General features: G+C 42.7%; 55 protein-coding genes, 1 tRNA gene, 3 pseudogenes and 1 riboswitch (2 of these 60 cut by a window edge). Of the genes and pseudogenes, 6 read left to right on the plus strand and 53 right to left on the minus strand.

The annotated features are described in order from the left end of the window. The 3 genes from tetA(46) to H7T92_RS00535 all read right to left on the minus strand — a co-directional run. A protein-coding gene (tetA(46), locus tag H7T92_RS00525; RefSeq protein WP_201036715.1) for a tetracycline efflux ABC transporter Tet(46) subunit A crosses the window boundary here: on the minus strand, positions 1–622 show its 5' end (the start). Its footprint begins 1,103 nt before the window's first position; the window shows 622 of its 1,725 coding nt (coding positions 1–622); its start codon is at positions 620–622; its stop codon lies beyond the left edge, outside the window. A 393-nt stretch (positions 623–1,015) separates the two neighbouring features. Then, positions 1,016–1,088: transfer RNA gene (locus H7T92_RS00530), tRNA-Thr, on the minus strand. A gap of 50 nt (positions 1,089–1,138) precedes the next feature. Beyond that, positions 1,139–1,708 (minus strand): GNAT family N-acetyltransferase, encoded by a 570-nt coding sequence (locus tag H7T92_RS00535; protein WP_118396646.1) that lies wholly within the window; start codon positions 1,706–1,708, stop codon positions 1,139–1,141. Positions 1,709–1,908: 200 nt separating this feature from the next. On the opposite strand from H7T92_RS00535, the gene ald reads away from it, so the two are divergent. Beyond that, positions 1,909–3,021, plus strand: coding sequence for an alanine dehydrogenase (gene ald / locus H7T92_RS00540; protein WP_201036716.1), 1,113 nt, complete (start codon positions 1,909–1,911; stop codon positions 3,019–3,021). Between the two features lie 47 nt (positions 3,022–3,068). Here the strand turns inward: ald and H7T92_RS00545 are convergent, their stop codons facing one another. The 7 genes from H7T92_RS00545 to rplK all read right to left on the minus strand — a co-directional run bounded on the left by H7T92_RS00545 (position 3,069) and on the right by rplK (position 8,005). After that, on the minus strand, positions 3,069–4,061 hold the full coding sequence (locus H7T92_RS00545) for a PhoH family protein (protein WP_014713681.1): 993 nt from the start codon (positions 4,059–4,061) through the stop codon (positions 3,069–3,071). Between the two features lie 79 nt (positions 4,062–4,140). Further along, a complete protein-coding gene (locus H7T92_RS00550) occupies positions 4,141–4,356 on the minus strand; it encodes a YozE family protein (RefSeq protein ID WP_003005127.1) in 216 nt (71 codons plus the stop codon). A gap of 10 nt (positions 4,357–4,366) precedes the next feature. Next, a complete protein-coding gene (cvfB, locus tag H7T92_RS00555) occupies positions 4,367–5,221 on the minus strand; it encodes an RNA-binding virulence regulatory protein CvfB (protein WP_201036717.1) in 855 nt (284 codons plus the stop codon). Positions 5,222–5,320: 99 nt separating this feature from the next. Beyond that, entirely contained in the window at positions 5,321–5,878 is a 558-nt protein-coding gene (gene frr, locus H7T92_RS00560; RefSeq protein WP_003005165.1) for a ribosome recycling factor, read from the minus strand. Between the two features lie 19 nt (positions 5,879–5,897). Further along, positions 5,898–6,629, minus strand: a complete 732-nt coding sequence (gene pyrH / locus H7T92_RS00565; RefSeq protein WP_003005706.1) for a UMP kinase — start codon at positions 6,627–6,629, stop codon at positions 5,898–5,900. Positions 6,630–6,792: 163 nt separating this feature from the next. Beyond that, on the minus strand, positions 6,793–7,482 hold the full coding sequence (rplA, locus tag H7T92_RS00570; protein ID WP_003005355.1) for a 50S ribosomal protein L1: 690 nt from the start codon (positions 7,480–7,482) through the stop codon (positions 6,793–6,795). A gap of 97 nt (positions 7,483–7,579) precedes the next feature. After that, complete coding sequence (rplK, locus tag H7T92_RS00575) at positions 7,580–8,005, minus strand: 50S ribosomal protein L11 (RefSeq protein WP_003005369.1); 426 nt, start codon at positions 8,003–8,005, stop codon at positions 7,580–7,582. A 160-nt stretch (positions 8,006–8,165) separates the two neighbouring features. Between rplK and H7T92_RS00580 the strand changes: the two genes are divergently transcribed. Further along, the gene (locus H7T92_RS00580; protein WP_070595271.1) at positions 8,166–8,510 is read left to right on the plus strand and encodes a DUF3397 family protein; all 345 of its coding nucleotides are present in this window, start codon (positions 8,166–8,168) and stop codon (positions 8,508–8,510) included. A gap of 186 nt (positions 8,511–8,696) precedes the next feature. On the opposite strand, the gene H7T92_RS00585 is transcribed toward H7T92_RS00580, so the two are convergent. From H7T92_RS00585 to H7T92_RS00615, 8 genes and pseudogenes are all read right to left on the minus strand, one after another. After that, a complete protein-coding gene (locus tag H7T92_RS00585; RefSeq protein WP_201036718.1) occupies positions 8,697–11,015 on the minus strand; it encodes an HAD-IC family P-type ATPase in 2,319 nt (772 codons plus the stop codon). Between the two features lie 8 nt (positions 11,016–11,023). Continuing rightward, on the minus strand, positions 11,024–11,410 hold the full coding sequence (gene gloA2 / locus H7T92_RS00590; RefSeq protein ID WP_021153652.1) for an SMU1112c/YaeR family gloxylase I-like metalloprotein: 387 nt from the start codon (positions 11,408–11,410) through the stop codon (positions 11,024–11,026). 66 nt (positions 11,411–11,476) lie between these two features. Continuing rightward, a pseudogene (locus H7T92_RS10545) lies at positions 11,477–12,940 on the minus strand (DNA translocase FtsK); the annotation flags it as partial. Positions 12,941–13,080: 140 nt separating this feature from the next. Then, positions 13,081–13,837: pseudogene (locus tag H7T92_RS10550) on the minus strand (DNA translocase FtsK); the annotation flags it as partial. A 98-nt stretch (positions 13,838–13,935) separates the two neighbouring features. Then, positions 13,936–14,478, minus strand: a complete 543-nt coding sequence (locus tag H7T92_RS00600; RefSeq protein ID WP_201036720.1) for a hypothetical protein — start codon at positions 14,476–14,478, stop codon at positions 13,936–13,938. Between the two features lie 100 nt (positions 14,479–14,578). Then, the gene (locus H7T92_RS00605; protein ID WP_201036721.1) at positions 14,579–15,082 is read right to left on the minus strand and encodes a hypothetical protein; all 504 of its coding nucleotides are present in this window, start codon (positions 15,080–15,082) and stop codon (positions 14,579–14,581) included. Further along, positions 15,075–15,941 carry a hypothetical protein gene (locus tag H7T92_RS00610; RefSeq protein WP_201036722.1) on the minus strand — a complete coding sequence of 289 codons (867 nt, stop codon included), beginning with the start codon at positions 15,939–15,941 and terminating at the stop codon, positions 15,075–15,077. The genes H7T92_RS00605 and H7T92_RS00610 overlap by 8 nt, the downstream gene beginning before the upstream one ends. A gap of 69 nt (positions 15,942–16,010) precedes the next feature. Next, positions 16,011–16,775, minus strand: coding sequence for a hypothetical protein (locus H7T92_RS00615; RefSeq protein WP_201036723.1), 765 nt, complete (start codon positions 16,773–16,775; stop codon positions 16,011–16,013). A 239-nt stretch (positions 16,776–17,014) separates the two neighbouring features. Between H7T92_RS00615 and H7T92_RS00620 the strand changes: the two genes are divergently transcribed. After that, positions 17,015–17,860, plus strand: a complete 846-nt coding sequence (locus tag H7T92_RS00620) for a peptidylprolyl isomerase (protein WP_024054832.1) — start codon at positions 17,015–17,017, stop codon at positions 17,858–17,860. A 33-nt stretch (positions 17,861–17,893) separates the two neighbouring features. On the opposite strand, the gene H7T92_RS00625 is transcribed toward H7T92_RS00620, so the two are convergent. The 8 genes from H7T92_RS00625 to tmk form a co-directional block, all read right to left on the minus strand. Next, a complete protein-coding gene (locus tag H7T92_RS00625) occupies positions 17,894–19,435 on the minus strand; it encodes an ABC-F family ATP-binding cassette domain-containing protein (RefSeq protein ID WP_201036724.1) in 1,542 nt (513 codons plus the stop codon). A gap of 363 nt (positions 19,436–19,798) precedes the next feature. Further along, complete coding sequence (locus tag H7T92_RS00630; RefSeq protein WP_003013024.1) at positions 19,799–20,152, minus strand: arsenate reductase family protein; 354 nt, start codon at positions 20,150–20,152, stop codon at positions 19,799–19,801. A 5-nt stretch (positions 20,153–20,157) separates the two neighbouring features. Next, positions 20,158–20,649, minus strand: a complete 492-nt coding sequence (locus tag H7T92_RS00635) for a methylated-DNA--[protein]-cysteine S-methyltransferase (protein WP_201036725.1) — start codon at positions 20,647–20,649, stop codon at positions 20,158–20,160. Further along, the gene (locus tag H7T92_RS00640) at positions 20,633–21,214 is read right to left on the minus strand and encodes a GNAT family N-acetyltransferase (RefSeq protein WP_201036726.1); all 582 of its coding nucleotides are present in this window, start codon (positions 21,212–21,214) and stop codon (positions 20,633–20,635) included. Before H7T92_RS00640 ends, H7T92_RS00635 begins: the two co-directional genes overlap by 17 nt. Before the next feature lie 17 nt (positions 21,215–21,231). Continuing rightward, the gene (gene rsmI, locus H7T92_RS00645; protein WP_201036727.1) at positions 21,232–22,089 is read right to left on the minus strand and encodes a 16S rRNA (cytidine(1402)-2'-O)-methyltransferase; all 858 of its coding nucleotides are present in this window, start codon (positions 22,087–22,089) and stop codon (positions 21,232–21,234) included. A 2-nt stretch (positions 22,090–22,091) separates the two neighbouring features. Further along, the gene (yabA, locus tag H7T92_RS00650) at positions 22,092–22,412 is read right to left on the minus strand and encodes a DNA replication initiation control protein YabA (protein WP_003005416.1); all 321 of its coding nucleotides are present in this window, start codon (positions 22,410–22,412) and stop codon (positions 22,092–22,094) included. 9 nt (positions 22,413–22,421) lie between these two features. Next, entirely contained in the window at positions 22,422–23,315 is an 894-nt protein-coding gene (locus H7T92_RS00655) for a DNA polymerase III subunit delta' (RefSeq protein ID WP_150906414.1), read from the minus strand. After that, on the minus strand, positions 23,312–23,950 hold the full coding sequence (tmk, locus tag H7T92_RS00660) for a dTMP kinase (protein ID WP_003008266.1): 639 nt from the start codon (positions 23,948–23,950) through the stop codon (positions 23,312–23,314). Before tmk ends, H7T92_RS00655 begins: the two co-directional genes overlap by 4 nt. Positions 23,951–24,099: 149 nt before the next feature. On the opposite strand from tmk, the gene H7T92_RS00665 reads away from it, so the two are divergent. Then, a complete protein-coding gene (locus H7T92_RS00665; protein WP_003008268.1) occupies positions 24,100–24,987 on the plus strand; it encodes a YitT family protein in 888 nt (295 codons plus the stop codon). 472 nt (positions 24,988–25,459) lie between these two features. Here H7T92_RS00665 and H7T92_RS00670 read toward each other — a convergent pair whose 3' ends face one another. The 13 genes from H7T92_RS00670 to H7T92_RS00730 form a co-directional block, all read right to left on the minus strand. Beyond that, positions 25,460–26,116: a CBS domain-containing protein gene (locus tag H7T92_RS00670; protein ID WP_003005183.1), complete on the minus strand. Its 657-nt coding sequence runs from the start codon at positions 26,114–26,116 to the stop codon at positions 25,460–25,462. Between the two features lie 446 nt (positions 26,117–26,562). After that, positions 26,563–27,273 carry an ABC transporter ATP-binding protein gene (locus H7T92_RS00675; RefSeq protein ID WP_003008277.1) on the minus strand — a complete coding sequence of 237 codons (711 nt, stop codon included), beginning with the start codon at positions 27,271–27,273 and terminating at the stop codon, positions 26,563–26,565. After that, positions 27,273–28,037 (minus strand): ABC transporter ATP-binding protein, encoded by a 765-nt coding sequence (locus H7T92_RS00680; protein ID WP_003005595.1) that lies wholly within the window; start codon positions 28,035–28,037, stop codon positions 27,273–27,275. Before H7T92_RS00680 ends, H7T92_RS00675 begins: the two co-directional genes overlap by 1 nt. Next, complete coding sequence (locus H7T92_RS00685; RefSeq protein ID WP_003008278.1) at positions 28,037–28,984, minus strand: branched-chain amino acid ABC transporter permease; 948 nt, start codon at positions 28,982–28,984, stop codon at positions 28,037–28,039. Before H7T92_RS00685 ends, H7T92_RS00680 begins: the two co-directional genes overlap by 1 nt. Before the next feature lie 3 nt (positions 28,985–28,987). Continuing rightward, positions 28,988–29,857 (minus strand): branched-chain amino acid ABC transporter permease, encoded by an 870-nt coding sequence (locus H7T92_RS00690; protein ID WP_021153669.1) that lies wholly within the window; start codon positions 29,855–29,857, stop codon positions 28,988–28,990. A gap of 81 nt (positions 29,858–29,938) precedes the next feature. Then, positions 29,939–31,096, minus strand: coding sequence for an ABC transporter substrate-binding protein (locus H7T92_RS00695; RefSeq protein ID WP_023918808.1), 1,158 nt, complete (start codon positions 31,094–31,096; stop codon positions 29,939–29,941). 108 nt (positions 31,097–31,204) lie between these two features. Beyond that, positions 31,205–31,483, minus strand: a complete 279-nt coding sequence (locus H7T92_RS00700; RefSeq protein ID WP_023918810.1) for a DUF2129 domain-containing protein — start codon at positions 31,481–31,483, stop codon at positions 31,205–31,207. 277 nt (positions 31,484–31,760) lie between these two features. Next, the gene (locus tag H7T92_RS00705) at positions 31,761–32,351 is read right to left on the minus strand and encodes an ATP-dependent Clp protease proteolytic subunit (RefSeq protein ID WP_003008286.1); all 591 of its coding nucleotides are present in this window, start codon (positions 32,349–32,351) and stop codon (positions 31,761–31,763) included. A 128-nt stretch (positions 32,352–32,479) separates the two neighbouring features. Continuing rightward, positions 32,480–33,109, minus strand: coding sequence for a uracil phosphoribosyltransferase (gene upp, locus H7T92_RS00710; protein ID WP_003005574.1), 630 nt, complete (start codon positions 33,107–33,109; stop codon positions 32,480–32,482). A gap of 220 nt (positions 33,110–33,329) precedes the next feature. Further along, a complete protein-coding gene (gene mgtA, locus H7T92_RS00715) occupies positions 33,330–35,990 on the minus strand; it encodes a magnesium-translocating P-type ATPase (RefSeq protein ID WP_049471749.1) in 2,661 nt (886 codons plus the stop codon). A gap of 207 nt (positions 35,991–36,197) precedes the next feature. Continuing rightward, positions 36,198–36,355, minus strand: a riboswitch (M-box (ykoK) riboswitch). Between the two features lie 35 nt (positions 36,356–36,390). Continuing rightward, positions 36,391–37,554: a MalY/PatB family protein gene (locus tag H7T92_RS00720; RefSeq protein WP_201036728.1), complete on the minus strand. Its 1,164-nt coding sequence runs from the start codon at positions 37,552–37,554 to the stop codon at positions 36,391–36,393. Between the two features lies 1 nt (position 37,555). Next, a complete protein-coding gene (locus H7T92_RS00725; protein WP_201036729.1) occupies positions 37,556–38,653 on the minus strand; it encodes a cystathionine gamma-synthase in 1,098 nt (365 codons plus the stop codon). A gap of 139 nt (positions 38,654–38,792) precedes the next feature. Beyond that, the gene (locus H7T92_RS00730) at positions 38,793–40,421 is read right to left on the minus strand and encodes a putative polysaccharide biosynthesis protein (RefSeq protein WP_201036730.1); all 1,629 of its coding nucleotides are present in this window, start codon (positions 40,419–40,421) and stop codon (positions 38,793–38,795) included. A gap of 87 nt (positions 40,422–40,508) precedes the next feature. Between H7T92_RS00730 and H7T92_RS00735 the strand changes: the two genes are divergently transcribed. Beyond that, positions 40,509–41,954, plus strand: a complete 1,446-nt coding sequence (locus tag H7T92_RS00735) for a UDP-N-acetylmuramoyl-L-alanyl-D-glutamate--L-lysine ligase (protein ID WP_061591023.1) — start codon at positions 40,509–40,511, stop codon at positions 41,952–41,954. A 39-nt stretch (positions 41,955–41,993) separates the two neighbouring features. Here H7T92_RS00735 and H7T92_RS00740 read toward each other — a convergent pair whose 3' ends face one another. The 8 genes and pseudogenes from H7T92_RS00740 to H7T92_RS00775 form a co-directional block, all read right to left on the minus strand. Further along, positions 41,994–42,644, minus strand: coding sequence for a DUF1803 domain-containing protein (locus H7T92_RS00740; RefSeq protein ID WP_201036731.1), 651 nt, complete (start codon positions 42,642–42,644; stop codon positions 41,994–41,996). Between the two features lie 190 nt (positions 42,645–42,834). Continuing rightward, entirely contained in the window at positions 42,835–43,413 is a 579-nt protein-coding gene (locus H7T92_RS00745; protein ID WP_070506876.1) for a TetR/AcrR family transcriptional regulator, read from the minus strand. Further along, positions 43,413–44,114 carry an MBL fold metallo-hydrolase gene (locus H7T92_RS00750; protein WP_070506881.1) on the minus strand — a complete coding sequence of 234 codons (702 nt, stop codon included), beginning with the start codon at positions 44,112–44,114 and terminating at the stop codon, positions 43,413–43,415. The genes H7T92_RS00745 and H7T92_RS00750 overlap by 1 nt, the downstream gene beginning before the upstream one ends. Before the next feature lie 208 nt (positions 44,115–44,322). Continuing rightward, complete coding sequence (locus tag H7T92_RS00755) at positions 44,323–44,835, minus strand: YiiX/YebB-like N1pC/P60 family cysteine hydrolase (RefSeq protein WP_070506884.1); 513 nt, start codon at positions 44,833–44,835, stop codon at positions 44,323–44,325. Positions 44,836–44,898: 63 nt separating this feature from the next. After that, the gene (locus tag H7T92_RS00760) at positions 44,899–45,834 is read right to left on the minus strand and encodes a manganese-dependent inorganic pyrophosphatase (protein WP_003005572.1); all 936 of its coding nucleotides are present in this window, start codon (positions 45,832–45,834) and stop codon (positions 44,899–44,901) included. A 125-nt stretch (positions 45,835–45,959) separates the two neighbouring features. Further along, positions 45,960–46,754 carry a pyruvate formate-lyase-activating protein gene (gene pflA / locus H7T92_RS00765; RefSeq protein ID WP_003005017.1) on the minus strand — a complete coding sequence of 265 codons (795 nt, stop codon included), beginning with the start codon at positions 46,752–46,754 and terminating at the stop codon, positions 45,960–45,962. 214 nt (positions 46,755–46,968) lie between these two features. Continuing rightward, entirely contained in the window at positions 46,969–49,284 is a 2,316-nt protein-coding gene (locus tag H7T92_RS00770) for an endonuclease/exonuclease/phosphatase family protein (RefSeq protein WP_201036732.1), read from the minus strand. Positions 49,285–49,408: 124 nt separating this feature from the next. After that, positions 49,409–50,161 (minus strand): annotated as a pseudogene (locus H7T92_RS00775) (alpha-amylase family glycosyl hydrolase); the annotation flags it as partial. Between H7T92_RS00775 and treR the strand changes: the two are divergent. Then, positions 50,081–50,725 (plus strand): trehalose operon repressor, encoded by a 645-nt coding sequence (gene treR, locus H7T92_RS00780; protein ID WP_257738968.1) that lies wholly within the window; start codon positions 50,081–50,083, stop codon positions 50,723–50,725. The pseudogene H7T92_RS00775 and the gene treR sit on opposite strands and share 81 nt — an antisense overlap. A gap of 473 nt (positions 50,726–51,198) precedes the next feature. Here the strand turns inward: treR and H7T92_RS00785 are convergent, their stop codons facing one another. The 6 genes from H7T92_RS00785 to H7T92_RS00810 all read right to left on the minus strand — a co-directional run. Beyond that, on the minus strand, positions 51,199–52,002 hold the full coding sequence (locus tag H7T92_RS00785; protein WP_045759752.1) for an ABC transporter ATP-binding protein: 804 nt from the start codon (positions 52,000–52,002) through the stop codon (positions 51,199–51,201). A gap of 9 nt (positions 52,003–52,011) precedes the next feature. Continuing rightward, a complete protein-coding gene (locus H7T92_RS00790; RefSeq protein WP_003005682.1) occupies positions 52,012–52,905 on the minus strand; it encodes an ABC transporter permease in 894 nt (297 codons plus the stop codon). 10 nt (positions 52,906–52,915) lie between these two features. Then, complete coding sequence (locus tag H7T92_RS00795; RefSeq protein WP_118396620.1) at positions 52,916–53,893, minus strand: ABC transporter substrate-binding protein; 978 nt, start codon at positions 53,891–53,893, stop codon at positions 52,916–52,918. A gap of 408 nt (positions 53,894–54,301) precedes the next feature. Further along, the gene (locus H7T92_RS00800) at positions 54,302–55,651 is read right to left on the minus strand and encodes a hemolysin family protein (RefSeq protein WP_070449287.1); all 1,350 of its coding nucleotides are present in this window, start codon (positions 55,649–55,651) and stop codon (positions 54,302–54,304) included. 115 nt (positions 55,652–55,766) lie between these two features. After that, the gene (locus H7T92_RS00805; RefSeq protein WP_195424101.1) at positions 55,767–57,248 is read right to left on the minus strand and encodes a M protein trans-acting positive regulator PRD domain-containing protein; all 1,482 of its coding nucleotides are present in this window, start codon (positions 57,246–57,248) and stop codon (positions 55,767–55,769) included. 136 nt (positions 57,249–57,384) lie between these two features. Beyond that, positions 57,385–57,671 carry the 3' end of an AI-2E family transporter gene (locus H7T92_RS00810; RefSeq protein ID WP_195424099.1) on the minus strand. It continues 841 nt past the right edge of the window, so the window shows 287 of its 1,128 coding nt (coding positions 842–1,128); its start codon lies beyond the right edge, outside the window — the gene reads right to left on this strand; its stop codon occupies positions 57,385–57,387.

The raw sequence follows: 57,671 nt of genomic DNA on the forward strand, positions 1-57,671 counted from the left end.
GCATGACCCGAATTCCTTCGATCGACTCCAAGACTTCATCATTCAACTGAGCGACCGCTTCCCGGTTTTGCTCAACATACTCCTCCTGCTTTCTACTCAAAAAATAGGTAGAGACGACGAGGAAGATCATGGGAATAAAGGAAATCAAGGTTAATTGCCAAGAAATGAAAAACATGGTCGGAATAATAAAGGCAAACAAGCCACCGCCAAACAGGAGCACCATCATCCCGTAACCAGCCATATCGGCCATGCCATCCACATCCGTCGTAAAGCGCGTCAAGAGGTCCCCTGAGCGAAATTTCTCAAAAAAGGGACGCCGCATAGCTACTAGCTTACGAAACGCTTGTCCCTGAAGGGTCGCCTTGAAATGGACTGACGACTGAAAGAGTCGCAACTGCCAATAAAAAGCCGTCAGGTAATTGAGGATGGCTGATCCCACCAAGAGGACCATATCCCATACAAAGTTGGATTGCGTCAGCGTCTGCTGACTCAAATGATCCACTAAACGCTGGATAACTTGCGTCGGGATCAATAAGGTGTAATCATAAAGAATCAGGACCATAGCGATCTTCACATATCGCCACTTGCGCTCCCTGATATACTCCCAAATAGCTCTGATCATATATTCTCCTTTTCAAAATGGCACAGAAAAAACCCAAGCAAGGAGCTGAGTACGTGCTCAGTCCACACTTGGGCCTTCTGATGCCTATCACCAATTCAGTTAAGGCAGGTAAAAATGCATACAAAAAACCCAAGACAAACTCCTCCATCTTGGGTTCCATTTATAGTTTACATCGAACTCAACTGAGATTGGAGAAGCTGTGTATTCAATTGTGTCATCAAAACATCTACTTTGTTCATGATGGTTTTCTCCTTTCTCTTTGTTGTTCTAACTTTACCACGGATTTCCTTGCTTGTCAACGTTTTTTTGAAAATTGTTGAAAAAACCGGACTTTTAAAGATGGACTCGCAAAAAAAGAAGCCTAGATCTTCTCTAAGCTTCTCTCTTCTGATATGCTAGTTGCCGGGATTGAACCGGCGACCTCATCCTTACCATGGATGCGCTCTACCGACTGAGCTAAACCAGCAGTACCTATCTACTATATCATGGAGATAGGCCTTTTGTCAATATCCTGACTCATTTTTCTGACAAATATTCTTCCTTAGTGAGGACATAATGAACTCTTGTCACCATTCTCCCTTCTTCATGCAGGTCTAGCATCGCGTAGGGCTCCTCGTGAGAATATTTCATCCCTGATTTGGCCATCACCCGTCCAGAAGCTGGGTTGTCCTGATCATGAACAGCAATTAGCTTGTTCATCCCTAACTGTTCAAAAGCCAAGGCAATGACTGCCTTGGTAGCCTCTGTCGCAAGACCCTGGTTCCAATAGTCTTTATTCAGAACATAGCCGATACTCCCCTTCTTCAGACAAAGATCCAAATCCAGTAAATCAATCGTCCCTATAAATTTTTCATTTTCTTTGAGCTCGATCCCCCATTTTCCAAGTGGGCTCGCTAGGTAAAAGAGGGCAATATTATTACGCGTCTCTTCAAGACTATGATTGGTTGCAAAGGTATAGCGCGTAACTGTCTCATCAGAAGCATACTCAAACATAGCTGGTGCATCATCAAGAGTGACCGGACGCAAGTGCAAACGCTCTGTCTCCACTTCACGATAAGCCGCTAACTTCACATATAAATTTTCCATTTGACACTCCTTCTTTAGGGATTAGTTTAGCAAATAACCTAAAGGAAGGCAAGCTCAAATTTTTCTTGCTTTTTAACCCACTTTTCTATACAATTAAATCAATCAAAACAATCAGATAAGGAGTGAAAAGGTCATTGAGTCAAGAGAGCCATCTCACACCAATGGCCTTTTTACACCTAAATCTGAGCAAGGAGGCAAGAATGCTCATTGGAATTCCTAAAGAAATTAAAAACAACGAAAATCGGGTCGGTTTGACTCCTGCAGGCGTACAAAGCTTGGTCAAGAAAGGACATCAAGTTTTGGTGGAAACAAATGCTGGACTTGGTTCTGGCTTTGCGGATGAAGATTACACGAAGCAAGGGGCAACCATCGTTGCGACTGCTACAGAAGCTTGGGCCGCTGAGATGGTGGTCAAAGTCAAAGAACCCCTCGCTGAAGAATATGGCTTCCTTCGTGAAGACCTCTTGCTCTTCACCTACTTGCACATGGCTGCTGCTCCTGAATTAGCAGATGCCATGGTTGCAGCCAAGACAACTGGTGTAGCCTACGAAACCGTTCGAGACTTAGATGGACAATTACCACTCTTGGTGCCAATGAGTGAGGTTGCTGGACGGATGGCCGTGCAAATCGGTGCTCACTTCCTGACCAAACAAGAAGGTGGATCAGGAGTCCTCCTAGGTGGGGTACCAGGTGTTCCCAAAGGAAAAGTCACCATCATCGGTGGCGGTGTCGTTGGAACCCACGCGGCTCGTATCGCCCTTGGACTTGGTGCCCAAGTGACCATCTTAGATATCAGTGCTAAACGTTTGGCTGTTCTGGAAGATGTCTTTGGTCACCAAATCCAAACCCTTATGTCCAATCCATTTAACATTGAGGCCAGCGTCCGTGATGCCGATGTTGTCATCGGTGCTGTCTTGATTCCTGGTGCTAAAGCTCCTAAATTAGTGACAGACGATATGGTTAAACAGATGCGTCCCGGTTCAGTCATCGTCGATGTGGCCGTTGACCAAGGTGGGGTTATTGAAACAGCAGACCGTGTCACAACGCATACGGAGCCAGTTTACGAAAAACATGGTGTGCTCCACTATGCTGTTGCCAATATCCCAGGGGCTGTCGCTCGTACCTCTACTATCGCCCTTACCAATGTTACACTTCCTTATGTCGAATCCCTAGCTAACAATGGCTTCCACAAGGCAATTTCCCTCGACGAAGGCCTGCGCCAAGGGGTCACCACTTACCAAGGTCACATCACTAGCCAACCCGTTGCTACCGGTTTAGAGCGTGACTTCACACCAATTGATGAATTGGTTTAATATCTAACATTCAAAAGGCAAAGATCCGATGATCTTTGCCTTTTCTTTTATTCTTCTTCCACATCTGGTTCTTCTTTGAGGACTGGATTCGGAATGGGCTCGTAGGCCCGGATAATCTCTGCTACTACTGGATGACGAACGACATCCTTAGCAGAGAAATGCACAAAGTCAATTTGAGAAATGTTCTTCAATTTCTCCTGAGCATCAATCAAGCCGGATTTGACATTTCGCGGAAGGTCAATCTGGCTGGTATCTCCATTGACAATCATTTTGGAATTAAAACCAAGACGGGTCAAAAACATCTTCATCTGCATGATGGTGGTATTTTGCGCTTCATCGAGGATGACAAAGGCATCGTCCAAGGTCCGCCCCCTCATATAAGCCAAAGGCGCAATCTCGATAATCTCCCGCTCCATCATCCGAGTTGTTTGGTCTTTCCCTAAAATCTGGTAAAGAGCATCATAGACCGGTCGTAGATAAGGGTCCACTTTTTCTTTAAGATCCCCTGGTAGGAAACCAAGGCTCTCTCCAGCTTCTACAGCAGGACGCGTCAAAATGATCCGCTTAACCTGACCACGCTTGAGGGCGGTCACGGCCAAAGTCACTGCTAGGAAGGTTTTCCCAGTCCCCGCTGGTCCAATCCCAAAAGTGACATCATGGTTCTTGACACTATCGACATAGATCTTTTGACCAAGTGTTTTAACCCGAATGGGCTTGCCGTAACTATCCTTGATAATCTCTTCTTCATAGAGAGCGATGAACTTATCCAATTCCCCATTTCTCACCATGGTAATGGCGGTCACCACATCCGGCGTTCCAATGGTCATGCCACGGTTAACGAGGACCAAAAGAGCCTGAATGACTTGACGAACCTGCTCGCAGCTTTCTTCTTCCCCAATGATTTGGACGATTTCTGTCCGGGCATGAATAGTTACCCCAAATTCTTGCTCCATCAAACGGAGATGGCGTTCGTTAGATCCAAACAAATGAAAGAGATCGTCTGGATGCGTTAATGTAATTTCAACTGAATGTTCTTGCAAATAAAGAACCTCTCTACCTGTGTTTTTCTATTATTATAACAAAGAGGCCGAGAAAAAACCATCCTCGACCTATCCTTCTCTAGTGGGCTTGGTATTCTTCCCAAATCGCATCAAAATCGCCAAGATTAAAGGAAAAGCTGGCATGCTCTTCTAGATAGCGACTGACCTCATCGAAGTCATCTGTATGCTTGGGAAAAGCAGACTCGTGAAATGCAAGATCTGCTAGAATGGCTTTAGGAGCATTGCTTTTAGGATTGCGCTCCGTCATCAGCCAAGTATAAAATGATTTTCGCATAAGCCTCCTCTTAGATCAACTCTGTTCCAAACTGGTCTTGCTTGATTTTTTTGGCCTTCATCAAACCACCCAAGGCCTTTTTGAACTGGCCTTTTGAAATCCCAAAAGTTGCTTTGATTTCTTCTGGAGAGGACTTATCATTCAAGGTCATAAAGCCACCATTGGCTTCCAAATAGGTCAAAATCATTTGGGCATCGTTTTCCAACATTTCAAAGGAACGTGGCTTCAAAGATAGGTTCAAGGTCCGATCCACTTCACGAAATCCAATGACGCGGGCATTTAAGACCTCTCCCAAACGTGGTTCTGCATATCGCTCACTTGGGTGGATAAAGCCCAGCATATTATTCTCTGGAAGGTAAACAAAGGTTCCAGACAATTTCAAGCGGTAGACAATGGCTGGCCAGTTTTGGTTTTGCATATTGTTGTAGGCTGGACGAGCCAAACTCTGGAAATCTTCCTGGTAGGCTAAGATCCCCCAAATCCGATCTTTCTTATCAACTTCTAATCGAATATAGAGACGATCGCCCTTTTTAGGCCATAGATCTTTGATCTCCGGTAGGATATCTAGTGAGACAACAATCTGCTTATCTGGAAGCCCTGTATCCACGAAGACTCCCAAATCCTTGCGCACTTCCGTGACCGTTCCCCAGCCAAAGCTTTCTTGAGTTGCTGTGACTTCAAGTGTCGTGAGTCGGAACTTTTGCTTCATATCCGTATAGGCAAAGCCCTTGACACTTTCTCCGACTTTGTGTGGGCCTTCTGCTTTATCAAGCGCGTAGGTCTGGCCATCTTTTTGAACAAAATAGAAGTGATCATTTTCATCAATGACCATTCCCATGATGTAGCTTGCTAGATTCGTATTCATGTTTCCTTCTTTCCTCTTGCCTCTTCACAAGAATAATGGAAATAAAACCCAGCCAGCAGTGCCAACTGAGTCTTTCTTTCCTGTAATGGTTGGGATGGATTAAACTTCCATCAATTCTTTTTCTTTGTGAGCTGTCATTTCATCTACATGCTTAACAGCGTCATCCGTAACTTTTTGAATCTCTTTTTCAAGACCTTTCAATTCATCTTCTGTGATTTCTTTTGCTTTTTCTTGTTTCTTCGCTTCATCCATAGCATCACGACGGATGTTACGGATCGCTACTTTAGCATTTTCACCCACTTTTTTCACTTCTTTTGCCAAGTCGCGACGAGTTTCTTCTGTCAAAGCTGGGATAACCAAGCGGATAACAGATCCATCGTTGGCTGGAGTGATACCAAGGTCAGAAGCATTGATGCTGTGCTCGATGTCTTTCAAAGATGATTTATCAAATGGTGTGATCAACAAGACACGTGCTTCTGGAATCGTGATAGATGCCAATTGGTTCAAAGGAGTCTCTACTCCGTAGTATTCTACGAAAATACGATCCAAAAGACTTGCGTTTGCACGTCCAGCACGGATGCTACCAAATTCACGTCCCAAACTTTGGTGAGACTGGGTCATTCTTTCTTTTGCTTTTTCTACGATTGGGTTTGCCATAATCTTCCTCTATTTTCTATTATTTTTCTACGTTATTCGATACGGTTGTACCGATATTTTCACCAAAGACAACGCGTTTGATATTGCCTGGTTCATTCATATTAAAGACAACCAAGTCAATGTCGTTGTCCATGGAGAGAGTAGAGGCTGTTGAGTCCATGATGCGAAGACCTTTGTTGATCACATCGCGGTGAGTCAATTCCTCAAATTTCACAGCTGAAGCATCTTTTTTCGGATCGGCATTATAAACACCATCGACCCCATTTTTGGCCATGAGAATGGCATCTGCTTCAATCTCAGCTGCACGAAGGGCTGCGGTCGTATCTGTTGAGAAGTAAGGAGAACCGATCCCTGCACCAAAGATCACGATCCGATCTTTTTCAAGGTGACGAAGGGCACGACCACGGATATATGGTTCTGCAACTTGTTGCATAGCAATCGCAGTTTGAACACGGGTATCCACGCCAACTTGTTGAAGCGAATCAGCCATCACAAGGGCGTTCATGACAGTCCCAAGCATCCCTGTGTAGTCTGCTTGGACACGATCCATCCCTGCTTCTGCAGCAGGTTCTCCGCGCCAAAGGTTTCCCCCTCCAATCACCAAGGCAATTTCAATTCCAAGTTCATGAACTTCCTTGATTTCTTGGGCCATATTTTGGACAGTTTTGATATCGATTCCGACACCACGTTCGCCTGCAAGAGCCTCACCAGATAGCTTGATTAAGATACGTTTATACTTAGGTTCTACCATTTTCTCTCTCCTTTTTTGATCTGTATTATTTTACCATAAATTACGTTTTTTATATAGTCATATCCATCAAAATTTTCTTTTTTCCATCCGATTAGTTTTACCAACTGTAGCAAATATAAATGGAGTACAAAAAAAGCTACCCGAGGGCAGCTTTTCATTTCAATTAAAGTGAGTTAACGTCCACTTTGATACCAGGACCTTGAGTTGTAGTCAAAGTCAAGCTAGTTACGTAAGTACCTTTAGCTGTAGCTGGTTTTGCTTTTTGGATTGTGTCGTTGAAAGCTTTAAAGTTTTCAACCAATTTAGTATCATCGAATGAAACTTTACCGATGATCGCTTGAACGATACCTGCTTTATCAGCACGGTAAGTGATTTTACCACCTTTAGACTCTTCAACTGCTTTCGCAACATCCATTGTTACTGTACCAGTTTTAGGGTTTGGCATCAAGTTACGTGGTCCAAGGACACGTCCAAGACGTCCAACAAGAGCCATCATGTCAGGTGTAGCGATAACAACGTCGAAGTCCAACCAACCATCGTTGATTTTCGCAACAAGGTCATCTTCACCTACGAAGTCTGCACCAGCAGCTTTTGCTTCTTCAGCTTTTGCACCACGTGCAAATACAAGTACGCGAGCTGTTTTACCAGTTCCGTTTGGCAATACCATTGCACCACGGATTTGTTGGTCAGCTTTTTTCACGTCGATGTTCAAGTTGTATGCAACTTCTACAGTTGCGTCAAATTTTGCAAAGTTAGTTTCTTTTGCAAGAGCTACAGCTTCTTCTACGCTGTAGACTTTTGTGCTGTCGATTTTTTCAAGAGCAGCACGAAGTTGTTTGCTTTTTTTAGCCATTTTATCTTTCTCCTTGTAATGTGGTCATATCGATTTTCATCTCCCACGTCACTCGTCATTTGATCAAGTGTATTGCGGGCAAATAGGATTGTTACAATTAGTCAGTAACAGTGAATCCCATAGAACGAGCAGTACCTTCGATCATACGCATTGCAGACTCAATGTTTGCAGCGTTCAAATCTGGCATCTTAGTTTCAGCGATTTGTTGTACTTGTGCACGAGTTACAGTTGCAACTTTCGTTTTGTTCGGTGTACCTGAACCTTTTTCAACACCTGCAGCTTTTTTCAAAAGAACAGCAGCTGGTGGTGTTTTTGTAACGAAATCGAATGATTTGTCTTCATAAACAGTGATAACAACTGGGATGATCATACCAGCTTGATCAGCTGTACGAGCGTTAAACTCTTTAGTGAATCCCATGATGTTGATACCTGCTTGACCAAGCGCTGGACCAACCGGTGGAGCTGGAGTAGCTTTACCAGCAGGGATTTGCAATTTTACAAGTTTTTCGACTTTTTTAGCCATTTCTTAAATCCTCCTTTGTGGTTTTGGCGGTAATTACAGATTTTTACCTCCCACAAGTATGCTTTGTGCATACCTTTCTATTATACACGATTTCTCTTTTTTTGCAAGAAAAAATTAAAATATAGTAAACTTTTTTTTCGTTTTATGATAGAATGAAGCTATGTTAATCAAAGTTGCTTCTGTATTATTTATTTTTTTAACGCTGATTCTGAGCGGCATCATTGTTCACCTCTTTAAACTCCAAAAAAGAGGATGGCGATCTACCGATATTGCCTTTCCTTTATTTGCCTTGGAGTACTACCTGATTTCAGACAGCGCTTTTTACCACAGCCTCTTACCACTACTAGCCTTGAGCCTTTCGCTTTTGGCCTTGGGGCTAACGGTTTATTTCTTAAAAAAGAAAAAGAGTTTTTATTATCCGAAATTTATCAAATACTTCTGGCGCGCTGGGTTTCTGATCACCTTCTTGCTCTATCTGATCCTAACCGTTAGTTTATTTATCTAATGGCAAAGAGGCTGGGACAGAAGTCCTAGCCTCTTGATTGTTTTTGGATTGTCGAGCAAGACGCAGTGATTGAGTGGGCTCTACTACGCTGATTTCATCAGCTTTTACAGCCCTACTCAACTGTGCGGAGGTGGGACGACGAAATCGAATTCTAACGAATTACCGATTTCTGTCCCACTCTCTTTTTTATTTCTTCCGATGAAAGAACCATCCCACTAGTTTCTTGAAGACTTGAATCAAGATGAGAGCAAGAACCGCCATGATGGCGCAGATAACCAGTGTTTGAAGTCTCAAGGGGCTCATGTTAAAGAATCTACCTAGGATACTGCTTGAAACCAAGAAGGCTAGGATATTTCCCAGAAGAACTAGTCTCTTGTAGTGATTGAGAGGCTGGGATTCTTGGTAGATGATGGTAAAACCAACGAAGGCCATCAAGCAGATGGCTGCACTCGAGAGCTCTTCCGACCTCATGCCAAATGTAGAAGACAGCAAGACCAGACTAAAAATCAGTATAAAATCCGTCAAGGCAGCAGGTAGCGCATTTTTAAAGACTGTTTCGATAAAGCGTCCTTTGATGCGCTCGCTATTGGGCTCAAGCGCTAGGAAGAATCCTGGAATCCCAATCGTAAAACCACTGATCAAGGACATCTGCGACGGCATGATGGGATAAGTAAAGGCTAAAAGCGTCACTGAGATAGCCAACAAAATGGAAAAGATATTCTTGATCAAAAAGAGACTGGCTGATCGTTGAATATTATTGACCACCCGCCGACCTTCTGCCACGATGGACGGCATCTTCCCAAAGTCGGAATCTAGTAAAACCACTTGCGCCATCTTTTTGGTCGCATCATTTCCAGATTCCATCGCAATACTACAATCCGCTGTTTTAAGGGCCAGAATATCGTTGACGCCATCTCCAGTCATGGCGACTTTATGCCCCTTTGCCTGCAAGCCTTCTACAAGGCTTTTCTTTTGCTCTGGTGTCACTCGTCCAAAGACCGTATATTGGCTCGCCGCCTGGTGCAAATCTTCTTCCGTCAGTAAGGTTCTGGCATCGATTAGATCTTCTGCTCCTTTAATGCCTGCTTTTTGTGCAATAGCTGAAACCGTTGCTGGGTTGTCCCCTGAGATAACCTTAATGGTCACTCCTTGTTGTTTAAAGTAGGCGAAGGTTTCTTTGGCATTTTTTCTCAAAGGATTGGAGAGAATAATCCAGGCTACCAAGTCTACAGGAGCCTCTAAAGTCTCTCCCAGGTGTTCTCCCTTATATTTCCCAAAGGCCAAGACCCGATTACCTGCCTGAGTAGCAGGAGCTATCTCCTGTTCAACCTCAGAGAAGCCCTCTCGTAAGACAAATTCTGGAGCCCCCAATACATAGATCCCTGATTCAAAGGCAATCGCCCCATACTTTTTCTTAGACGTAAAGGGCTGTATTTCAAGAGCCTTCCAAGGCTGGCTGACTGGTGTCTTATGAAATTTTCGGATGGCATCCATGGTATCGTTTTGATCCATACTAGCCTTGACATACTGAGCTAGAGCTTCCAAGTCTTGAGAATCTTTAACTGGACGAATCTCTGTCACTTCCATACCGGGCTCTGTAATGGTCCCCGTCTTATCGACACAAAGGATATCCACGCGCGATAAGGTCTCAATTCCCTTCATGCTATTGAGCAGGACCTTTTCCTTGGCCAATCTGACAGCACCCAGAGCCAGTGCCAAGGTCATCAAGAGATACAAGCCTTCCGGAATCATCCCGATCAAGGCACCGACTGTTGAAGTCACACTGAGCTTGAGGCTATCGCCTAGGCTGATATAGCTGCGAAGAAAAAGGAGCGAACCTAGCGGAATGATGAGAAGGCCGATGATCCCCACAATGCGATTGACCGCATGAACCATATCGGACTCCTCATGAGACTTAACCTGCTTGGCTTCCAGGCTCAATTGGTTGATGTAGGAGTCGTTCCCAACTTTTTCTAGTCGCGCTAAACCTTGACCAGCGATCACAAAACTACCTGACATGAGCGCATCTTGCGCTCCTTTTTTGACCTCATCGGCTTCACCGGTCAATTGCGACTCATCGACTTTTAGCTCGCCCTCCAGCAAGACCCCATCCGCATAGATCTGATCTCCAGCTTGAAAGCGAACCAGATCGCCCTCCACCAGCTGATCGATCGGTAGAGCGACTTCTTTTCCTTCTCGAAGAACGATCGCCTCACTCATATGCAGAAATTGCATCTGACGCAAGATCCGTCGAGAGCGGACTTCCTGCACAATTCCAACTAAGGAGTTGACCACGACGACCGGGACAAACAAGAGATTGTTCCAAGACTTCACTGCTACCAGCAAGACCGCTAAGACCAAGAAAATCAGATTAAAGTAGGTAAAGACATTGTCTCGAATGATCTGCCCAATACTTTTTTCTGTCTTAATCGTGACCTTATTTTGCTTGCCCTCTTGGATCTTTTTCGCTACTTCTTCCTGACTGAGTCCTTCTAATCTAACCATTGCTTTCCTCACTCATGTATTTCCAAGGGCAATCCTTCTGGATCGAAGAAAAATGCCATCTTCTTGCCATCAAAATCATCATAGCGAAGGCCTGTATTCTCTATACCTAGCTGATCCAATCTGGCTAGATAGGTCTCTACATCGTCCACTTGAAAGGCCAGATGACGCAGTCCCGCATGCTCGGGCAAGGGGAGCTTAGGCCGTTCTGGGGCCGTCGGTTTGATAAAGAGTTCTAAAGTCAGCTGCCCCTGGCGGAGATTGATCAAGATATCTCCGCGTTCGGGACGGTCATACTCACTGACAATCGCAAAGCCCAACTGGTCCACATAAAAGTGCAACATAGCGTCGCGATCCCGTCCAATGATGGCAATATGATGAATCGTGTCTAACTTCATCTGGTCCTACTTTCTATTTTCTATAAAAAGAAAAGGGAGTGGAGCATATGCCCTTTTTCCCTATCCTTATGATTGTTGCAATACTTTTCGAGGCTTGGTCCCTTCAGCTGGTCCAATCACACCCGCTGCTTCCAACTCTTCCATGAGGCGAGTCGCCCGGTTAAAACCAACCGATAAGCGGCGCTGGATCATCGAAGCACTGGCTTTTTGGGTCTCGATGACGAGCGCTTTGGCCTCTTCAAAGAGAGGATCACCCTCGTCTGAGCCACCCATGCCTCCGTCAAAGTCTGACTCCGATACTTCGCCTGGATCAAAGGCATCATCATAATCAGCTTCTGCCTGCTCTTTGACAAAGTTGACAATCCGCTCCACATCATCATCAGAGATAAAGGATCCTTGTAGACGGATTGGGTGGTTTTCATCGATCGGTTTAAAGAGCATGTCTCCACGACCGAGCAATTTCTCTGCCCCATTTTCATCCAAGATGGTCCGTGAGTCGGTCCCAGATGATACCGCAAAAGCGACACGGGAGGGCACATTGGCCTTAATCAAACCTGAGATAACGTCAACCGATGGCCGTTGAGTCGCGAGAATCATGTGGATCCCCGCTGCACGCGCCTTTTGTCCCAGGCGAATAATAGCATCTTCCACTTCTTTACTTGCGACCATCATCAAGTCAGCCAACTCATCGACAATGACCACGATCAAAGGAAGGGGCACTTGCTTCATCTCAGACTGGGCATTGTACTCAGCCACCTTGGCATTAAAGCCAGCAATATTACGAGCACCCACTTTCGAGAAGAGCTCATAGCGATTTTCCATCTCATCAACGACCTTCTGCAGGGCCCGACTGGCCTTGCGTGGGTTGGTCACCACTGGAATCAAGAGGTGAGGAATATCATTGTAGACAGAAAGCTCCACCATCTTTGGATCGACCATCATAAACTTAACTTCGTCCGGACGGGCCTTCATCAAGATACTCGAAATAATCCCATTAACCGCTACTGACTTACCAGATCCGGTAGACCCCGCTACCAAGAGGTGGGGCATCCGGGCCAAATCAAAGGTCCGAGCTGAACCATCTACGGCCTTCCCAAGAGGAATCTCAAGGAGTTTAGCTGGGTCTGTCTTGGACTGTTCCCACAATTCACGGAAGGAAACGGTCGCAATCTCTGAGTTTGGAACTTCAATCCCGACCAGAGACTTCCCTGGTATCGGCGCTTCGATCCGCACATCCTTGGCTGCTAGTGCTAGGGCCAAATCATCTGCCAGGTTCGAAATGCGGTTGACCCGCACACCGACAGCTGGTTTGACTTCATATTTGGTAACAGAAGGACCGATTTCTGCCCGCTCCACAGTCGCCTTGATATTGAAGCTTGCAAAGGTTTCTTCCAAAATGCGGATATTCTGACGAACGATGTTTTTCTCTTTGGATTGATTTTTCGGCTTATCAGGTGCGAAGAGATCAATGGTTGGAAGCTTGTATTGAAGCAATTCCTTAGGTGTGAAATCCACTTGAACTTCTTCCCCATCGTCCTCGAATTCTTCGGCTACTGGAAGCTCTTCGTACGCTTCAGGCTCTTCAGGCCATTCTTCATCTGGCAGGTAGATCTCTGGTGTTGCTGGTGCAACAATTTCTGCTTCTGGGAAGGACTCTGTGAACGGCTCCTCCGCCAACACCTCTCCCGTTTCAGGATCTACAGGATGCCCTTCCATTGAAAGGGGAGTTGGAAGAACTGCACTTGCTTCTTCTTGCTCTCTTTCAGCTGCCGCAGCTTCCTCAGCAGCTCTCGCTTCCTTCTCAAGGAATTTCTGTTCGCGACGTTCTTTGCGTTTTTCCATAGAAGCGTGGAAGGCTTCTAAACCCTTTTCAAACAAATCATAGATGGAATAAGGACTCATCAATAGAATCCCCAATCCAATAAAGAGAAGGCCAATAAAATAAGAGCCAATATTTGAAAACAGGAAGGAAATCGGAGCATAAAGAAGGGCACCGATCATACCACCACCAGCAAAGCTCTCCACTCGCAGATGAATCAGGTCAGCCATGATTCTTGAAAAGGTGACCTTGATCCCATTATTGTCTAAATGAAGGGAGGATACAAAGAAGGCCTGAAACATCAAGAGAAGCCCAGCAAAGAAGCTTAGGAATCCTGAAATCACCCCTTCGTGTTTGTCCAGCCATTTAAAGGCATAGAGGTAGAAAAAGGTCGCTAAAATAGCCAAATAAGCCAAACTCCCAACAAATAGTCGGATCAAGTTGTAGGCCAAGACCCCTACTGCTCCCAATTTCAAAGCTGCAAAGACTAAAACCAGACTGATGAGAATGGTCGCAATCATGCGATGAATCGCTTTTTTTCTTTCTAATTCTGCTTTGGACAGTCGTCTCGTCGACCGTGTTTTTTTTGATTGATTATTGTTTGCCATAACCTTTATTATATCACATTTCCAAGCTAGTTCTCTAGTAAAATCATTTCCTCAATTTTGCAGCATAAAGTAAAAAACAGCACCGAGTGGGCACTGTTTTAGAGGTTTTTCTTGGGGTGGCGGTCAATGATGGCTTGATAGTCTTTCAGCGCTTGCTTACCTTTATCCGTCAACTGATAACCCCGAATTGTGAACTGCTCCGCCAGTTCTTCCTCCGTAAAATGGGCAGCCAAAGCTTGGTTCAAATCCGCTGCTTTCATCTTGGACAAACCCGCGACTCCCTTCTTTTTGAGAATGGCTTTTTTCATGGTCGCATTGATGTGGTCCAATGAATCAAAAGCGGATTCAATAAAAGTATAGCCCTTCTCCACTAAAGTCTTCAAGTGTTCCGAAGCATGAATCCCATAAGTATATTCGAAGTACTTAGGAAACCAAGTCTCTGTCGTAAAGGTTCCAAAATGGATCCGCCACAAGAGAATGATATCCCCTGCAAGCAAGCCATCTCGAAGTAGCTCCATATTCCGTTTGGAAACAGGCTTTGGATCCAACAACCAAGCTTCCAAATCCCTCTCAGGTGAAATATAGGGTTTCACCTCGTGATCGGAGTAAAATTTTTCCATTACATCTGAAATAGTCGTCATAAGTCTCTCCTATCTATCATTGACTGTATCATAACAAAATAAAAAGAACCTGTCGATCAAGAAAACTTCCTGATGACAGGTGCCTAATGTAAAATGGATTTCACTCAGATTTTTTATCATTCGGTGTGATAGTATCTAGAACTTGGTCGACTTTTTGTTCTCTTTCCAGGTCATGATCCGTTTGAATACTATCGATTTGATCTTGTAAATTTGTCTGCGGAATTTGTGGTTTGTATAGCGAGGCAAATCCTACTCCAATCACCAAGAGACTCGCTCCAAGAACGCAAAATCTTGTGATATGCCAAGACATCGGCAAGGGAATTTTTGCTCGAATCCCCGATTTCTTAACCCAATCCGGATGGTCTCGCATCACACGATTTGCTGCCATCAGAGGCATCAGGTAGCCAAAGAGCGCAATGACCGTTGTCAAACCAATAACCCGAAAACGATTCTGATTCGATGGAGAAACATGGTTCACTTCCATCAAGACCATGCCCACAATCACTAAAATAATGACCAGTAATAAGCCCAAAGATCTCCATAGACCTTCTCTACGGTAGCATTTCAATTCATCAAACGACATCTCGTTAAAATTCTTATCCATTTTTTAATAACTCCTTGTGTTTTTTCAAGTATTGTTTCCCATACCATTCTTCTAGCGATTTTCCTTCGAACTCTCGATATTCTTCTGAATACTTATTTCGGTAGTAGCCGTAAAGTGAATAGGGTAACAGCATCACTACTAACATACCCAAAGTGATAAGATTTCCAAAAAATACCATTCCTATAAATGAGATGGTTCCTAAAAAATCAGCTTTCACTTCTCCAACTTGGGGGAAAAGAAATTTTAGAGCTAACCAAACTACTATAATTATCCCACCCAGTCCAGTAATGACTTCTATAAACTTTTTCTGTCTAGCAGTCGCACTAGGATCCTGCACTCCATAAAGACGAGTTTTTAGCGATTTCATTCTAGATTGGATAATCATAAACAATATGATTCCGGTAAGAACATAGAATAAAACCAACCCCAAAATCGTAAGGTATCTACCTATAAATGTGATAAAAAACAGATTTAAGACAAATACCAACCAAATCAGATACAGATTCGAATTCAAGATACTAGCATAAGGAATCTTTGCATCATATTTTCTACGCAGATTTTTTCTGCAAACAAGAAACCACAAAAACCAGCACAAGAAAAACAGCCAAAGTGGATAGAAATTGATCCCCCAGGTATCAAATGGTGCTTCTGGATCCGGGTGATGAATTTGCGTCTCTATTAATGCAGAAAATCCAAACATGAACAGTATCCCCAAAAATGAAAATAGTTTTCTCGCAATACTAAATGGCTTTGTGTAGATTTTTCGACTATTTGTGTCCTTAACCATATAATCGATAAAGCCATCATGACGTAGACGACGGCTTTCATAAAAATTGGCTTTAAAGATTGATTTCTTCATTCTTACCTTCCAATAACTCCTTGTGTTTGTTCAGGTCCTTTCAATTAATCTCTATTTCGATTGGAGGATTTACAGATGACTGCCTTCATCCTTCAAGTATTGTTTAGCCCTTCGAACGATATAGAGCGACTCATCTTCTGAGACTACCTTGCGAAAGAGATCATTGGCTCTGTGCTGATCACCTTTAAGAGTAGCATTCAAGGCTTGGTAGTAAATAATTTCCAACTGCTGGTACTTGAAATCATTGCTTAAATCTTCGAAATAGTCATTGCTTTGATGCGCAATGGTTAAATCATAAAGGGCAAGACAGACCTTTCTTGTTTTCTCAGCCAGTGTCGGGTCTGTGATAGCCAATTCATTCAACCGACCCTCCAGTTCTCCTCTAGACAAATCAGGATCTGTCAGCACGATCGAACGAATAAGATAACTCTCAAAAAAGTTCTTATATTTCTGCGGATAATCCGTCTGACTAAGTGCTTCCCTAGCTTCTTTTATGACAGTATCAAAATCTCCCATCATAAACGAATAGGCAACCGATGTCAGCTTAATATCTATTTGTGAAATAGCTTTTTTCACATTCTTGTTCAACTGAAGGTATTGCTGCCAAAAAGCTAAATCTAAGTCTACATGGAGCAAGATGTTGCACTTGTTGGTGTAGCTTTTCTTGAGCAATTGGATGAATAAAATCAAGCATGCAATAACCAATAAAACGCCAGCAGTCTGAAGAAGAGTATCCCTGACCACTAATCCAATGCAAAAGATCAGAAGCATTGCTAACAAGCCTGCAGATCTAATATAGAGTCTATAGTTTTTGCGTAGAGTTTTATAATCCAATTTGTAGCCTCCTATTCATGATACGGTTTTTGAGGGAATTCGTTCATTTTCAAACAAATTAACATATCCCCCATCATACCGAATTTTCCATCTATACGCAACTTCCTTCTTAATTAGTGATTTATCAAATGTTATCGGTCTTGAAACAACCTCAGAAAATAGAGAATCCCGTCCAGATTTGAAAGTATCGCAAAATTAAGGTACAATAGAGTAAGACAACTATGTTGGAAAGGAAGAATATGAAAAAATTAATCGCACTACTATTATTTTCCGGCTTGGCTTTGACAGCTTGTTCGTCTAATAAGACTGACGCTAACTCTTCAAGTTCAAGCAAAGAAAAGACAGAGCAGACAGCAACTTCTAGCTCTAGTGAAAAAGATCAAAAGAAAATTGAAGAAGAACAAAAGAAATTAGAACAACTGCGCAAAGATTTTAACGATGCCATGACCAATGAAAATGCCGTCTTTCCACAACTCTCAACTGATGTGGCTGAAGACGAAGCAGAGGTTAAAATCACAACAACTGAAGGCGACATCACTGTGAAGCTCTTCCCTAAATATGCGCCCCTTGCAGTTGAAAACTTCTTGACCCACGCAAAAGAAGGCTACTACAATGGCTTACTTTTCCACCGTGTCATTAACAACTTTATGATCCAAACTGGGGATCCTAAAGGAGACGGTACGGGTGGCGAGTCTATCTGGAAGGGCAAAGACAAATCCAAAGATTCAGGTACTGGTTTTGAGAATGAGTATTCTCCATACCTTTACAACCTTCGTGGAGCCCTTGCCATGGCCAATTCTGGTCCAAATACCAATGGTAGTCAATTCTATATCAACCAAAATAAGGATGATATTTCAAGTAAACTCCCAACTGACCGCTTCCCAGCTAAGATCATCGATGCTTATAAAAATGGTGGAAATCCAACCCTCGATGGTGGTAACTACACTGTCTTTGGCCAAGTGATCGATGGCATGGATGTGGTCGATAAAATCGCCTCTGCCGAAACCGATGATAAGGACAAACCAAAAACAGATATCAAGATTGAAAAAATTGAAATCTTAAAAGACTACAATTTCAAGAAATAATGAAAAGAGAACCGCGAGGTTCTCTTTTTGTCTTTACGTCAATTCATTAAAGTCCCAGATTTGGTCCACCCAGCCTTCATAGAAGTCTGGCTCGTGGCAAACCATGAGGATCGATCCCTTGTACTCTTTCAGAGCCCGTTTCAATTCTTCTTTGGCATCCACATCCAAGTGGTTGGTCGGCTCGTCTAGTACCAAGACATTATTTTCACGATTCATCAAGAGACAGAAGCGTACCTTGGCTTGCTCCCCACCGGATAACACTTGGATTTGGCTCTCGATATGTTTGGTGGTCAAGCCACAGCGGGCAAGGGCGGCACGAACTTCTGCTTGGTTGAGAGCCGGAAAGGCATTCCAGACTGCTTCAAGCGGTGTCTGGCGATTGCCACCTTCGACCTCTTGCTCGAAGTAACCAAGTTCTAAGTAATCTCCCCGCTCTACTTCTCCAGCAATCGGTAGGATGATTCCTAGCAAGCTCTTCAAGAGAGTGGTTTTCCCGATCCCGTTAGCTCCGATGATGGCTACCTTTTGATTGCGTTCAAACGTTAGGTTCAAAGGCTTAGTCAAAGGACGATCATACCCGATTTGAAGATCCTTGGCCTGGAAAATAAAGCGGCCAGGAGTCCGGGCATTTTTAAATTCAAAGGATGGCTTTGGTTTTTCGCTTTGCAACTCAATGAGTTCCATCTTGTCCAGCTTCTTCTGACGAGACATGGCCATATTCCGTGTAGCCACACGCGCCTTATTGCGGGCTACGAAATCCTTCAAATCAGCAATCTCTTTTTGCTGGCGCTCATAAGCCGCTTCCAATTGCGATTTCTTCATTTCATAGACTTCAAGGAATTGGTAGTAGTCTCCTGAATAGCGGGTCAACTGCTGATTTTCCACATGGTAGACGATGTTGATCACATCGTTCAAGAAAGGAATATCGTGGGAAATGAGGACAAAGGCATTTTCATAATTCTGCAAGTAGCGTTTGAGCCAATCGATATGCTCTGCATCCAAGTAGTTGGTTGGCTCGTCCAAGAGAAGGATATCTGGTTTCTCAAGTAAGAGTTTGGCCAAGAGGACCTTGGTCCGTTGCCCACCTGATAAGGAAGTCACATCTGTGTCCATGCCAAAGTCCATAACCCCAAGAGCACGCGCCACTTCATCGATCTTGGCATCCAAGGTATAAAAATCACGGCTTTCTAGACGCTCTTGGAGTTCTCCAACCTCTTCCATCAGAGCATCGACATCGGCTCCCTCTTCCGCCATGGCCATATAGAGGTCATTGATGCGAGCTTCAGCTGTGAACAACTCATCAAAAGCTGTCCGTAAGACATCGCGAACAGTTTGTCCTTCTTCTAAGACCGAATGCTGATCCAGGTAACCTGCCGTCACATACTTAGACCACTCCACCTTTCCTTCGTCTGGTTGCATCTTACCGGTCACGATGCTCATGAAGGTCGATTTCCCTTCACCATTGGCCCCGACAAGACCGATATGCTCTCCCTTTAGCAAACGGAAGGACACATCCTCAAAAATTGCACGGTCCCCAAAACCGTGACTCAAATTTTTCACTTCTAAAATACTCATGCTTGACTCTCTTTCATTGATTTCACTCGTATGATTATATCATCTTCACTGCAAAATGAAAAGGGAGCCCAACTCCCTTTAGAATATATATAAATAAATTATAAGTAAGATAGGTTACGCGATTTTGTCAAGAAATCAAAATAAGTTCTAACTTATGAATCTCATAAAGAATATACCGAAACTTTCCGCCGTGAGAAAAGTGCTAGAAACATTATTGTTTCTAGCACTCGGGAGTTTTGAGACCTTAGGCTCAAAACTAAGTCATGGAACTTCTTTGAAGTTCGCTGACGTCCGTACTCACCCAAGGAAAGCTTCTGGCATACCTTTATTATAGATCTGAAGAAAATCCAACTCCCTTTTCTTTTACAAACCTAAGTCTGCGTATGGTTTTCGGTAGCCCACTTGAACAACTTTTCCGTCTTTGACAAGCAAAGGCCGCTTGATCAGCATACCGTCTGAAGCAAGGAGATCCGCCGCTTCTTTCACTGTCAGTTGATCCACCTTATCTTTCAAACCGAGTTCCCGGTATTTCATTCCGCTAGTATTGAAGAAAGACTTGATTGGTAGGCCAGAAGCTGCCATCCAGTCTTGCAATTCTTGGCTAGTCGGTGTTTCTGTGACGATGTTTTGGCTTTGAAACTCACATTGGAGACCGTCCAATTCTGATTTAGCCTTTCGACAAGTCGAACATTTTGGGTATTCAATAAATGTATACATCGATTTTATTTCTCCTTCCAGGTAATTCCTTCATGGTGTAAGAGCCAGCGTTTGCGATCGAGTCCAGATGCATAGCCCGTCAGTTGTCCATCTTTTCCCATCACACGGTGGCAAGGGACTAAGATCGTCAAGGGATTGCGTCCAACAGCCTGTCCTACGGCTTGGGCTGAACCACAAGAAAGATCCTGGGCAAGCTGGCCATAGGTCTTGGTCTCACCATATGGGATCTCTCGCAATAACCGCCACACCCGCTCTTGAAAGGCTGTCCCTTGCGGTGCTAATGGAAAGCTGATAGCGATTGGATCCCCCGCAAAATAGTGGTCCAACCACTCCTTCACCTTCTCATGGAAGGGATGGACCTGCTCCAGCGCCCCATAGGGATCAGTCGCCTCCTCTTTCGGATCATAAAAATCAAGCTCAACAAGGCCTTCTTCACTGACAATGATCGAAAGAAGCCCCATAGGGCTTTCATAAAATTGTTTAAGATAGAGAGTCATTGTAGGCCGCTTCTGCTCTTTGGTCCCAGCGGTCCTCTTCTGAGACCACTTGGAATAGACTAGTTTCTGCTTTTCGTTTGATCTTTTGATAAGCCAGACGGACGCCATCAATGGGGACCTTTCCACAATAATGGTAGCCCAATTTTTCAAGTAAATGCTGCATCACCAGATTATCCGGGTGCGTATCGCAACGGAAATCTGGCCCTTTTTCCCCTTCGATTAAACCTTGAAGGAAGGTCTGCGCTACCCCTTTGCCAGCAGCTTCTTTGGCTACAGCGACCCGGTGAAAAGTGACATACATATAGTTGTCATGCTCCCACTTACCATCATAAATCTCATTGTAAGCCGCTTCGTTGCCCTTGTAGACAGCTGCATAGCCCACGACTTCCTGATCTTCAACGGCGACATAGCCACGACTTTCTAGAATATCCTCAAAAATGATCTCTTCATCTGGATAGCCATCCTGCCACTGGTCGACCTGTCTTTGAGCCAGGCTTTCCTTGGCATCTTGGATAATTTCCATAATTCGCTTAATCTCATTGGGATAAGCCATTCTAATTTCCATCCTGCTTCCAACCTTTCCTAGTCTTGATGGTAACGAGCATAGAGCTCACTCTTTTGCAGGCCATATTGTTTGGCGACCTGTTTAATTGCTTGATTTTTCTTCATGCCCTCTTGGACCAAGGTGTCGATCTCTTGAATCAAGTCGACCTCTTCTAGGTCTAGCTCTTCTTCCTTGGCTCCTTCGACGATCAAGAGACACTCCCCTTTGAGGGGATTTTCTTCAAGAAATGCGACTAACTCAGAAATACTGCCACGAGTATATTCCTCGTAGATCTTGGTCAATTCACGAACCAGGACGACCGAACGATCCCCATAGACAGCCAACATATTCTCTAAGGTCGCCTTCACCCGATGGGGCGACTCATAAAAGATCTGAGTCTCAGGGTAGGCCACTTTTTCTTGGAAAAAGGCCTTTTGTTGCCCCTCTTTGCGAGGCAGAAATCCATAAAAAATATGAGGTTGAGGGGCTAGGCCACTGGCAATCAAACCCGTTATACCTGCACTAGGACCAGGCACAGCTACGACAGGAATCTCGCGTTCAATCGCTGCCTTGACCAAATCATGACCAGGGTCAGAAATACTAGGGAGTCCTGCATCTGAGACTTGCGCTAAGTCTTTTCCAGATTCTAAATGGGCGATCAGATCAGGAATTTTCTCCATGGCATTGTGCTCATGAAAGCTAGTCTGGGGTGTCGTAATCTCAAAATGCTTGAGCAAGAGGCCTGTATTTCTAGTATCCTCAGCTGCGATCAAGTCCACATCCTTTAAGGTCTGGACCATGCGGTAACTCATATCCTCCCGGTTACCGATCGGTGTTGGGACCAGGTAAAGCACCCCAGTTTTCTTTTCCCCTTTAAAACTTCGTTGGATCTGCATGCTTACTCCCTAAATAACAACTCGTCACAAAACATACACTCTTCATCGTTCTCACGGCGTTGACCGTAGGAATAAGTGCAGATATGAAAACCGTCATTGTAAATACGTTGCAAATTTTCACGTCCATGGTGTTGCGACTTTGCGGATGAAGTCTTCTCAACTTCCCCCAAACGCTCTCTCAATTTATCATTTTCTAAGCGAAGAGCTGTATTTTCTTCGATGACTTGTTTCAAATTTTTTTTGATGGCTTCGACTTCAGCCAAGGTGACCAACAAATTCTGAGAAAAGCCGTCTAAAGCATCAAATAATTCTTTTTTATTCATTCTGACTCCTTAACTTTCTAAGCTCAAAACCATATATTCTAGAGCATTTTGAAAAGAAACATTGGCCTTCCACATCCTGCGAGCAAGACTCAATTTCTCAAGCAACTGCTGGGAGCGACTCAAGCACAACTGCTCTTCTAAAGCCAACTCCATCAAACGAAAGGCCTGGCTTTGTTTTTCCTTATCATCTGCTAGGCTCACTAAGCGGGTCACTTCCAAATAAGCACGATTTAAATTGGATTGACAACGTTCGATGAATTGATCACAAATTTTGGCCAGTTCAAAAAAAGTGGCATTCCTTTTTTGCTGCTCTGCTTCTTCGAGACTAAAACTAAAACGAGCTACTAAATTTGCCTGTGATTTGATCAAGCCTTCTTTTTCTAGCAGTTCGGTTAGGTAGGCTTGCTTTTTAGGAAAATGGACCTGCTGGGCCCGACTCTTGATGGTCGGTAAGATCAAGTTTTCATCGGATGTCAACAAGAAGAGATAGATCTCACTCTGGGGCTCCTCCATGACTTTTAAGAGAGAATTGGCCGCATTGGTATGCATCTTATCCGCATCTTGGACGATAAAGACCTGCCGACTGCCTTCAAATCCTGATTGAGAAAAGTCTTGAACCAGCGAACGAATGCGGTCGGTCTTAATGATCTGGTTGACTGGACGCACGATCTTTACGTCTGAGAATTCTTCTTTTTCAATCAAGCGGCAGGAACGGCATTTGCCACAAGGCCAGACTCCCTGCAAATCTTGGCAAAATTGACTTTGAGCTAGCAAGAGGGCCATCTCAAAACTGGCAAAAGAGCCTGTAAAGAGATAAGCATGACTGAGCTGTTTGTGTTCTAAGATCTGGGTGAAGCGCTCCACCAATTCTGGCTGGAGCTGTTGGATCTCTTCTAGCTTCATTTCAATATCCCCAAGCGATTTTCTAAAACAGCCAAGACATCCGCAAAGACTGCTTCAAAGGATTGACTAGCATCGATTTTCACAATGCGCTCTGGTTCCTTTTCATACAAGGCCAAATAACCCTGTCTTACTTTTTGGTGAAGCTCCAATCCTTCCAAATCCAAACGATTGACTTCCCGCTCTTGGTTTTTGGCAATTCGAGCGAGCCCTTCTTCGACATCCACATCAAAGTAAAGGGTGAGATCTGGTTTAAGACCATCTGTCGCAAATTGATTGAGCCACTCGATATCTTCCACACTCAGACCGCGACCATACCCTTGATAAGCGACCGAGCTATCAATAAAGCGGTCCATCAAGACGATTTTCCCAGCTGCAAGGGCCGGCAAGACACGTTCCACCAAATGCTGCCGGCGACTAGCAATATAAAGCAACAACTCTGTCTTGGCATCCATACTAGTATGGTCTGGATCTAAAATGACTTGGCGGATCTTTTCTGCAATGTCTACACCGCCTGGTTCACGGGTTGTAATAAAAGGAATTCCTTTTTCTTCAAGTAGAGGCAAAACGGCTTCTAGGACCGATGATTTCCCCGCTCCTTCTGGACCTTCAAATGAAATTAATGTACCGTTTACCATAGTATCCTCTTTCTAGTTTTCTTCTTTTTATTTTACCAAAAATAAGGGTAAAAATCTTGTATTTTAGGAGAGAAAATTTTTCAAAGTCATTTTCATTTTTTCACTTTTTTGTTACAATGTTCTTATAAAGTTTTAGGAGACAACCTATCATGTTTAAATTTAAAGATATTCTGGCTATCATCTTGGGGGCCGGCATTTTTTCATTTGGGATCTATTTTTTGGTCATTCCCTTTCACTTCTATGAAGGAGGAGCGACAGGGATTACCTTGATCACCTATTACCTCTTAAAAGTCCCCGTATCCCTGATGAACTTGCTGATCAATATCCCTCTCTTCGTTCTGGCTTGGAAACTGCTGGGCAAAAAATCTCTTTATCTGAGCTTACTTGGGACTTTCTCGGTTTCGGCTTGGATGGCGATTTTTGAAGCCATGCCCCTCAGCCACCACTACCATCACTTTATCTTTACAGCCTTTAAAGGAGATATTCTGCTTGCCTGTATCGCCTCAGGGGTTGTGCTTGGTTTGGGGCTAGGGATCATCTTCAATGCTGGTGGAACTACTGGAGGAACAGATATCCTCGCTCGCATCTTTAACAAATACACTTCCCTCAGTATGGGAAAACTCATGTTGATTGTAGATGCCATTGTTCTGATAACTGTTGTCGTTGTCTTCCAAGATGTCCGTACGGCTATGTATACCCTCTTCTTTATCCTGATTGACACCCTTGTGATCGACTTGATTGGAGAAGGTGGTTTTGCTGGAAAAGGCTTCCTTATCGTCACATCTAAACCAGAAGAAATTGCCCAAAAAGTATCCGACGATCTGGGTCGCGGGATTACCTTTATCCGCGGGATGGGCTATTACAGCCGTAAGGACCTGGATATCGTCTACTGTGTCGTTTCACGGAATGAGATGAAACAAATGAAAGACATCATCAATCAGATCGATCCATTCGCCTTCATCACCATTTCTGAAGCCCATGAAATTCTCGGCGAAGGCTTTACTTTAGATAAAGAAAAACAACCCATTACCCGTTAATAGAAATAAGGCTAGATTCTCATCTAGCTTTGTTTTTCTATTTACGATTTTCCTTAGGTGAGTACGGACGTTAGGTGAAATTATCCAGTGGATGATTTCAGCAATCCAGGAAGTTCCATGACTAAATCAAGATACAAAGGGCGCCTGCGGATAAAGTCAAAATAGGAAGTTTGACGAAGAATCTTTAGCATTCTAGGAAGACTTATCTTTTTGACACAATCCGCAGCCTGTGTTCGATTTGTATTGAGCCCCTTCGCTTTTTATTTTCTAAGCTCAGGCTAAAACAGTTCCCCAAACTGTTTTACTCTCAAAAATTCCGAGAGCATGAAACATACTTGTTTCATGCTCTTTTCTCACGGCGGAAAATCTTAGAATACACGTTATAATTAATAAAATCATAATTATTTTTATAGAATTTATTAGGTTACTTTATACAAAAATCAGGCTGGATGACGTCCAGCCTGATTTTTTATTAAATAGCTTTTGCGGTTGTTCGAGTGATTTCATCGACTTTCAAACCGTTGGCTTCAAATTTACTACGGATTCCTTCTAGATCTGTCACCCCATCAATTTGGACTTCGATAACCACACGGTCGTCTTTGGTTGGGATATTGACTGTATTGGCGATGTTATACCCTTCTTCTACAATCAAGTGAATGATTTGTTCTAGAACGCCAACCTTATCTTCTGTCACAAAGCGAACACGAACTCCTTCTTCTCCATAACCGGATACTTCAAGGAAGGCACGGAAAATATCACGGTCTGTGATGACACCGGATACTTGGTCATTGTCCACGACTGGAAGAATTCCCACCTTGTTCTTATACATGAGGTAGGTAGCATCTTCTAAGCTAGCAAATTTAGAGACGGTAATGACATCGCGAAGCATGACATCTTTAACCTTAGTCTTGTTCAACAGATAGTTCATCTCGAAAATAGACAAGCTTGTTGCTTTAGATGGACTTGCTTCTGCAATCGTACCTTCTGTCACCAAACCAACCAATTTATCGTTTTCAATGACTGGCAAACGGTGCAAACCTTGTTCGCGCATCAAATCTGCCGCGTGGGCAATTGTAGTATCTGGACTAATGTAAACCACTTTACGTGTCATAAAATCTTTAACAGCCATAACAAGTTCTCCTATGCTTTTATTAGTTTTATTATACTTGATTTTAAGAATGATTTCAAACGCTTTCAGCAGTTTTCTCTTGTTTTCAAAATTTAGAAAAATCAAACAAGAAAGATGAAAAAAGAAAGGTCGTCAGGACCTTTCTTTCGAACATATTCAAACTGTTTTTCCTATAAAATGAGATTAATGTTTCTTCATAATAGAAATTATGCTATTTTTTGAATCATTAGGAGTATATAGAAACTTTCCGCCGTGAGAAAAGTGCTTGAAACAAGATTGTTTCAAGCACTCGGGAGTTTTGAAACCTTAGTTTCAAAACTAAGTCATGGAGCTTCGTAGAAGTTCGCTGACGTCCGTACTCACCTAAGGAAAGTTTCTAAATTATCTTTGTCATCAATCCGAAGAAAGGTTTAGCTAACTTTTCCTTTCAAACATCTTTAGAAATCTTATCCACCAAGGTAGGCTTTGCGGACTTCTTCTGAGGCTAAGAGTTCTTTTCCTGTTCCGGAAAGAACGACTTTCCCTGTTTCCAAAACATAACCTCGGTCTGCGATAGCAAGAGCCTTGTTGGCATTTTGCTCGATCAAGAGAACAGTTGTCCCTTGTTTTTGGATATCTTGGATGATATCAAAGATTTCTTGGATAAAGATTGGGGCCAATCCCATAGAAGGTTCATCCAAAAGCAAGAGTTTTGGCGTTGACATAAGTGCACGACCCATTGCAAGCATTTGTTGTTCCCCACCAGATAGGGTTGCTGCATCTTGGTTCTTCCGTTCTTCCAAACGTGGGAAACGGGAGAAGACTTTCTTCAAGTTAGCTTGATTTTCTTCTCGATCTTTCTTCAAGAAAGCTCCCATCTCCAAGTTTTCCATAACAGTTAATCCTGGAAAGACATGACGACCTTCTGGAACTTGAGAGAGTCCCGCTGCTACAATCTTTTGAGCCGGAACCTTTTGAATCTCCTGACCCAAAAACTCGATTTTCCCAGCACTTGGACGCACCAAACCGGAAATGGTACGAAGAATAGATGTTTTCCCAGCTCCGTTAGCACCGATAAGAGAAACAACTTCCCCTTCGTTTACCTCGAAACTGACATCACGGACAGCCTGGATCATGCCATAGTGTACAGAAAGATTTTCAACTTTTAACATAGACATTAGGCTTCACCTCCTAGATATGCTTCGATTACGCGTTTGTTGGTCTTGATTTCATCTGGCGTACCATGGGCAATCAAGCGACCATATTCCAATACATAAATCCGTTCTGTTACTTCCATGACCAAGCTCATATCGTGCTCGATCAGCATGATCGTAATATTAAATTCTTTTTGAATGCGACGGATCAATTGGGTCAATTCTGCTGTTTCTTGAGGGTTCATCCCTGCAGCAGGTTCATCCAAGAAGAGGATTTTTGGCTCTGTCGCAAGGGCACGAACGATCTCCAAGTGACGTTGTTGTCCGTAAGCTAAGTTTTTGGCCAAGGTATCTGCTTCTTTTTCCAAACCAAAAATCGCTAACAATTCAAGGGCTTTCGCTTTCAAAGCTTCTTCATTCTTGTAATAGCTTGGCAAGCGGAAAAGACTCGCAAAGACATGTGGTTTGTGGTGATTAGCAAAGGCAATCAAAACATTGTCCAAAACGCTCAAATCTTTAAAGAGACGAATATTTTGGAAAGTCCGTCCCAGACCACCTGCAGCGATTTTATAGGGTGCTTTACCATTTAGGAGCTGACCATCTAAGGTAATGGTTCCTTCACTTGGTTCATATACCCCTGTTAGGAGGTTGAAGAGGGTTGTTTTACCGGCACCGTTTGGTCCGATCAATCCAACCAATTCCCCTTCATTGAGTTCCATGGTCACATCACCAACGGCTGTCAAACCACCAAAGTTTTTTGTTAAATTTTTTACTTCAAGAAGTGCCATTAGTTAGCCTCCTTTTTTGAGAGTAGTTTTTTCAAGCTGAATTCCCATGTTCCAAGAAGACCACCTGGACGGAAGATCATCACGAGAATCAAAGCCAATGAGTAAATGATCATACGTACACTTGAGAAGTCTTGAAGCACCATGTTCAAGATACCCAAGACGATGGCTGCCACAACTGTTCCGGACATGGATCCCAAACCACCAAACACGACAATGATCAAGACATTAATAGTATTGGTGAAAGAGTAGTCTTTAGGAACAACAGAGCCGATAAAGCCGGCTTGGAGAGATCCAGCAATCGCCGCTGTGATCGCACCAAATACAAAGGCGATGACTTTGACTTTGGTCGTATTGATCCCAACAGATTCTGCCGCGATTTCATCTTCACGAACAGAAAGGGTAGAGCGTCCAATTGGACTGCGTAAGAAGTTAATCGTAAAGATCGTTGTAATGACAACAAAGAGGTAAACCAATTGCCAAGTTGTAAAGGCTGGCAAACCAAGGATCCCAGCAGCACCATTTGTTAGAGTACCACCATTGACGATCAAGATCCGGATGATTTCAGAAACCCCAAGTGTCGCAATCGCGAGGTAGTCCCCCTTCAAACGAAGGGTTGGAACCCCAACGATCAAGGCAACGACACCAGCAATCAAAGCCCCTAAAACCATCGCGCCAAAGAAAGCCCCGTAGGTTGGTGATTTGGAACCGAGAATGGCTGCAGAGTAGGCACCAATCGCCATAAATCCGGCATGTCCGAGTGAGAATTGACCTGAGAAACCAACAATGAGGTTCAAGCCAACTGCAAGGATAATATTGATTCCGATTTGTTCTAAAATTTGGATATAGAAGAGGTTGAGCACACCCGCTGCAACCAAGACTTGGATCAAGGCAAAACCTGCGACCAAAAGACCAAGCCAGACTAAATTCACTTTTAAATTTTGTTTCATGGCTTACACCTTCTCTTTCACATTTTTACCGAGGATACCTGCTGGACGGATGAGCAAGATCACAATCAAGATGGCATACACAATGGCATCACGGAAGTCTGAAAGACCGATCGCTGTAGCGAAGGTTTCTAACAAACCAATAACAAATCCACCTAGGGCAGCACCTGGAATGATTCCGATTCCCCCAAGAACGGCTGCGACAAAGGCTTTGATCCCTGGTGTCATCCCCATCAAAGGCTCGATCGAGTTGTAATACAAACCAATCAAGACACCACCAGCACCAGCCAAGGCTGATCCCAAAGCAAAGGTAAAGCTGATCGTACGGTTTACGTTAATCCCCATCAATTGAGCGGCATCACTATCGACAGATACAGCCCGCATGGCTTTCCCCATCTTTGTCTTTTGAATAATAAATTGAAGAGCGACCATCAAGAAAACAGACACTCCCAAGATCATCAACTGAATATTGGAGATTGAAATAGGACCGAAGTTGTAACGAACCGTTTTAATCACTTGCGGGAAGGAACGGGTATTGGCACCGACGAAGAAGACCATCCCATATTCGAGCAAGAAGGAAACCCCGATGGCTGTGATCAAGGCAGCAATCCGAGTCGAATGACGAAGCGGACGATAAGCCAGGTATTCAATTACAACCCCTAAAATAGCTGTCCCAACCATGGCTAGGAGCAAGGCTACAAAGAAGTTTACTTTCCACGAGTTCAATAAGAAATATCCCATAAAGGCACCTACCATGTAGATATCCCCATGGGCAAAGTTGATCAATTTGATAATTCCATACACCATAGTATAACCAAGGGCCAAGAGTGCATAGACACTTCCCAAGATTAGACCGTTCACTAATTGCTGGAGCATTTGAACCATCCTTTCTAACAATAAAGAGCGAGGCCAGGAATTTTCATTCTCCCAGCCTCTTGTACAAACAACAAATGATAATTATGGTTTAACAGACTCAACTGATTTGACTTTACCATCTTTCAAGCCAATCATAAGAGCTGATTTAACCGGGTTGTGGTTCTTGTCAATTGACATTGTACCAGTCACACCTTCCAAGTCTTTCAACTTCGCAAGGTTATCTTTCAATTCGACAGAGTTCTTAGCACCTTTAGATGCTTCTGCAACCATGTAAACTGAATCATAAGCCAAAGCTGCGAACATTGAAGGTTCTTCATTGTATTTCGCTTTGTATGCTTCTACGAATTTCTTGGCTTTATCAGTCATTTCACCTTCAGTAGAGAATCCAGCTACGTAGTAGATATCTGTAGCTGCAGCAGGTGTTGCTTGTTCAACGAACTTAGCATCGCTAAATCCATCCCCACCAATGATTGGTTGTTTGATTCCCATACCACGCGCTTGGTTTACGATCTTACCAGTTTCTGTGTAGTAACCTGGAAGAACAATCGCATCGAAATCTTTATCTTTGATTTTTGTAAGAGCAGCTTGGAAGTCTGTATCCTTAGATTGGAAGGTTTCTGTTGCTACGATTTCACCTTTGTAAGATTTCTTGAAGGCTTCAGCAATCCCTTTCGCATAGTCAGATGAGTTATCGTAGTAAAGAACGACTTTCTTCGCTTTCAAGTTATCAGTTGTGTATTTGGCAATGATTTTTCCTTGGAAGCTATCGATGAAGGTAGCACGGAAGAGGTAATCTTGACCTTTTGTCAAATCATCTTGAGTTGCAGATGGTGTTACCAATGGAACACCTGCTTTACCAGCGTTGGCAACCGCTGCTGCAGTAGCACCTGAAGTTGCAGGTCCAACAAGAGCGTTCACTTTTGATTGAGTGACAAGGTTTGTAGTGACTGTAGCTGCTTCAGCTGTTTCAGACTTGTTATCTTTATCTGTGACAACGATCTTTTTGCCATCAGCTCCACCCTTAGCGTTGATTTCATCAACGGCCAATTGAGCACCTTTTTGTTCAGCGCTACCGTAGGCTGCTACTTCACCAGTTTTTTCAAAGTTAAAACCGACTTTTAGTTCCTTGCCGATTTCGTTACCAGTTGTGTTTGAACCTGAAGTAGAAACTTCACCACAAGCAGCAAGAAGAGCGACACTTGCAATGGTTAAAAATGAAAGAGCAAATTTTTTCTTCATTTGTAATGATCTCCTTAAATGAATCTTAAAATAAATACATTAAGAATATACCGAATTATCTGACAATTGTCAATAAAAAAAGCGCAATCCATCAAATGATTGCGTTTTCTAAACTTCTGTGACCACAGATGGGGTCTCCAATCGTTGCAAACTCCCCACAAAATCTGTATCTAAATCTTTGAGATGGCAAGGCAAGACCTTTTTGACATAACGTTCTTTCTTTAAGTCTTCCATGACTTGATCGGCCTTGTCACTGTCCACATACAATTGGACATAACGGCATTTCTTAGAATGGTACAAGACATCTCCGACAGATTGTAATTTTTTCCCGTCTCGATTGTAATACAATTTAACAATCAAGCCTGTTCTTTCTTGTTTCTCAAACATGGTCAATCCCTTTCTCGTTCTATTACTAGTATATCAAATTTCAAGAAAAAGAACTACTCTTTTATGAGAGCAAAAAAGAGAGTGGGACAGAAATCGGTAATTCGTTAGAATTCGATTTCGTCGTCCCACCTCCGCACAGTTGAGTAGGGCTGTAAAAGCTGATGAAATCAGCGTAGTAGAGCCCACTCAACCACTGCGTTTTGCTCGACAATCCAAAAATAATTGAGAGGCTAGGACTTTTGTCCCAGCCTCTTGACGGACCTTCCCACAGGATGGTTTAGTCCAATTTATTATTGGCCATGATTTCATCAATAAAGCCATATTCAAGCGTTTCTTGTGCGCTCATCCAATTATCACGTTCCGCATCAGCATGTACTTTTTCAATGGATTGACCTGAATTTTCCGCAAGGATTTTTTCCAAGTTATTCCGTGTTTTGAGCAAGTGTTCTGCTGCGATCGCCATATCGGTTTGTTGGGTACCACCACCAGTACCACCCATTGGTTGGTGAATCATGTACTCGGCGTTTGGCAACATGAAGCGTTTGCCCTTCGCACCGCTTGAAGCGATAATTGTTCCCATAGATGCTGCCATCCCCATAACAATGGTTTGGACATCTGACTTGATAAAGTTCATAGTATCTACGATGGCAAGACCTGCTGAGACAGAGCCACCTGGGGTATTGATATACATATAGATATCTTTTGTATTATCTTGGGCATCCAAGAAGAGCAATTGAGCGATAATGGAGTTAGCCATTTGGTCCTCAACTGGTCCTGTTACCATGATAATTCGATCTTTCAACAGACGGGAATAAATATCGTAAGAACGTTCTCCACGACTGGTTTGTTCAATAACTACTGGAATCATCTATTCTTCTCCTTTAGTATCCATTCATTCTCACGATTCGTGAGGTTCAAAGTATATGTGCTATTATAAACCAATGGTCAAAAAAGGTCAAATCTTAAGCACCTTTCGTACGAATCATGAATGGCTTCTTATTTGGTACCGAATAAACGGTCACCTGCATCTCCAAGACCAGGAACAATGTAGCCATGTTCATTCAAATGATCATCGAGGGCTGCTGTAAAGATATCAACATCTGGGTGAGCTTCTTGAAGAGCTTTCACCCCTTCTGGCGCTGATACTAGGCAGACAAACTTGATATGGCTAGCGCCACGTTTTTTCAAGGAATCAATCGCCAGAATAGCGGATCCACCCGTAGCAAGCATAGGGTCTACTACAAAGATACGACGTTGATCAATATCTTCTGGCAATTTCACCAAGTATTCAACTGGTTTCAAGGTTTCTTCATCACGGTACATCCCGATATGGCCAACCTTAGCAGCTGGTACCAAACTCAAGAGACCATCAACCATCCCAATCCCTGCACGAAGAATTGGGACAATAGCCAATTTCTTACCCGCGATTTGTTTTTGAACGGTTTTGGTAATAGGAGTTTCAATTTCAACATCCTCAAGAGGCAATTCACGCAACACTTCGTAGCCCATCAACATAGCAATCTCATCTACCAATTCACGAAAGGCCTTCGTAGAGGTATCTGTACGACGAAGAATAGATAATTTGTGTTGAATCAGTGGATGTGTAATAACTTCTAGTTTTCCCATTTTTGAGATCCTTCTTTCTAAGCTGTTATTATTCAAAAAAGAGCTATGATAAAAGTGGAGTCAAGCTCTACTCTTTCTTTCAGTCCCTCTTTGATACTCACAGCACGTGGAAATCATCATTTCCAACTTTATATTCGTCTTATTATACCAAATTTTACCAAAAAAAGAGAGCCCTTACACTTAATTTTTTAAGTTCGGACTCACTCTTTCTATCAATCAATTACAACCATTCTTTGTATTTCTTAATATAGATACGTTTGACAACCGTCACACTCAGCATATAGAGGACGATAATCGCAAACAATAGAACAAAGTACAATCCATTTAGTTGGCTCAACTTCAAGATAGAAGCCAAAGGACTATATGGAAGGGAGGTTACAAAGAAGGCTGCTGCTAGGGTCGTCACCACGACTGAGAAGGCTGGACGACTTTGGATAAATGGAAGTTTTGGTGAACGCAACATATGGATAACCATGGTTTGAGACCACATAGATTCGATAAACCATCCAGTTTGGAACACCATGATAAAGGCTGCTGCATCTGCTGCTCCATGGTTGTAGCCATGACCTAAAATCATAGGAACAACAAGGAAGTAAAGAAGCATGTAGGTAATAATATCAAATACAGATGAAATTGGACCAATCCAGGCCATAAAGCGCATGATAGAGTTTGCTTCCCAGATACGAGGTTTCTTGAGAAATTCCTTGTCGACATTGTCAAAAGGAAGGGCGATACAAGAAAGATCATAGATAAGATTGAGCACAATCAAATGAACGGGAGCCATTGGAAGGAAAGGCAAAAAGATGCTGGCAAAGAGAAGAGAGAAGATGTTCCCGAAGTTAGAAGAGACCGTCATCTTGATGTACTTGGTCATATTGGCATAGACCTTGCGGCCTTCGACCAAGCCTTTTTCAAGAACCATCAAGTCCTTATCTAGAAGGATGACATCTGCTGTTTCCTTGGCAATATCCACAGCGGTATCCACGGAGATCCCAACGTCTGAGACCTTCATGGATGGAGCATCGTTGATCCCATCTCCCATGTAACCAACCTTGTGGCCATTATTCTTGAGGCAGAGGATGATCCGCGCTTTTTGATCGGGTGATAGTTTGGCAAAGACCGTTGTTGTTTCCACAACTTGTGCTAACTCTTGGTCTGTCATCGTATCGATTTCGCTTCCCAAAAGAATCCGCTCGACATCTAGTCCTACTTTTTCACAGACAGCTTGGGTGACCTTTTCATTGTCCCCAGTTAAGATCTTGGTGGTTACCCCATATTCTGCAAGAGCTTTGATCGCTGGAGCTGCAGAAGGTTTTGGTGGATCAAGAAAGGCAAGGTAACCAGTTAGGATCATGTCTCGTTCATCTTCAACACTAAAGATGTCATTTTCGTCCAAATCGGTTTTGTAGCTAACACCCAAAACACGAAGTCCTTGTTCATTTAACTGAGCAACTTCAGCGAGGACCTCTTGACGAACTTCATCTGTCAGGCGTTTAATCTCACCTTTGTATTCAACATAAGTCGATACAGAAAGCATTTCTTCCAAGGCACCCTTGGTCACCATGCTGACCACACCGTCTTCGTCTTTGACAATGACACTCATGCGACGACGTTCAAAATCAAAGGGCAATTCATCAATCTTATGGAAGGTTTGATCCAGGTCGCGAACAATTTCATGTTTCTTGGCTTCTTTCTGGGTCCGATTGATAATCGCTCGGTCCATCAAATTTTTTAGCCCGGTTTGGAAATAGGAATTCAAGTAAGCCCGGCGAAGGACTGATAGATCCAACTCGCCATGGATATCAAGCGGATACTCCAAAACGATTTCATCTTGGGTCAAGGTTCCTGTCTTATCAGTACACAAAATATCGATAGCGCCGAGGTCTTGGATGGCATTGAGCTTTTTGATAACGACTTTTTCTTTTGCCATAATGATGGAGCCCTTAGCAAGACTCGCTGTAATAATCATCGGCAGCATTTCCGGAGTCAAACCAACCCCAACGCTGAGGGCAAAGACACCCGCTTCTAACCAGTCACCATCTGTGAGGCCATTGATCACAAAGACAATGGGCACCATCACTAACATGAGCCGAATCAAGAGCCAAGAGATGGTATTCATTTCTCTCTCAAATGAGGTTGGTTCGTCATAAGTGTTGATGGTTTGCTCAATAGCTCCCATCATGGTTTCATCTCCCACGACCAAGACCAAGGCTGTCGCCCGTCCGGAGATGACATTGGTCCCCATAAAGGCCAAACTTTCACTTTCCAAGAGACTATCTAGATTTTGACTGTCGGCTTTTCTGAGACAAACCTTTTCAACAGCATCACTTTCCCCCGTGAGACCAGATTGTTGGACAAAGAAGTCACGGGAATCAATCAAGACCACATCTGCTGGGATCATATCGCCGGCACTCAGTTTGATCACATCACCTACGACGATTTCATCGATCGGAATTTCTTGTTCCGATCCATCACGCAGAACGGTCGCTGTATTGACAATCATACGTGATAAGTTGCTAGCTGCTTTGTCGCTCCGCAATTCTTGAATGAAGCGGATACCACCAGAGATCAAGACCAAGGTCACAATGATGATGGAGGTCGTTGGATCCTGTTCACCTGGTTTTGCTAGCCAGACATTAGTAATGAAGGAAACCAGCGCAATGACCAACAAAATCACCGTAAAAGGATTGATGATCGATTCGTAGATCTTTTTGATCATGGAATCTTCTTGACCTTTTGTGATGACATTTTCGCCATAAATATCACGGTTTTCTTCTACTTGATCGTCAACCAAACCAAGGGCACTGGTTTTGTAGGTGGCAAAGGTGCTTTCAAGTGGTTCTTGAAGAGCCGCAATGAGTCTTTCTTTATTTGTTTGCATTAGTATCTCCTTTTTCAATCAGGAGCCAATCACTTTTGGAGTCCCTACGACACAAATCAGCGATTGGCTGGTTCGGTGCGGTTCGGGATGATCGTCGATTTGTATCATAGCTCTCTCCTTTCTCTTTTCTTGGTAAGGCATAAAAAAGAGTCCTACCCTCGATCGGTAGGACTCATGAAACTCGTCATTTATTTTTCAATCAAAACTCTCAAAAAACTGACCGTCCAAGCTTTAGCTCCACAAGGCAATGAAATGAACTTAGTCTTGACCTTTGCGATCAGAACTGTTGACCAACGAGTAGTGTCTCCACTGCTTTGCGGTAGTCATCCGTATCCTTGTGGTAGCCTCACCTACCGTATTTCGAGTATATTGTACTCCTTCACTTACAGAAAGTCAACACTTATTTGTGAAAAGTTTCCACCAAGCGTTTGGTGATTTCTTCAATGAGGGTGAAGGGAGCTGCCACATTGAGGCGGGCATGCAAGGTTCCTTCTTTTCCGAAATCTGTTCCACGGTTCAAAATCAATTTGGCTTGGTCATGGATTTTAGCATGCAGCTCATCATCGGTATAAGGATAGGCTGAAAAGTCCAACCAAAGAAGATAGGTTCCTTGGGGCTTCATGACACGGATTTTGGTCTTTTCATGCAATTCATCTACGACATAGTCAATGTGTTTTTCAAAGACTTGCTTGAGCTCTGTCAACCAAGGTTTACCATGGCGATAAGCCGCTTCTGTCGCAATATAGCCCAAGCCTGAGATTTCATGTTGGTTATTAGCCAATTGCCGTTGTTTAAAAGCCGTACGAAGCTTTGGATTTTCAATGACCACATAGGAATTTTTTGTTCCTGCAATATTGAAAGTCTTGGTTGCACTGGTTAAGATCAAACTGAAGTCTTTAAAGCTTGGATCAACCGTGTTAAAGCTGGTATGACGGTGGCCAAACAAGGCCAAATCTTGGTGGATCTCATCTGAAACGAGAAGGACACCATGTTTTTGACAGAGGTGGCCGATTTTTTCCAAGACTTCACGATCCCATACACGGCCTCCAGGGTTGTGCGGATTACACAAAACATAGAGTTTCACCTCTTGCTCCACAATGTCTTTTTCCAGCTGATCAAAATCAATTTGGAAAAGACCATCCTTTTCAACTAATGAATTTTCGATCAATTTTCGACGATTGAGTTTGACACTTCTGGCAAATGGAGGATAGACCGGCGTATTGATTAAGACAGCATCCCCTTCCTTAGTAAAGGCTTGAATAGCTGTTGAAATAGCCGGAACAACACCTTCGATAAAGACGACAGCTTCCTTGTCAAAGGAATAGCCATGCTCTTCTTTTTCCCAATCAAGGATAGACTGGTAGAGGCTATCCGATGCATAGGTGTAGCCATAGACCATTTGGTCTGCATAGCCGATCACCGCTTCTCGTACTTCTGGAATGACATTAAAATCCATGTCCGCGATCCAAGCTGGAATGATTTCTGGATCTGTCTCAGTTTCTTTCCACTTGTAGGTATGGTGGGTCAAGCGATTCGGTAAAGTCGTGAAATCATATTTGGTCATCTTAAGCCTCCAATGCTTGTTTCAAATCTTCAATCAAATCATCCGCATCTTCGATTCCGATGGACAACCGAAGAAGATCATCTGTCAAACCGTATGAATGGCGAACTTCTGCAGGAATGTCCGCATGGGTTTGAGTGGTAGGATAAGTGATCAAACTTTCAACTCCGCCAAGACTTTCAGCAAAGGTAAAGACTTGAAGGGAATTCAACAAGTTAGGAATTTTTTTCTCATCTTGAATTTTAAAGGAGACCATTCCACCTTTTCCGGTGTAGAGGACTTCTTTGACCTGAGGGGAGGTTTTCAAAAACTCGACCACCTTGCGAGCATTCTCTGTGGAGCGCTCCATCCGAATAGAAAGTGTCTTGAGACCACGGATCAACAGATAGCTGTCAAATGGGGAAAGAACAGCACCTGTCGTATTCAAGTTGTAAAAGAGTTTGTCATACAAGTCTGCCTCATTTGTCACGACAACACCAGCCAAGACATCGTTGTGACCAGCTAGGTACTTAGTTGCTGAATGAAGAACAATATCCGCTCCCTCTTCAATCGGACGTTGATAGATCGGGCTATAGAAGGTATTGTCCACCACGACTTTGGCACCTTTTGCATGGGCCAATTTAGCTAAATGAGCAATATCAAATTCCAACATCAATGGATTGGTTGGTGTTTCAATATAGAGGACATCCACCGGATCATTATCTAGATGGTGGATCAGTTCTTCTCCTGTATTGGCATAGGTGAAAGAGAAACGACCTTCTTGCTCTTGTTGGTTAAACCAGCGGAAAGAACCGCCATAAAGGTCACGAACGGCTAAGACTTTTGAACCAACAGGGAAAATGCTAAAAGCAAGCACGATGGCTGACATTCCAGAGCTTGTCGCCAAAGCATAGTCTGCACTTTCGATAGCCGCCAAAGTCTTCTCAGCTGTTGCGCGTGTTGGATTTTTCGTACGGGTATAGTCAAAACCTGTAGACTGACCAAATTCTGGGTGCTGGTAAGTCGTAGAGAAATGCAAAGGAGTCGTCAAAGCTCCCGTTGCTTGATCCGACTTGATTCCTGCCTGTGCCAAGATAGTATTGATATTGCGTTTTTTACTCATATTGCCCTCCGATAAACATTCAATCTAACTGCTTACTATTTTATCACTATTATGAGGAGAGCGGTTTTCCCATTTTCAAGACCTAGCTATAGTTTCAAACTATAAGAAAAGGCTGGGCACTTTTTACCCAACCTCTGATTTATTTAATCCGAAATTTTTGTCTGAGACGTGTAGCTTGACCTCCGATAAAGCGGTCAAAATACCGTAGCCATAATCCTAAGGCTCCATATATAGCAACTCCTAATCCGCCAATGACGACGATATAAATCATGCTCGATACACGGCCATTTGGTGGGAAAATCCAGCCCAAAATCAAACCAGCGATCAAGACTCCAAGTAGCATCACCACAGTCAGGATAGAACCAAGCAAGGTCCGCTTAAAGACGATGGTGCGATTAAACTGAGTGATGGTTTGGATCTCCCGATACATGAGAACGATTGGCACCATTAAGGCAATGGTCGTTGACAGAAGCGGCCCATAAGAACGAAAGACCAAAATAAATGGAATCTGTAGGACCAATTTCACCACTACCCCATAAAGGAAGTAGCGAATGGCCTTGCGATTTTGAAAGAGGGCTTGAATCATTGGCGATAAGACCGTGTAAAGACCGAGAATTACGGTCTGCAACATCGCTACGATGAAAAGTCCTAAGGCCAAGCCATCTGGTTGCCCGTAGAAAACCGTATAAAGTGGTTTTGCGACTGCTACTGCACCAAAGGTGGCTGGAAGCAAGAAAGCTAGCAACATGGTCAAGTTATCCTGTACGAGCTTTCCAGCCGCTTTTAGGTCCCCCTTGACATAATTCTCTGTCAACAGAGGAATCCCGACTCCTCCAATCGAAGTCGCTACCGCAATCAAGATCATGGTAATTTTGTTTGGATTAGCAGAGAAATAACTAAACATGACCAAGAGCTGCTTTTGACTATAGTCTGTGAACCAAGACATGACATTGATAAAGGTCATCTGGTCAACAATTTGGAAAAGCTGAATCGCGGAACCTGTGATGATAAAAGGAATAGCCTCACGAATCGTATCAATCAAGAGAGCCCGAGTATCAATCCCTTCACTTCCCTCTTGCTTTCTAAAAATAGAGGAGAGCAAGCCTGTCTTTGCAAGGTAATAAAAGAGCACCAGAAGGCTCGCTCCCATACCAATAAAGGCAGCAAAGGTCGACTGCGTAACAGCTTGCACATAATCACCTGAGCCAATCTTCATAATGAAGAAGGTCGTGAGCAACATCCAGATGACCCGGATCACTTGTTCAGCGATCTGGCTAATGGCGTAAGGCTTCATGTTGTTAAAACCTTGGAAAAATCCCCGGATGACACTCATCGAAGGAAAGATCAAGACAGCCCAAGAAAGGCTCTGCATGATCGGAATCAACTCTTTTCCCCCACCTGAAAGACTAGCAAAGACAGGAGACAACAGGTACATGAGAATGGCAAATCCAAGGCCTAGAATTCCCATAAATTTCAAGAAGCCCCGAATCAAAGCAAAGCTATGATCCGCTTGGTCCCGGGTATTGTATTTGGCTACTTGCTTAGCAACAGCTACGGGTACTCCGGCTGTCGAAATCAAGAGAAACCAAGCATAGATATTGTAGCCCATTGTAAAAAGACCATTGGCTTGTGGACCATATTTTCCCATCCAAATATACCAAGGAATAATATAAGCGGCTCCTAGCAAACGGCTGATAAAGTTGCTGGCTGTCATCCAGGCAGTCCCGCGTAGCATCTGGGCTTGCTGGTCATTTTGTTCGTGACTCATTGGTGTCCTCTTTCGTTTCTTCTTCTCTTCATTATAAACTTTTCCATGACACTTGTAAAATAGGGACTTTAGGTTTACAATAGTTTTATGATTACAATTGAACAAACCCTCAACATTTTAAAACATGACCAAAATTTCCGAGAAATTCTAGTAAATGGTGAATATTACTACCATCTAGAAGGAACAAGTTTTGATGCTATTAGCTATGATAGCCGGAAGGTTTCTGCTAGCACCCTCTTTTTTGTCAAAGGGGCCAACTTCAAAAAAGAATACCTGGAACAGGCTATTTCTAATGGACTCGGCTTTTATGTCTCTGAAAAAGATTATGAAGTTGGTATTCCTGCCATCCTCGTCAATGATATCAAACAGGCCATGAGCTTAATTGCCATGGAGTTTTATGGGCACCCTGAGAAACAATTAAAACTATTGGCCTTCACAGGGACTAAGGGAAAGACAACCGCGGCCTATTTTGCTTACCATATTTTGGAACAAAGTCACCGACCAGCTATGCTGTCGACCATGAATACTACACTGGATGGTAAAAACTTCTTTAAATCGACCCTGACAACGCCAGAGAGCTTGGATCTTTTTGCCATGATGGCTGAGGCAGTAACGAATGATCGGACCCACCTTATTATGGAAGTCTCCAGTCAAGCTTATCTGGTGAAGCGGGTTTACGGTCTGACCTTTGACGTCGGTGTTTTTCTCAACATCAGTCCAGACCATATTGGACCGATTGAACACCCAACTTTTGAGGATTATTTCTACCACAAACGTCTCCTCATGAAGAATAGCCAAGCCGTAGTCATCAATAGCGATATGGATCATTTCCAAGTTTTAGCGGACCAAGTCGCGAACCAAGACCACGATTTTTATGGAAGCCAGTCTGAGAATCAAATTGAAAACTCCAAAGCTTTCAGCTTCTCAGCCACTGGTAAATTAGCTGGAAACTATGATATCCAACTGATTGGTCACTTCAACCAAGAAAATGCTGTAGCAGCAGGTCTTGCCTGTCTTCGTCTAGGTGCGAGCCTTGAGGATATTCAAAAAGGGATTGCTAAGACGCGCGTTCCTGGCCGAATGGAAGTCTTGACTCAGAAAAACGGCGCTAAGGTCTTCATCGACTACGCCCATAATGGAGATAGCTTAAAAAAACTGCTCTCAGTTGTCGAAACCCATCAAACGGGGACGATTTCACTGGTCCTTGGATCAACTGGGAATAAAGGAGAGAGCCGCCGCAAGGACTTTGGCTTACTCTTGGAAGACCATCCTGAGATCCAAGTCTTCCTCACAGCGGATGATCCCAACTATGAAGATCCTTTGGCTATCGCTGAAGAGATTAGTAGTTATATCACGCGACCTGTCGAAAAAATCGCAGATCGCGAGCAAGCCATTCAACTGGCTATGGCGACAACCAGCAAGCCTGAAGATGCCGTCATTATCGCTGGAAAAGGAGCAGACTGCTACCAAATCGTCAATGGCGTAAAAGAAGAGTATCCAGGTGACGCCGCCATCGCTGAACGTTATCTATAATCAAAAAAAACAAGGCTAGGAAGTTTTCCTAGCCTCTTTCTATTGTTTGATAAACATCAGTCTTTCCTTATCCAAGTCCACTGCTAATTCATATTTGCCTTCATCATTTTTGCGGATATAACCTAAGACTTCTAAACTATCGACAAAGATGTCCTTGCGCTTTTGCTGGACTTCTTCTTTTTTGAGAAATTTGAGCAAAAAGCTGGTCATATACTTAAGAGCATACTCAGGATTGACATCTCCCAAGATGGCATAGAGCTTTTCTTGCTCCTCCGTCAATGGGTATTGGTGAGCTACCTTATAAAAGTAATTGGAAAGGGCCTGTGCATGTCGCGCAAAGTCCGTCTCCTCTATGAGAATCGCTGCATTGGTCGTGTTGCGGAGTTCCGTTTGGAAGACCTTGGCTTTTAATTCTTGATAAACTGCACTGTCCTCTCGAACAAAGACCTCCTGATCCAAGTCAACAAGATCAGCTGACTTCAAGAAGGGCAGGTTGAGGGTGTAGCGTTTATTTTCTCGAAGGATGAAGCCCGCTTTGATATACTCCTCCATCAGCTTATCCACTGGTTGATCTGGAAATTGGGCCTTGATTTGCCGCAGGATCACATCGTCATGCTGATCCAAAAAGTTGATCAAGTCCTTGAAAAATGGCTGACGTGTCAAACGTGTAGGATTAATGATTGTAATCATAAATAGGTCTCGTTTACTGTTTTATCGGTTCGTTCTTATTGTAACATAAAAATTAGTTTAAGCGAAATCAATACCAAAGGACAAAATCTTCAATTTATGGATAGGCAGGCAAGAGGGGAAAATAAGGCAATAAAAGAACTTAGTCTTTTCAATCCAAGTTTACTGTAGAAGCCCCATAAGTTATTCCAACTCATTTCATTTCTATTATTTTAAAAGAAATAAAATCAGTCAGTAGTTGCTTAATGCGTTCTGGACATTCTTCATTGTCCCTACTGTAGATACTCACTAAGCCATGTAAAAAAATAAAGATTCCACTACGAATATTTAGCGCTTCTGCATCAGATAAGTCTTTCGGTAAAAAGACATCAATAGCTTCTTCCAACAAACGATAACTTTTCATTCTCAATTGCATCAACGGTTGCGAACAATCGCCTGAATCTTCATGCTCTCCACGGTAAAAAATCAATAATTCATAAATATTACGTTCTCTAAACCCAAAATCCACGTATACTTGACAGATTTGAAGCAGACGTTCCTTATCATTCTGCTTGGAATGACTGATTTCTAAGCAAGTATGATAGAGATGAGTTAACGGTTTTTCCGCTACTGCATATAATATATCCTCTTTCTTTTTAAAATACTGATAAATAGCTGTATGTGAACATCCTGCAGCTTGAGCAATCTGCCTGATTCCTACTTTTTGCTGAGATTCTGTCCGGAAAAGTTCTTCGGCTGCCCTGATAATTCTAGATCTTGTATCCTTTGCCATTACAAACTCCCTTTAAACCCATCCGATGCCTCAAAATCTCGTACTGCATCTTTTACCTCACTACCATGACAAACACTAACAAGTGCCTGCGAATATCTCTTGATAATTCTTTCTCCACTAGCTAAAGCTTGTCTCATATCTGCTGTATATCCTTTCATTGGTGGACGCAACTTTCCATTTCTCGTAGCTGTAAAAAGGTCTCCAGCAATTAAAACTTGATCCTCTTCATGGTAATAAACAACATGACCAGGGGAATGACCAGGAGAAAATAGGGGTTTTAATCCTGCCCTACTTAACAAGTCTTGACCCTCTTGACTTTCAACAGTTATAAAAGTAACCGGGTCAAAAATGACTTTTTCTTTCTCTTTTCTATTAGGAAAAGGTTCTTTGCCTGAAATATAGGGGAATTCCTTCTCACTGATTAAAGTCGGGATGTTCCCAAAGTGCTGTCTAAGATAGGGCAAACCTTTGATATGATCTGGATGTCCATGGGTCAGAAAAATTGCTTCAATTTTTTGTGGGAGTAAAAACTGGGCAGCGTACTTCTCCATTCCTCGCATTCCCGTATCAATCACATAAAAGCGACCAGATGATTCAACTAGCCATATGCTGACAACAAAAATGCCCAATTCGGACTCAAACTTTTTTATATGTGGACTGATTTGTTTTGTACGTGTTAATAAACGATACAAGAAAGACATATTTACTTCCTCCTTTGATTTCCAGCAAAAACTAACCAGTGGTTAGTTTTTTTGTGAAGTATATCATATTTTATCTGTCTAAACAAGAAACATCCAGAGGATATTAGAAAAAAATACAACTTTTACAAGTTGTATTCGAACGTAGAACATATTTTTCTTTAGTTTGATGCAACTCTTATAAACTGTATCAAAGATTCAGATTGTTGTTTCATGAATCCAAATCATCCAAATACCTTTCTTTAAACTGTAGCTGTGGTGATTGGGCTAACTGACTCGGGTTGGTCCCGGGCTGATCTAAAGGAACCGCTAGACCAAGCTCTCTGTAGTAATCTTCCCAAAACGAACTAATCTCTTGTTCCTCATCTCCAAACTTCATGGGAATGGTTTCAAAAATAGGAAGTAGTTCAGCAATGAACTGGGAACAATAGAAACCAGCTCCATCTGGATAAAAGGAAGCATTGTAGGGAGCCCCTAAAAGGTTTTCTGCCCGCTTTTTGACCTCTGGACAATCAATCTGCGCATAGCGATAAAGGTCATAGACTTTTCCAGCTTCAAAGAAATCCTCAGGGGCTTGGGAAAGGACGCCACCTTCTACCGTGGCATGATAAATGAAACCGTCCAAAAAGATAGCCACATGGCTATAGTTGCCAGTAGATACCTGGATGGCCTGCCCCATTTCCGTATCTTCTCTCACAAAAATCAAATCGCCCGTCTCTAACATGATCTTCTCCTAGCAAAAAAGGAGCCGAAACTCCTTTTTAATAATGGGTTTCCCCATTTATCATTATGCATTAAAGCTTTCAGTCAATTGAGGAACCACTTGTTTCTTACGTGAAACGGCACCTGGAAGGAAAGCGTGGTTGTTTTCAAGTTTGAAGTTGAAGGCTGCTTCTACCTTGTCCATGTTGGCACCAAGAGCCAAGATTTCTGAGTTTGAGTTGACGATGTCTGTAATCATCAAAACAAAGTCAGAGTAGCCGTTAGCGGCATTGGCAGCTTGGATAGCTGCTTCGATTTCAGCTTGGCGTTCCAAAACTTCCGCAATATCAACTGTGTTCACTTGAGCCACACGAACGTTATTTCCATTCAATTCAAAAGTCTTGGCATCGATGTCGATCAATTCTTCTGCTGATTTGCTTGCCAAGTTAGTACCAGCCTTGAGCATTGCAAGACCATATTCTTCCAAGTTGACACCAGCCAATTCAGCCAATTCTGGCGCAATCACTTTATCAGATGGGTGAGTTGTTGGAGATTTCAAAAGAAGAGTATCTGAAATCAAACCTGAAAGCATCAAACCTGCCAATTCTTTTGGCACTGCTACACCGTGTTCTTTGAACATGCGGTACACGATAGAAGATGCTGATCCAACTGGTTCCAAACGCATGTAAAGTGGGCTGGCAGTTTCGAAGTTAGCCACACGGTGGTGGTCCACTACACCATATACTTCTACTTCAGCAATATCTGATACTGATTGTTGGAATTCATTGTGGTCCGTCAAGATGACTTGCTCTGCACCTTCTGCTTTAGCTGATGTGATGACGCGTGGTGCTTCCACACCAAAATAGTCCAACACGAAAGCTGTTTCTTCATTTGGAGTTCCAAGGGCCACTGCTTCTGTATCCAAACCATAAGCTTCTTTTGCAAGATAAGCAAAAGCTACAGATGAGCCGATAGCATCTGAGTCAGGATTTTGGTGACCAAAAACGAGAATTTTTGACATGTTTCTACCTCTTTATTTCATTTATAGATTCACTCTATTTTAGCACGTTTTGCCATTTAAAGAAAGGGAATAGTTGTGCATTTCATCAGAAAAAGACAGCTGGAAGGCCCAACTGTCTATACTTTTTATCCTTTGACCCGTTTCAGGTAATCTTGGTAACTTTCTGTTTCCATCAAATCTTTTGCATTTTGGACCCGTTCTTTTGTCGGTGGTTTCACACCCTCCAATTTGTACGGAATTCCCAATTCACGCCATTTGAATTCCCCCATAGTATGGTAAGGAAGGATCTCAAATTTATCGACATTTTTAAGGGTTTTAACAAATTTTCCAAGCTCGATCAAATCATCATCCCGGTCTGTCAAACCTGGGACCAAAACGTGACGAATCCAGACTGGTTTTCCAATATCAGATAAATACTTGGCACAAGCTAAAATCGTTTTATTGGTATGGCTGGTCACAATTTTGTGTCGTTCATCATTGATTTCCTTGATATCAAGAAGCACCAAGTCTGTCACTGCCATCAAGCGGTCAAATTTTTCCAAATAACGAGGCGTATTCCGGAAAGGAAGAGCACAGGTATCCAAAGTACAATGAATGCCCAACTCTTGAGCCTTGGTAAAAAGTGCAATCAAAAAGTCAATCTGCAAGAGGGCTTCTCCTCCACTGACAGTGATTCCCCCTTTTTCGCCCCAAAATCCACGATAACGGAGGGCTTCTTCTAGGACATCATCCACTGTCCGTTCACGGGACTTGTTGGTTTCCATTGCCCAAGTATCTGGATTGTGGCAGTATTGACACCGCATTTGACACCCTTGAAGGAAGACAATAAAGCGGATCCCAGGCCCGTCTACTGCCCCAAAACTTTCTGTTGAGTGTACCATTCCTGTTACTTTTCCATAGTCAACTGTTTCATTTTCCATTGAGGAACCTCTTCTCTTGAAAACGTTTTATGATTTTATTATAACACGATTCCACCTATTTTAAAGAGTTTAAGCTTCTTTTTGAAAAGAAACTGTTCTTTTCAGTAGTTTTCATTGTCCTAGTACAGTTTCCAATATGGGACTATCTGTCCTGTATTTTAGGAGAAAAAAAGGAGCCAGCGACTCCTTTTTTAGATCTTTCTTATAAAACACGTCAGTGAGTCATCTTTTTCTTCTTGTACAAGACAAGACTCATCGTAGCTACTGCCACTCCAAAAAGAGCTAGATAGCTTGTTTCTTGTCCAGTAGATGGAAGGATTTTCCGTTTACCTGGTGTCTTGGTTTCTGTTGTTGCCTCCTCTTCCTTGTCGTCTTGCTTCTCATCTTCGTTCTTGCCCTTCTCTTTGCTTTCAGCTGTTGAACTCTTTTGTTCATTGGCTTGAGTCTGATGAGGGACTAGTTGAGATCCTGTATTCGATGAAGAAGGGCTGGTTTGATCCGTTGGTTGTCCTGTATTTCCTTGTTGATCATCTGTCGGCGTTCCTGGAGTTTGTGCTCCACTAAAGTCGATTTGGACCAAGACAGGATCATGGTCTGATGCACGACCATGTTCCTTCATAAAGGAAGCATTGATATGGACTGGTTCAAACCTTGCTTTAGCTGCCATGTTGTTTGAGATAAAAATGTTATCCAAAACCTGATTGCTTCCACGGTAGAAATAGGAATAGCGATCGCCTGCATCATGTTGGGCCATTAAGTTTGTTAGTTCGTTGCCAGCAAGGATCTGCGCCGTGGTTGAGAAATCATAGTCATTAAAATCACCCGTCAAAACAAAGGTGGTCTTCGGATTTTGCTTCAAGCCTTCTTGGACGAATTGATGAATGACATTTGCTTGTGCTTTACGAGTTGGCAAGGTATGTTCCACTGCTGGTTGGCTTGCCCCATAAATAGCATCATCTCCGATTTTTGATTTCAAGTGATTGGCAATCACCACAACTGGTTGACCTTTGAATTCAAATTCAACGGCTAAAGACTTGCGAGTATGATCAAACGATGGGTCATTAGGGGCAATCCGAGCTGGATTTTTAACCAGGTGTCCCTTGTCAAATTGTGCTGCCTCGTTGCTAGTTGCTACCTCTTTTTTGGCTAAGCTCACGCGTTCTGGATTGTAGAGGATTCCCAAACGAATATTCGAACCAGGCTTTCCTCCGTCAGCGCCATCTACTGGAGCAACCTCCGTATACTCATAGTTCTTGCCCCCCAATTCCTTGATCCGATTAGCTAGTTTGCGTCCACTTTCAACACCACTGGTCGTTCCGTCATCCACACTACCATTATTGTCCTGCACTTCGATCAAAGTAATGATGTCAGGATTGTGAATTTCATGGATAAAGGAATTGGCAATCAGCGTCACCTTATCCTCTGGGGTTTCATTTTTAGCATTGTTGGCTGAGAAATTTTCAATATTGTAGGAAGCGATGGTCAGCTTGTCCTCACTTGGTTGGGTTTGAGCTGCTTGACGCTGCAAACCACCATCTTGGACTGTCAACTGTTGAGTGGGCTCTAACTTATAAAAGCTATTTCGATAGGTTACCACTCCTGTCACGTCTTCTGTAAAGTAATCCTTGGCTTTTGCGACAAACTGATTCCCAACATAAATCGGGATCGTCGCTGTATTTTGCGCATGTGGCCGTAGATTCAGACCTCCAATATTGTTTAAAGGAAGGCCTGTAAAATCTTCTCCCAAGACATAGATATCTCCTTTGTATTGGGGACCAAGGATATGCGGTTTCTTCACCACCGTGAGCATTCCTTCCAGGCTTTCCCAATAATCGAGGGCATCGGTTTCTGGAGCATAAGCCGTCGGATTAGGCTTCACATCTGCTGGCATGCCCGCAGTGATATTCACAGCTTCTGGAAGAGGGGCTGTCCCATCTTTTGTGATCCAAGCATCGACCAGCATGGTCACCGTTAAACTATTCGTTGGTTCCTTAAAGGTTTTCCCAGCTCCCAAGGTAACCTCTTCCATATAGCCTTCCTTGACGATACCAGTGATTTTCACCTTGTCACCGACTTTCACCTTGTATTTGGAAACAACATAAATCCCATCTGAAGTACGGCTATTGCCATCCGATTCAATATCTTGGGCATAAAAACCATAGCGGTCTGTCTTGGTCACCACTGCATTTTTGATGGCCACTTTTTGGCCTTCCAGTGGAGAGCGTTGCGCTTCCCCTTGAATGTCCCCGATCTTAACCGTTTTCTCCTCAGTATCGTCTGAGGAACTGCTAGATGTCTCTTCTTTATCCCTCGAAGCTCTCGTCGTAGCTTCTGTAGTTGTTGTTGTAGCGGAAGTCGAATGATTTGTCGAGCCTTCCTCGCTACTAGTGTTCGTCACAAGCGCTGGCTCTGAAGTCGAAGCTGTGGTCTCGTCTGCAACTACTGTAAAGGTACTACTGAAGACCCCCAACTGACTAGCCAATAAGGTGGCTACTCCCAGTAAGCGAATCTTTTTACCGTTTTTTCTCATGCGTTTCTCCATCCCTAAAAAGTTTTCCTCTTTTATTATAAGGGAATGACTTTGTATTTTCAAGCGCTTTCAAAAATATTTTTCAAAAAACACTTCGACCCAAAAAGATCGAAGTGTCAAGAACTTAAACTAAAATTGCCAGTGTCTGATACGGTTTCAGAATTACTTTTTCAGCAAGCTTTACATTCTCATAGTTGGACAGGAGCACGCGCCCTGCTTGGTAGTCTTCTGGAATCGCTACTTCAACTTCACTTCCATAGAAATGATTGAGTACCAAGAGTTTTTGACCATCTAAGTGGCGTTCAAAGGCATAGACTTCTTGACTATCTTCCAGTGCTGGCTGATAGCTGCCTTCTGAAATGATGGGCATTTCTTTACGCAAGCTAATCAATTCTTTATAGAAGGTAAAGATTGGTCCATCCATTTCCTTTTCAACATTGATGTCTTTATAGGACTTCCCAACCTTCAACCATGGTGTGCCTGTTGAAAAACCTGCATTTTCAGAAGCATCCCATTGCATTGGCGTACGAGAATTATCACGTGATTTGGCTTGAATAATCTTAAAGGCTTGCTCAGGTGACTTACCTTGATCCAAGAGCATTTGGTAAGCATTGATAGACTCAACATCCACATAATCTGCCATCGAATCATAGTCTGGATCTATCATGCCGATTTCTTCTCCCATGTAGATATAAGGGGTACCACGTGACAAGTGAAGGCTAGCTGCGAGCATGGTCGCTCCTTCATTGCGGAAGTTCTTGATATCTACAAAGCGATTCAAGGCACGAGGTTGGTCATGGTTATTCCAGAAGAGGGCACTCCAACCATCTCGTTCACTCATTTCCTTGCCCCAAGTATGATAGAGACGCTCAAGCTCTTGCAGGAGGAAGGCTTTATCGAGACTGTTCAAGGGATGGGGTCGCAAATTTGTAGGCAAGCACACTTTGACTTCCCCGTTTCCCAATTAACCAGCTACCAAGAAATCGTCAAAGCTTCTGCTCTTCACTCAGAAACCAATGTCATTCGTTTGGAAAAGATCAGTATCGATGAAAAAGGCGTTAAAAAGACAGGTTTCCCCCTTCACCGATTGGTTTGGAAAGTAACCCGGCAACGGGTGGTGGATGGTGTCGCTTCTGTCTTAGATATTGATTACCTAGACAGAGAGCTGATCCCAGGCCTAACTAAGGAAATTGCCCAGCACTCTATCTACCAATATATAGAAGAAGACTTGAAATTGCAGATTGGCTATGCCAAAAAAGAAATTTTGATTTCACCAATCGATAATCGTGACAAAATCTTACTGGATCTTGGAAAAGACAAACACGTGGTAACGGTCCGCTCCCAAGTTCACCTAGCAGACGGACGCCAATTCCAATTCACCGAAAGTCGACACAAATTAGACAAGTTTCATTTTGTCGACTATGCAGAGCGGAGGAAATAAAAAAGGAGTTCAGTGAAAACTTCTGAATCAATTTTTTAGAATATGGACAAATTACATTTACATAAAACAACCTAATTGATGCAAAATAATGAAAATGATATTTTTTCCAAGGTTCATTCAAACATACACTGAAACTTTTCGCTGTGAGAAATGTGCCTGAAATACAATTATTTCAGGCACTCGGGAGTTTTGAGACCTTAGGCTCAAAACTAAGTCATGGAACTTCTTCGAAGTTCGCTGACGTCCGTACTCACCTAAGAAAAGTTTCTGAGATGACTTTGTCATCAATCTGAAAGAGGCTGGGACAAAAGTCCTAGCCTCTCAATTGTTTTTGGATTGTCGAGCAAGACGCAGTGGTTGAGTGGGCTCTACTACGCTGATTTCATCAGCTTTTACAGCCCTACTCAACTGTGCGGAGGTGAGACGACGAAATCGAATTCTAACGAATGACCGATTTCTGTCCCACTCTCATTTTATCCTAACACCAATTCATCACTCACCAGGGTTTCACCACTGTTTTGTTGGAAGAGGCGCATCAAATCTTCAACCGTTAGGTTTTTCTTTTCTTCTCCTTTGACATCGACAACGACCTTGCCTTGGTAGAGCATGATCAAGCGGTTGCCGTATTCAATCGCATGGTTCATATCATGCGTAATCATCAAGGTTGTCAAATCATGGCTTTCCACGATCTTTTGTGTCAATTCCATGACCATTTCACTAGTCTTAGGATCGAGCGCTGCGGTATGTTCATCCAGAAGCAAGAGTTTGGGTTTGACCAAGGCTGCCATGACCAAGGTCAAAGCTTGACGTTGCCCACCAGACAAATATTGGGTATCCACCTTAAGACGGTTCTCTAAACCGATATTCAGTTCCTTCAAGGCTTCACGGAATAATTCGCGATCTTTCTCCCGAACTCCCCAGCCCAAACCACGAGATTTCCCCCGACGTTGGGCAATGGCCATATTTTCTTCAATGGTCAAACGAGAAGCTGTCCCCATCTTAGGATCTTGGAAGACACGCGCAATATCTTTCGCACGCTTACGAACACTCGTATTTTTGATGGAGTTACCTTCTAGCAAGATATCCCCTTCATCCACGACCAGATTTCCTGCCAAGATGTTCATCAAGGTTGATTTCCCAGCTCCATTTCCACCGATGACCGAAATGAAGTCCCCTTCTTCTACTTGGAGATCCAAGCCTTTTAAGACATGGTTTTCATTGACTGTTCCTGCTTCAAATGTCTTATGAATACCTTCAATTGATAATAATGTTGCCATACTTTTCTCCTATTTATTTCCTAACTTCAGTCCACGAACACGAAGACGTTTTTGCGCCTCAGGAGCGAACAAGACAATCGCGAGCAAGATCGCATTGAAGAGACGAACCATATTTTGATCGAGATTTGGGATCTCGTAAATATTTAAGATAATCAAACGGTACACAATAGCTCCAACCCCGATGGAAAGCAAGCGCCAACCAATGGTCAATTCGTGGATCAAAACTTCAGCGATAATCACCGCACTCAAACCGACTACGATCGTCCCTGTACCAGAAGTCACATCTGAGAAACCATCATTTTGTGCAAACATGGCTCCACAAAGGGCAATCAAACCATTGGAAATCATGTATCCCAACATCTTCATGTTATCTACATTGACCCCATTGGCTTCACTCATTGGAATGTTATCACCAGTCGAGCGCAAAACCAAGCCAAGTTGCGTCTTCATTAAGAGAGTTAACAAGATACAGACGATGATCAAGCAAGAAATGCTAATTAAAAAGACAGCTTCTTCATTGGATAAGCCCAATTTCATGACACTTTTGAAAATGGTACTGGCATCGCCAATAGAGAGGTTGGGTACTCCCCCCATGATTTTAATATTGATAGAGTAGAGACCGGTCAAAGTGACAATCCCTGTCAAGAGGGCTGGAATTTTCATTTTTGTATGGAGAATCCCAGAAACCAATCCTGCGATCATCCCTGCCAGGAAGCCCAACAAAGTTGCAAGCCAAGGGTTTCTTCCTGCTTGAATTTGGGAAGCTACAACTGCTGCCCCAAGTGGAAAGGCTCCTTCTGCCGTCATGTCAGCAATATCTAAAATTCGAAATGTTAAGTAAACACCGATCGCCATGATCGACCACAATAAACCTTCTGATAAACTTGATAAAACGAAATTCATCTCAAACCTCCTATTTTTCTACCTTCAACGAGCTAATATCAATTCCAAGCTCTTTAGCCATCTCTTTATTGGTATGCAATTCTAATTTTTCAGGTGTTTCAACTGCGACTTTGCCGGGTTTCTCACCCTTCATGATGCGAATAGCCATCCGAGCAGCTTGTTTTCCCAATTCCTCATAATCAGTACCAAAGTTGTACAAGCCACCAGTAGCTACCATTTCAGCAGATCCACCAAAAACGGGCACCTTATGGCTGAGGGAAACCTGTTTTACAGTGTCCATTGTAGAAGAGATAATATTGTCCGTCGGAACAAAGACGATATCTGCCTCTGACATGATACTGTCTGCTGCAGCTTTCACATTGTTACTATCGAGAATTGTTTTTTCAACCACTTGATAGCCTTTAGCTTCTAAGATCTTCTTCGCATTGTCTTTTTGGACGACGGAGTTAGGCTCACTTTGCGTATAGAGAATCCCAACTGTTTTCGCTGTTGGAAGCACTTGCTTAATCATGTCTACCTGTGTAGCGATCGCATCTTCTGACTGGTCACTTGTCCCTGTGATATTGCCACCTGGTTCTTTCAAGTTTTTCACCAATTTCGCTGCCAATGGGTCGGTCACAGCTGAGAAAACAATAGGTGTTGATTTAGTGGTATTAGCCAAACTTTGTGCGGAAGGGGTTGCAATCGCAAAGACTAGATCACTTTCTTCTGCCAATTGTTTAGAAATATTTTTCAGATTTCGTTGCTCCCCTTGAGCATTTTGGAAATCGATCTGAATATTTTTCCCATCTACATAGCCCTCTTTCTTCAACTCCTCGATAAAGCCTTTTCGTGTCGCATCGAGCGACTTATGGGTGATGTACTGGGAAATCCCAATTCGAAAGACATTGTCTTTTTTAGTATCCTTTAGATTGTGTAAGGTCACCAATGATGTTAACAGAAGTCCTACAACCAGGACAGGTGCTAGCAATTTTTTCACTACTTTCATTTATTGACTCCTTTTCTGCAAAATAAACAAAAAATCCGCTTAGATGATACTCTAAACGGATGCTTGAAATTCTCCAACAAGTTACAAAACCTCGGTCCATTTAGATACTAGCTCTATGGACCATCATCAAAAATCTTAGCCACATAGATACAAACAAATTGCTTGGGTTGTTTGCATCCATGAGATCATGTCTACAAACACTATCTAAAGTAGCTAAAGTAAAATTTTTGAGTTGAAATGGCTTGTTGCTTCATGTTTATTTTCTGCTTTCTTTTTTTATGGGTATTATCTTACCTTAATTTTTTTTGGCTGTCAAGACTATTTCAGAAATTTTTGAAATTTTTTGAAAATTCAACTGGTCCTGACAAGAAAAAAACAGAGGCTGGAACACGTCCAGGCCTCTATTTTTTAATCTTCTTTTGATTTAGTTTCTTCATCTTCCTCGACGATTTCAGAAATTTCAACTTTCACCTTGGTCACACGACCATTTTTTACTTTGTCGTTTGTCAAAATGAGGTGTTTCTTTTGACTATCGACTTCACAGCTGAGTCGCTCTTTCAAGGTTGGAATTCGCCCAACCTCTGTCAGATAATACCCTGCAATGGTATCCACATCATCACTTTGCAACTCAACATCAAAATATTCGTTAAAGTCATTTAGTGACATGGCTCCTTGTACGACATAGGTATTGTCCGCAATTTCAAAGACATCAATTTCTGCTTTGTCAGTCTCATCGTCAATTTCACCGACGATTTCTTCCAAAAGGTCTTCAAGAGTAACCAAACCAGACATCCCACCATATTCATCAAGCAGAATAGCCATTTGATTTTGGGTATTGCGCAATTCCTTCAAAAGATCATCCACAAAAATGGTCTCTGGAACAAACAAAGGTTCTTGTAAAATCTTTCTTAAGACAATATTATCAAAGCCATTGATAAATCCTTCGTTCAAGAGACGTTTGGTATGGATGAGACCGATGACATTGTCCTTGTCATCATCATAGACAGGAATCCGTGAAAAGTTTTGCTTAAGGATACTTTCAATGATTTCTTTGGTATCATCATTGATATCAACCATGAAGGCATCCGTCCGTGGCACCATGACTTCACGCGCTACCATTTCATCTAATGAAAAGATCCCTTGGAGCATCTCAATCTCGTCCGCATCTAGTGTTGCTTCACTATTGGTCAGCATATACTCGATTTCATCCCGCGTCATCTTTTCATCCGGATCATCGAATTCCATTGGCGTGATACGGCTCAAAAGGTTGGTCGACGCTGAAAGCAACCAAACAAAGGGGCTAACAATTTTTCCTAATAAAATGACAATCGGAGCCGTTCGAACAGCTAACTCATCTTTCAGGTTCATAGCGATTCGTTTCGGATAGAGTTCCCCAAATACGATCGAAATATAAGTCAAAAACGCTAGAGATAAAAAGCTTCCAGCTGCAACAGCCGTTTTAGTATTGCCCATCCATCCAGCAATGACATGACCAAGGCTATCTGCAAGACTCGCCCCAGATAAGATGGTAATCAAGGTGATCCCCACCTGAATAGTGGATAAAAAATGGTTGGGCTGTTCCAAAACGCTAAGAAGACGAATGTATTTTTTATCCCCTTCTTCTGCTTTTTGCACTACACGAGAACGATTCAACGATACCATTGACATTTCGGTTGCCGAGAAAAAGGCGTTCAATAATGTCAAAACAATCAATAAAATAAATTCCAATAAAATTTCCTGACTGCCAGGGTCTTCCATGGATACTTTCCTCCAGTATATAATATTGTATATTATACCACAAAATATGAGAGCCTGCATTCTTCTATGTCATTTTCTTTTTTCACCATCAAAAAATCAGGACCAGGTCCTGATTTTAGTGCTCTGCACTGGTAAAATCATAAAAGAAGGCATTGAGTTTTTCAACCAGCTCTAGCGATGAGAGACTACTTGTACAGATAAAAGGTTTTTTCTTTAATTCCGGCATCATAAAGTTGGCCACCACGACATCTGCATCTGAAGCTTCGATATCCTCTACTGTTAGATTATACTTGATCATCTGAGTAAATTCAAAGTTATCCGTACAGTAGAAATCTAGAAAATCGATCATGGATTTAGCATGGTGGTCATCAAAACGACTGATAATCAAGACCTTAATGGACTTCCGGCGGCGCAATAATTGTGGTAAGAGACGTTCCCAGTGAGTGTAGACCGTGTAGATCATGTGCTTGATAATTTCTTCATTCAGATTATGCTTCATGGTCTTCATATAAGTGATGATATGGTCTCTCAAATCATCATAGAAGGCTGGGAAGATGCTCATAAAATCTTCGTTGGTATTGGTCTTGGTATCAAATAAGAGGAACTCCGAGAACAATTCCTTCCGACCTAAGTGAGCTGTATTATGAACGTGCATCAACATCTCATCAAGATTTTCGATATCTAAATCATAGGTATAGCATAGATCTTTGAACATATCTTTAATGAGTCTAGTGGATTCTTTTGCATAAGGATCTGTTTCTGCGGCCTCAATCAAGCTTTCTGGGCTGAAATAGAAATTTTCTTGAATAAAGATGATGAAGAACTGCTCCAGCACTTTTTCATTTAACTCGACACCCAACTGCAAGCTAAAGTAGCGCAACATCTCCTCAACATTGGTCACCCCTTGATATTGATCTTTATAGGCTTCAAAGGTCGTTGGAATGTTGATGAAATAGCCTTGCTTAATACGTGATAAGTACACTGTCAAGAGAACTTTGTAAGACTTAATGACAGAGAAGGTCAATGGATAGCCATAGAGCTTGAAGAAGAAGGTGATCAAATCGGTCACGGCCTCTTCCTTAAATTCTGGGAAAGGCCACTCCATATAGTAATAACGTTCCGCAAAATACTGGGCATAGAAGAAACGAACATCCACTTCATCCCCGACAAGATTCAAGGGTTTCAAATCAATCTTTACATTGTATTTTGTTTGAAGCTTCTGATTAATCGTCCGAATCAAGCGGTAGAAAGACTGGTAACTCAGATCAAACTTTCTGCAAATATATTCATTGGAAACATCCTTGTGGAAGAAGAGGTATTCAATCAAGGCGAAGGCTTGTGATTCTTTAAAAAAGTGATGGTAAATCACCTCAAGCCCAACCGAATCCTCATAACTGATCTTGATCCCATTGGTAGAGGATTCAATTAAAAAGTCATCAAATGTACTACGAAGATTAGACAAATCTTCTTTTAACGAACGTTCTGTACAATCCAAACGCTTGGCCAACTCTTTCAAGTGGAACCATCTTTTTTCCTTAATCAAGATTTCCAACAATTGCAATTGGCGTCTCTGTTTTTTGGATAAGAGGAGTCTCATCTTTCCCTACCTTTTCATATTTTCTTTCAAAATCACTTATATTTTAACACATTTCATAGCACTTGTTGACTTTTTTACGGTATTTTTTCAAAAAAATGTACAAAAAAGACTCCAAGGCCCATATAGGCGCTAGAGTCTAAGATTTATTAATGATTCCAAATTCTTCTTTTTTCTTCTGCTCCTTCGCAGCACGGTGGTTATCATAAAGATTTACCAAGAATTTTACAATTTCTTTCCCAATCGAATAGACTGGAATCGCGACGACCATTCCGATAATTCCGTAAATATTACTTGAGAGCAATAAGAGAACCATAATGGTAATCGGGTGAACCTTCATCACGCCTCCAACGATACGCGGATAAAGAATATTGCCATCGATCTGCTGGATAATCAACATGTAAATGACTGCTTTGATCATCATAT

The organism is Streptococcus parasanguinis, from assembly GCF_016648855.1.
In the GTDB taxonomy this organism is placed as follows: Bacteria; Bacillota; Bacilli; order Lactobacillales; family Streptococcaceae; genus Streptococcus; species Streptococcus parasanguinis_L.

Excerpts from the sequence above, each read along its gene's own strand:
- H7T92_RS00690 (WP_021153669.1), bottom strand. The coding sequence starts at position 29,857 with ATGCTCCAGCAATTAGTGAACGGTCTAATCTTGGGAAGTGTCTATGCA.
- H7T92_RS00670 (WP_003005183.1), bottom strand. The coding sequence starts at position 26,116 with ATGGCTGTTAAAGATTTTATGACACGTAAAGTGGTTTACATTAGTCCA.
- H7T92_RS00665 (WP_003008268.1), top strand. The coding sequence starts at position 24,100 with ATGTTTAAATTTAAAGATATTCTGGCTATCATCTTGGGGGCCGGCATT.
- H7T92_RS00685 (WP_003008278.1), bottom strand. The coding sequence starts at position 28,984 with ATGAAACAAAATTTAAAAGTGAATTTAGTCTGGCTTGGTCTTTTGGTC.
- pflA (WP_003005017.1), bottom strand. The coding sequence starts at position 46,754 with ATGGAAAATGAAACAGTTGACTATGGAAAAGTAACAGGAATGGTACAC.
- H7T92_RS00760 (WP_003005572.1), bottom strand. The coding sequence starts at position 45,834 with ATGTCAAAAATTCTCGTTTTTGGTCACCAAAATCCTGACTCAGATGCT.
- H7T92_RS00610 (WP_201036722.1), bottom strand. The coding sequence starts at position 15,941 with ATGAAGAAATCAATCTTTAAAGCCAATTTTTATGAAAGCCGTCGTCTA.
- H7T92_RS00745 (WP_070506876.1), bottom strand. The coding sequence starts at position 43,413 with ATGGCAAAGGATACAAGATCTAGAATTATCAGGGCAGCCGAAGAACTT.
- H7T92_RS00635 (WP_201036725.1), bottom strand. The coding sequence starts at position 20,649 with ATGACTCTCTATCTTAAACAATTTTATGAAAGCCCTATGGGGCTTCTT.
- H7T92_RS00535 (WP_118396646.1), bottom strand. The coding sequence starts at position 1,708 with ATGGAAAATTTATATGTGAAGTTAGCGGCTTATCGTGAAGTGGAGACA.
- rsmI (WP_201036727.1), bottom strand. The coding sequence starts at position 22,089 with ATGCAGATCCAACGAAGTTTTAAAGGGGAAAAGAAAACTGGGGTGCTT.
- H7T92_RS00755 (WP_070506884.1), bottom strand. The coding sequence starts at position 44,835 with ATGTTAGAGACGGGCGATTTGATTTTTGTGAGAGAAGATACGGAAATG.
- H7T92_RS00640 (WP_201036726.1), bottom strand. The coding sequence starts at position 21,214 with ATGGAAATTAGAATGGCTTATCCCAATGAGATTAAGCGAATTATGGAA.
- H7T92_RS00790 (WP_003005682.1), bottom strand. The coding sequence starts at position 52,905 with ATGAATTTCGTTTTATCAAGTTTATCAGAAGGTTTATTGTGGTCGATC.
- frr (WP_003005165.1), bottom strand. The coding sequence starts at position 5,878 with ATGGCAAACCCAATCGTAGAAAAAGCAAAAGAAAGAATGACCCAGTCT.
- gloA2 (WP_021153652.1), bottom strand. The coding sequence starts at position 11,410 with ATGAAGTTAGACACGATTCATCATATTGCCATCATTGGACGGGATCGC.
- H7T92_RS00730 (WP_201036730.1), bottom strand. The coding sequence starts at position 40,421 with ATGAGTCACGAACAAAATGACCAGCAAGCCCAGATGCTACGCGGGACT.
- pyrH (WP_003005706.1), bottom strand. The coding sequence starts at position 6,629 with ATGGTAGAACCTAAGTATAAACGTATCTTAATCAAGCTATCTGGTGAG.
- mgtA (WP_049471749.1), bottom strand. The coding sequence starts at position 35,990 with ATGCAAACAAATAAAGAAAGACTCATTGCGGCTCTTCAAGAACCACTT.
- H7T92_RS00805 (WP_195424101.1), bottom strand. The coding sequence starts at position 57,248 with ATGAGACTCCTCTTATCCAAAAAACAGAGACGCCAATTGCAATTGTTG.
- H7T92_RS00625 (WP_201036724.1), bottom strand. The coding sequence starts at position 19,435 with ATGAGTATTTTAGAAGTGAAAAATTTGAGTCACGGTTTTGGGGACCGT.
- H7T92_RS00680 (WP_003005595.1), bottom strand. The coding sequence starts at position 28,037 with ATGGCACTTCTTGAAGTAAAAAATTTAACAAAAAACTTTGGTGGTTTG.
- H7T92_RS00695 (WP_023918808.1), bottom strand. The coding sequence starts at position 31,096 with ATGAAGAAAAAATTTGCTCTTTCATTTTTAACCATTGCAAGTGTCGCT.
- H7T92_RS00750 (WP_070506881.1), bottom strand. The coding sequence starts at position 44,114 with ATGTCTTTCTTGTATCGTTTATTAACACGTACAAAACAAATCAGTCCA.
- H7T92_RS00705 (WP_003008286.1), bottom strand. The coding sequence starts at position 32,351 with ATGATTCCAGTAGTTATTGAACAAACCAGTCGTGGAGAACGTTCTTAC.
- H7T92_RS00720 (WP_201036728.1), bottom strand. The coding sequence starts at position 37,554 with ATGACCAAATATGATTTCACGACTTTACCGAATCGCTTGACCCACCAT.
- tmk (WP_003008266.1), bottom strand. The coding sequence starts at position 23,950 with ATGGTAAACGGTACATTAATTTCATTTGAAGGTCCAGAAGGAGCGGGG.
- H7T92_RS00630 (WP_003013024.1), bottom strand. The coding sequence starts at position 20,152 with ATGTATACATTTATTGAATACCCAAAATGTTCGACTTGTCGAAAGGCT.
- H7T92_RS00600 (WP_201036720.1), bottom strand. The coding sequence starts at position 14,478 with ATGACGACTATTTCAGATGTAATGGAAAAATTTTACTCCGATCACGAG.
- treR (WP_257738968.1), top strand. The coding sequence starts at position 50,081 with ATGGTTATTCCAGAAGAGGGCACTCCAACCATCTCGTTCACTCATTTC.
- H7T92_RS00605 (WP_201036721.1), bottom strand. The coding sequence starts at position 15,082 with ATGGATAAGAATTTTAACGAGATGTCGTTTGATGAATTGAAATGCTAC.
- rplK (WP_003005369.1), bottom strand. The coding sequence starts at position 8,005 with ATGGCTAAAAAAGTCGAAAAACTTGTAAAATTGCAAATCCCTGCTGGT.
- H7T92_RS00655 (WP_150906414.1), bottom strand. The coding sequence starts at position 23,315 with ATGAAGCTAGAAGAGATCCAACAGCTCCAGCCAGAATTGGTGGAGCGC.
- H7T92_RS00785 (WP_045759752.1), bottom strand. The coding sequence starts at position 52,002 with ATGGCAACATTATTATCAATTGAAGGTATTCATAAGACATTTGAAGCA.
- H7T92_RS00740 (WP_201036731.1), bottom strand. The coding sequence starts at position 42,644 with ATGATTACAATCATTAATCCTACACGTTTGACACGTCAGCCATTTTTC.
- upp (WP_003005574.1), bottom strand. The coding sequence starts at position 33,109 with ATGGGAAAACTAGAAGTTATTACACATCCACTGATTCAACACAAATTA.
- H7T92_RS00800 (WP_070449287.1), bottom strand. The coding sequence starts at position 55,651 with ATGGAAGACCCTGGCAGTCAGGAAATTTTATTGGAATTTATTTTATTG.
- H7T92_RS00735 (WP_061591023.1), top strand. The coding sequence starts at position 40,509 with ATGATTACAATTGAACAAACCCTCAACATTTTAAAACATGACCAAAAT.
- H7T92_RS00620 (WP_024054832.1), top strand. The coding sequence starts at position 17,015 with ATGAAAAAATTAATCGCACTACTATTATTTTCCGGCTTGGCTTTGACA.
- yabA (WP_003005416.1), bottom strand. The coding sequence starts at position 22,412 with ATGAATAAAAAAGAATTATTTGATGCTTTAGACGGCTTTTCTCAGAAT.
- H7T92_RS00770 (WP_201036732.1), bottom strand. The coding sequence starts at position 49,284 with ATGAGAAAAAACGGTAAAAAGATTCGCTTACTGGGAGTAGCCACCTTA.
- H7T92_RS00675 (WP_003008277.1), bottom strand. The coding sequence starts at position 27,273 with ATGTCTATGTTAAAAGTTGAAAATCTTTCTGTACACTATGGCATGATC.
- H7T92_RS00700 (WP_023918810.1), bottom strand. The coding sequence starts at position 31,483 with ATGTTTGAGAAACAAGAAAGAACAGGCTTGATTGTTAAATTGTATTAC.
- H7T92_RS00795 (WP_118396620.1), bottom strand. The coding sequence starts at position 53,893 with ATGAAAGTAGTGAAAAAATTGCTAGCACCTGTCCTGGTTGTAGGACTT.
- rplA (WP_003005355.1), bottom strand. The coding sequence starts at position 7,482 with ATGGCTAAAAAAAGCAAACAACTTCGTGCTGCTCTTGAAAAAATCGAC.
- cvfB (WP_201036717.1), bottom strand. The coding sequence starts at position 5,221 with ATGAATACGAATCTAGCAAGCTACATCATGGGAATGGTCATTGATGAA.
- H7T92_RS00585 (WP_201036718.1), bottom strand. The coding sequence starts at position 11,015 with ATGGTTAGATTAGAAGGACTCAGTCAGGAAGAAGTAGCGAAAAAGATC.
- H7T92_RS00550 (WP_003005127.1), bottom strand. The coding sequence starts at position 4,356 with ATGCGAAAATCATTTTATACTTGGCTGATGACGGAGCGCAATCCTAAA.
- ald (WP_201036716.1), top strand. The coding sequence starts at position 1,909 with ATGCTCATTGGAATTCCTAAAGAAATTAAAAACAACGAAAATCGGGTC.
- H7T92_RS00725 (WP_201036729.1), bottom strand. The coding sequence starts at position 38,653 with ATGAGTAAAAAACGCAATATCAATACTATCTTGGCACAGGCAGGAATC.
- H7T92_RS00580 (WP_070595271.1), top strand. The coding sequence starts at position 8,166 with ATGTTAATCAAAGTTGCTTCTGTATTATTTATTTTTTTAACGCTGATT.